Source organism: Marinobacter sp. S6332, assembly GCF_023016045.1.
In the GTDB taxonomy this organism is placed as follows: Bacteria; Pseudomonadota; Gammaproteobacteria; order Pseudomonadales; family Oleiphilaceae; genus Marinobacter.
Genome location: NZ_JALKAP010000011.1, coordinates 1 through 57,671 on the forward strand (window position 1 = coordinate 1; position 57,671 = coordinate 57,671).

Sequence of the window (57,671 nt, forward strand, 5' to 3'; positions counted from 1 at the left end):
GTAGAGTAAGAGGCAGGGCGTAGTCGAACTATCTCCCTGCCTCTCCTCTCCGAACCGGACGTGCACCTTTCAGCGCATCCGGCTCTCCGCTTAAACGCTGGCGAAGGCCATAGCAACTTCGGGAAAGCGAGAGGTCCACGTGTTTCTGGACTCTGTCCTCAGGTAGGGATTACCCTCTGGAAGACGCCAACGGAATCGCTTTTTCCCGTGACCGACGAGTCGGTACAGGATGGCGCCACTAAATAGCCCCTGATTGGTTTTGCCATACAGCACCCAAGTCTTACTTTGACCTGAAGCCGGGGCTTTGAACCAATGACGCATCAGCGGTTTGAGCCGGGAGCGATATTTGCGGCCCAGCCAATGGGCCAGTTTCCAGAACACGACACCATCGATGTAGCTGAAGACTTTCGCTTTGTAATCGACGAACTGGTAGAACGCCGCCCAGCCTTTCAGCTTTCGGTTGATGGATTCGACCATGTCGATTTTGCTTTCACTATAATTGCCTGACAGCTTGGCGGTTAAAGATGCTGCAAAGTTACGTGCCTTATCCCGGGGGATTGTCGTCACCACCCGCATGTCGCCATAGCGGCTCCGCTTGCGGATGATGCGATGCCCCAGGAACACGAAGCCGTCATTCACATGGGTAATCTTGGTCTTATCCATGTTCAGTGTCAGCTTGAGAGTTCCTTCCAGCATCTCCCGGCATTCTTCTCTAATCGCCTCTGCCTGGGCTTTGGTGCCCTTGACGATAACCACAAAGTCATCGGCATAGCGGCAGTAGGCGACGGCTGGCTTCCATTGTCGGTTCTCTCGGATGGCTGAGCTTCGACCGATTCGGATACTGTGGTTCCAGTACCATCGATCCTTTCGGGCCTTTTTGCCGAGGTAGCGCCTATTCAGGTACTGATCGAACTCATGCAACATGATATTCGATAGCAGTGGCGATATAACACCGCCCTGAGGTACGCCCTCACTTGCTGCCCGGAAAAGACCTGCATCAATATGACCGGCTTTTATGAATCGCCAGAGAAGGTTCAGGAACCGTCGGTCCCTGATTCTGCGACGTACAGCTTTCATCAGAAGCCGGTGATGCACGGTATCAAAGTAGCTGGACAGATCCCCTTCAATGACCCAGCGTCCGCGCGTTTCCTTATTGTCCGTCAGTTGCAGTTTCACTGTACGGATCGCGTGATGAACGCTCCGCTCCGGTCGGAACCCGTAGGAGAGCGTATGGAAGTCGCTCTCCCACATGGGCTCCATCGCCATTAACATGGCCCGTTGAACGATGCGGTCGCGTAGGGTCGGGATACCCAGTGGTCGTTGCTTGCCGTTGGCCTTTGGGATATACACCCTTCGGGCCTGTAACGGCTGGTAAACATCGGAGAGTAAATCACTCCTGATCTGTTGAAGAATAGCCGGCAGCCTGTCCTGCACAGTCAGCTTGATCTCTCCGTCTATCCCGGGCGTGTTTGCCCCTTTGGAAGACAGAGTGACCCGAGCCGCTTCTGCGAGCCAGTCAGGCTGTGCTATCAGGCGCAACAACCTGTCCACCCGGCGGGTGGGGTCGGTTGTTGTCCAGGTCGCTAGCTTGCGTTGCATTTCGCTGATTATCAAAGGTCTTCACCTTGTTTGGTCAGGTAGTTTGCTTGGCAAACACGTTTAAACTGCTCCCCTTCGCCATGTAATGGGCTTTCCCCATCGCGGACTACTACGGGAGCTCCGCCAGTCAACTTGGCATCGGGGTCATGCCCCCTTGGCATCCAATATTGACCTTCCCCGGTTTACCTATCTGGACTCCAGCATGCTGAGGAGGCTGCCCATCGCACTCTTTACCCTTGCTTGCCGCAAGTTGACAGGAAGCAGCAGTCCAATCTGTGATGGATACTGCTGAACCGAAGCCCGAGCTACCAATTTGGACTTCTTCGTTTGGCAGCGCCTATGCGTCATGCTGCCCAACCTTCCCGTACGGCTTATCAGGTCACGTAAGCCGTGGTGACATTTCAACCCACAGAGGCGGATGAATGGGTTCATGTTCTTCAGCCTTTCAGCACTCAGCCTTGAGGATCATCTTGGCTTAGTGACCTCGCCTCAATCCCCGTTGTCAGCGGGTTACATCACCCTGCGGGCATACCGCAGGTCACTGCCGCTCAGGCTCACCACCCTCACAGTGGGTGGGATTGATTGGTTACTTCCTCCTGAATTACCGGTTCAATATTCCAGATAGACTCGTGGTCCATTTGAGCTTCCATGCTCGCCCTGGACTCCGGGCACACTGTAGGTGATGTCACCACACCAGACTTGGTTAGGCCGTTCTACTGCAAACTCCCGGTCCAGATGGTTCGGGATATCTGGTCGTTCAACGGTAGCCTGCTTGTAGGCATGAGGGCCTGGCTGCTTACAGATCAGCCCCAACTCGCTCATCAGTCGTCGAACTTTAAAGCGACCAACGACAACGCCTTCCTCGCGGAGCAAGCCTATGATTGTACGACTGCCGGCAGAGCTGCGGCTCTTGGTAAACAGGCGGTTTACCTGAGCCCTCAGGGCCAGGCGCTCCACATCTACACGGTTCCGCCGTTGGCGGTACTCGTAATAGCTGGAACGACTGATATCAAACGCTTCACAGACCAGTTCAATTGACTCCTGCTCCCCCAACCGGTCTATCAGCGCGTACGATTCATCTCGTCCGACATCAAGAGAGCTGTAGCCTTTTTTAATATTTCTTTCTCTCGCTCCAGGCGATTGCAGCGGGCTTCCAGCTCCTGAATACGTCGCTGCTCCGGGGTTAACGCCTTGCCTTTCGGAGTGACGCCCTTACGCTCGTCCGTCAGTTGTTGAACCCAACGCCGAACAGCGCTTTCACCAATTCCCAGAGACACGCTGGCCTGCGGAATCGTGTAACCTTGATCCAGCACCAGGCTGGCTGCTTCCTGTTTGAACTCAGGAGAAAAAGAACGTCGCTTTCTGGTCATCAGACACCTCGTTTATGGTGGCGATCTTACCACCTACGTTGGTGTCCGGAATCATTGAACCACTACAGGTGGCATCGCGGCGATTGGTCGCGAGCTGCCGTTCTTAGCCTCATTGAGAAGCGCTACAAAGAGTTTTTAGCGACTCATATCTGAACTTTTTTTCCGAATTCAAACTCATTTCAAAGTTTGCACTTATTATCTCGATCTTTTCCTGCCTCGTCATAGGCGCCTTACACCTATGATTTTTGGCTATTAATCGCTTCGGGAGAAAGTCGATGAAGGCAAGCAAGCACTCGCCTCGGGCGTTGCTGTGTTCAGTACTATTGTCCATTCCTCTGTTCGGTCAAGCTGAGACTGTTAATTGGGCGAATTGGCTCACTGGCCAGATAAGCAAGCACCCGGAGGTACTGGCAGCGACAGAGCAGGCGGCAGCGCGGAAAGAGGACGCTGAGGCAAGCGAACAACCGCTGTATAACCCGGAGTTGTCCGTAGGAGCAGACAGAACGGGCAGTGAGAATAACTTTGAGGCAGGGCTGTCACAAACGATCGATTGGTCTGATCAACAGGGCGCATTACAGGAGAAGGCAAAGCTGATCAGGCTGTCTGCGCAAGCTGGCTTGAGCGAAGCAGTTCTGACACAAACGTCTGAATCATTGTTTGCGCTTGTCGAGTGGCGCGCTACTACGCTGTTTGAGGAAATTGCTGAATCCCAACAGCAGCGCCTGGATGCCTTGCTGGACCAGGTTGAACAGCGCCAGCAGGCAGGTGATCTGGGGCGTGCCGACGCAGAGCTTCTGTTTTTAAATCTATCCCGTCAGTTGAGCGAAGTCGCCCAGGCAAAGGCCGCAGTTGATCGGGCAGAAACTCAGGTTAGAGAACGTCTGCCGGACTGGAGGCCTCAGGATGGGGGAATCCCCGAGTATATCTGGTCAGCGCTGGAGTCCCAGATTGGTGAGGCTGATCTGTTGGCACACCCGTCAATTGCAGCCGCTCGAGCCAAGTGGCAGGTGTTGAAAAGTGAGGCAGAGGTTGCGAGACGCAAAGCCACAGCATCGCCGACAGTAGGGCTGAGCGGAGGGCGTGACGGCGGCGAGAACGTGGTTGGCCTGACATTCTCGATCCCTCTGAACGTCCGTAATAACTACAGCGCTGAAATCCGGGCCGCGAATCGACGGGCTCTGGAGGCCGAAGCGCGGTTTCAGGCGCTCTACCGGAAACAACAATATGACCTGGCAGGCGCTCGCGCTTCCTGGAAGCGATACGACAAGCAACTTCGTCGATGGAAAGAACTATCCCAGGGGCGTGTACAGCGAAGTGCCGATTTGCTTGAGAAGCAGTGGCAGGTCGGCGACCTCTCCACCTCTGAGTATCTCCAGGCGTTAGGCCAGCGCGCGGAGAGCCTGAAAACCGGTATTGAACTGGAAAAGCTGGCGCAGCTGGGCCTGATTGAACTCTTGAGCCAGTCTGGCGAACTGATCACCCCCTTCCAATAATATTCTGGAAACTGGATAGTCATCATGAAAAAAACTCTGATTTCAGTATTTGTATTGACGCTGTTTATAGCTCCCCCTTCATTGGTGCAGGCCGAGGAAGATGCGCATAACGAGGCGGGCCATGATCATGCCGCCGGTGGCGACGATCATCGAGAAGGTACCGGTGAAGAGGATGAGCATGAGGGCGGGCATGCTGAAGAACGTGAGCATGAAGAGGAAGAAGGTCATGGCCACGAAGAGGAGAGCGATGGTGGTCATGAAGAATCAACTACCGCAAGCATCAATGCCAAACAGAAAGAGCTCGCCGGCATTGAGGTAGCAACCCTCGAGAGCAAGCGCGTTGACTATGAAATCTACGCTCCCGGTGAGCTGCTGACCAACGGCTATACCAGCTATCACGTGTCCCCCCGGGTTGCCTCGGTGGTGTTGAGACGTCACGTGGAATTGGGTGAGCACGTAACCAAAGGTCAGCAACTGGTAACCCTGTTCAGTGAGACGGTGGCACAGGCGCAGGCTGATTACAGGAAGGCTTTTCCTGAATGGGAGCGAATCAGCGGGCTGGGTCGTTCCGTGGTTGGTGATCAGCGGTTCAATACGGCGAAAGCGAATATTGAAGCGGCGAGGGCGACTCTGCTTGCTTATGGGCTAAACGATGATGACATTGGTGCGTTGAAGGCCAGCGGCGTAGGTAGTCTCGGTGAATACACGCTCAGAGCTCGCGTGGATGGCGCAGTGCTGACCGATGAGTTTGAGCAAGGACAAAGAGTTGAGGCAGGCCAACCGCTGGTGACTCTGGCTAATGAAAGCGAACTTTGGGTAGAGGCTCACCTGCCAGCAAACTCCGACATTGTCCTTAAGCAAGGGGCCGAAGCGGAAGTAAGAGTTGCAGGCCGAGTAGCTGTGGCAACGGTATCCCAGGAAGCTCATACCATTGACGCTGTGACCCGCACGCGAATTGTTCGGTTGGAGCTGGACAATCCGGAAGATCGTTTTCATCCCGGAATGTTTGCAGATGTGTATTTCCTTTTTAAAACCACGGAGCCGGTGCTTGCGGTGCCGGAGAGTGCGTTGATGCGAGGCGCCGATGGCGACTGGACGGTCTATGTGGAAGAGGCTGAAGGGGAGTACGAGCCTGTGGAAGTGGAACTGGGTCGCGCAATTGGCGGACTCCGTGAAATTTCGGGCCTGACTGCAGGCCAACGGATCGTTTCGCGGGGCGCATTTTTTGTGGCCTCTGAAATTGCCAAAGGCGGCTTTGACCCACACAACCACTGATTCCGGGAGCCATTATGTTCAACCGAGTTGTCGACTGGGCGGTTCAGAACCGCCTGTTGGTTCTTATTGCGCTTGCAGTGCTTATCGCCACGGCCGCGTTTCAGATCCCAAAACTGAATCTTGATGCTTTCCCTGACGTTACAAACGTCCAGGTCGCTGTTAATACAGAGGCGCCCGGACTTGCGGCCGAGGAAGTCGAGCAACTGATCACCTATCCCATTGAAGCGGTGATGTATGCGTTGCCGGATGTTGAGGAGGTTCGGTCCATCTCCAAAACCGGGTTGTCTGGTGTCACCGTGGTCTTTAAAGAGGGCACGGATATCTATTTCGCGCGCCAACTGGTGTTCGAGCGGTTGCAGGCCGCGCGGGAGCTGATTCCGGACGGGGTCGGGGTGCCTGAAATGGGCCCGAATACGTCCGGTCTCGGCCAGGTCTACCAGTACTTGCTGATAGCGGACCCGGATTCGGGGTACGACGCAATGGAATTACGCAGCTTGCACGACTGGCTGGTCAAGCTGTTGCTGATACCTGCTGAAGGGGTAACAGAGATTCTGTCGTTTGGCGGAGAGGTCCGCCAGTACCAGGTCAATCTGAACCCGGCGCGAATGCTGTCCTATGACTTATCACAGAACGACGTCATGGACGCCCTGGAGAACACCAACTCCAATGTTGGGGGCTGGTATATGGGCCGTGGACAGGAGCAGTTGGTTATTCGCGGTATGGGCTGGCTGGGTAATGGCGAGCAGGGGCTGGAGCAGATCCGTCAAGTGCCCGTTAAAACCAGTGATGGCATTACAGTGACGGTGAGCGATGTCGCCCAGGTAGCGCTGGGCACTGAAATTCGCCAGGGTGCGGTGACCATGACCCGGAAGGATGAAGACGGTCAGGTTGAACAACTGGGTGAAGTGGTTTCTGGCATTGTACTCAAACGAATGGGGGCCAATACAAAAGCCACCATCGACGGCATCGAGGCCCGCATTGATCGCATAAATCAGGCGCTTCCGAGTGGGGTTCGTTTTGAGCCCTATTACAACCAGGCGGATCTGGTGACCAAGGCCGTAGAGACGGTGACCAATGCACTTCTGTTGGCTTTTGTGTTTATTGCGATCGTGCTTGCCCTGTTTCTGATGAATCTTCGGGCAACAACGCTCGTGCTGCTTTCTATACCGATTTCTATCGGTATTGCGCTGATGATCATGGCCTGGTTCGGTCTCTCGGCCAACTTGATGTCTCTGGGCGGCATTGCTGTGGCAATTGGCATGCTGGTGGACGGCTCTGTTGTTATGGTCGAGAACATGTTCAAACATCTGACGCATCCGGATGCTGAGCATGACGCCCGTCGGGATGAATTGGTGAAAAACGACCCTGACCCATTGGACGCGTCACACGATGACCATGGCATTGCGCTTCGACTGCAGGAGGCAGGCCGGGAAGTGGCGCGACCAATTTTTTTCGCGACGGCGATTATCCTGGTCGTTTTCATGCCTTTATTCAGCTTTGAAGGTGTGGAAGCCAAGCTTTTTCAGCCAATGGCGATCAGCATAATGTTGGCCATCGTGTCCGCTGTGATCGTTGCTCTGGTGGTTGTGCCGGCCTTGGCATCGTTTATGTTTCGCAAGGGTATTCGGGAGCGGGAAAGCTTCGTTTTAAAACCTCTTGAGAAGTTCTACCGCAAGGGCCTTGACTGGTCGCTGAAACACACCAGATCTGTTGTCGGTGCTGCTGCTGTTCTTGTTGTGCTGGCGGCTCTGGTCGTGCCTCGACTCGGCACTGAGTTTGTCCCTGAGCTGGAAGAGGGAACGATCAACCTCCGGGTTACGCTGGCCCCTTCATCAAGCCTTGATACGGCGCTTGAAGTTGCGCCAAAATTGGAAGCCATGTTGATGGAGTTTCCAGAAGTGACTTACGCTCTCTCCCGGGCTGGCCGAGCAGAAATAGGTGGCGACCCGGAGCCCGTTAACAATATAGAGATCTATATTGGCTTAAAACCAACTTCGGAGTGGACCAGCGCCAGTAATCGCTATGAATTGCAGGCCCTGTTTGAGGAGAAGCTCGAACAGCACCCGGGGCTACTGTTTAACTTTTCTCAGCCTATCGCGACTCGGGTTGATGAATTGTTGTCAGGTGTTCGTGCGCAGTTGGCCATCAAGCTCTTTGGCCCGGATCTCAAGGTGCTGGCCGAGAAAGGTCAGCAGATCGAAGCGGCGGTCCGAACTGTTCAGGGGACCCGGGACGTGGCCATGGAGCAGATTGCCGGTGAAGCGCAGTTGGTGGTTCAGCCAGACCGTCAGGCACTTTCCCGGTACGGACTCGCCGTGTCTGATGTGATGAGTGTCGTCCGGGACGGACTGGGTGGTGCCGCCGCGGGCCAGATCATCAACGGAAATGAGCGGTACGATATCTATGTGCGCCTGGCCAAACGTTTCCGGGAAGACCGGGATGCCATTGCCGATTTCAGGTTACAGGCGCCGTCCGGAGCCTGGGTGAGACTCGGTGATGTGGCCGATGTATCTATTGAGTCCGGCCCGCCTCAGGTGCGCCGCGATGACGTTCAGCGCCGTGTGGTCATTCAGTCTAATGTGCAGGGTCGTGACATGGGCAGTGTGGTTGCCGATATTCAGGATACCATCGCGACAGAAGTGAACCTTCCCCCCGGCTATTCGGTGGATATTGGTGGTCAGTTTGAAAACCAGCAACGAGCTCAGAAGCGATTGACCATTGTGGTACCTGTATCTCTGGGCCTGATCGCGCTGTTGCTGTACTTTGCTTTCAGTTCGGTTGGTCAAGCGCTGTTGATTCTGGTCAACGTGCCGCTTGCCGTTATTGGTGGCGTCTTTTCACTCTGGATCTCCGGCCAGTATCTTTCGGTGCCCAGTTCCGTTGGATTTATCACACTGTTTGGTGTGGCGGTGCTTAACGGGGTCGTAATGGTCGAAAGCATCAATCAGCGAATACAGGATGGGTTGAACGTGGATACTGCGGTGTTTGAAGGTGCCGTCTCCCGTTTGCGTCCTGTCTTGATGACAGCAATAACCTCGGCACTCGGTTTGATACCGATGCTATTGTCGACGGGCGTGGGTGCGGAAATCCAGAAGCCATTGGCCAGCGTGATTGTAGGTGGCCTCGTGACTGCGACTTTCCTAACGCTTTTTGTTTTGCCGGCTCTATTCACGCGCTTCTCAAGGTCTAAACTCGATGATATGCAACGGTAGAAGAGAGGTGGAAATACACAGTTTTGATCGCGAGCAGGGGAGGGTAATCCCTCCGTCATAGCGGGGCGGAGGAATTATGGTTGTGCTCTACTCTGGGAAAGGAAGCACAACTGTAATTCTGGCGCCCCCTGTTTCTGAGGGGCCAATGTTCATCCGTCCGAAATTGTCTTCTAGTATTTCGGACACGATGGACAGTCCCAATCCAAATCCAGAAACGGTTTCGTCAAGCCGGGAACCTCTATCCATCACTTTTGAGGCCGCTTCTGGAGTAATCCCAGGGCCGTCGTCTGCAACTTCTATCGTTAGCCCGGAATCGGTCTGGCTTATTGAAACGTCAATCTCAGCCTGACTCCATTTCCCGCCGTTTTCGAGCAGGTTACCGAATAACTCTGATAGGTCCTGACGCTCCATGGGCCAACTGAAGTTATTCGGCAAGGATGTATTAATACGGAAACTCTTATCGGGAAAGATTTTTTCCATGACAGAAATGACGTTGTTCGCTATTTCAATCGGAAAACATGTTTGCCCCATCTGCCTGCCGGAGATATCTGCCTTGCTCATGCGGTAGTTCAAGGACCGGCTTAGATCCTTTAGGTTGGAGGTCATGAACTCTATGTCGTCGCGGGACGGAGGTAATGAACCAGTGTCTGACAAGATTGCGAGATTGGCAGAGATCGAGGTCTTGACCATGTGAGAAAGATCGGAATTGAGGCGGCGGTGGCGGTCAAGGCGACGACTTGCTAGTTCAAGTAGGTTATTGAACTGTTTGATCAGCGGACTGAACTCCTCTGGTGCGTCAGGATTCAAACGAGGTTGTTTGCCAGATTGCAGTCTCCTCATGTCTTCCTTGATGTGTTCGATCGGTTTCAAAGCGAGGTAAGTAGTGGTGCCTACCAGAGCCAAGAGAACAACAAGTAATAATGCGGAGGCAGCCAGCAAGGTCAGGTGAGCCCCACTGGATCGCTCGGCGAGTCCACTTTCCATTTCCAGGATGGTGACTGACGAAAGCGGGCTGTCAATTCCGAAACCTCGTTTCAATCCAAGAAGGCCATCTGCACCTTGGGATATTTCTACAAAGCCCGCCGGCTTTCTTGAAACCATTCGCAACGTTGTTTGATCTATGTTGCTACTGGCAATGATGCTTCCGTCTTTCACTTCGACGACGAGGGCGTGCTCCAGTAGCAATTGGAATCGATCAATCATGCTGCCAATCTCGTCGGGCGTCGGAACTTCGTTTTCAATGATGGTTTGAAAACTCTCCACCTCCTTGTCAAGGCGATGTTTTCTGGACTCGTTCGAAAGCTGCTCTATTACATAAGTGTGCGAGAAAAAAATTAGTAAAAAATACAAGAGGCTGAAAGCGATGCCATATTGGAGGAGAGTTTTTCGGATGCTTTTCTGCGCTGTCATGAAGGTGCTTTTGTCGATTGAGCGGAAGGCTTCAGTTGAAGGCACATAGAGGTGCTCTGATCGGAAAGCATAGTTGGAATCGAAGCGTGCCGCAACGGGTGCGAGCCGGAGCGAGGGACGCTCTGGTCTTCAGATCGGTCTGGCTTGGTCTTATCGTTCTTAGGCATTTGAATAACTTGATTTAGTGTCATCAAATCAAAGCCGACCTAAATGGCTTTTGAGCTTGTGGTAGCCGCTGAAAAAAAACGTTTCATCAGCATATATTTTCAAGTGTGTTTAAAGTTTCGATGTTCTACTAAACACCCAAGGCCATTGAATGTTGCTGGTCTAATTGAAAAAAATGTCGGAGCCGTTTTATGAAGAAAGTATCCATGATTATAGTAGCTTCTTTCGTGGCAAGTGGTGCTTCTATAGCCCACGCAGGAGGGCAAGCGGACAGATACAACGAGGCAAGAAGCTATCCTAATAAGAGCATAGATGAACGTTCCTCCCAGTATCGTGTGGAAGAGAGCGAGACCATCAAAAAACTGAAGGAAGAACATAGATTGATTAAAGAGTTGATTGGGGATCTCTTGGAAAAGCAATAACATTTATCGTTGTTTACTTGGAGCCAGACGGGCAATTACGTGGCTCCAAGATTAATTTAATGGTAGATTTTGTTAATTTTCCCAAAATTGCGAAAGTCGCGCTTTAGTATTGATGAATCTCGTAAGGAAGACAGAGCGCAAAATGTTGGAAAGCTGCATTCTTAACTAAGATATTTTGCAGTATTCATGGCTAATTCAGACCTCCCTCGATTTTTCATAAAACCATATCTAATCTAGAATTACCAAGTTAAAAATAGTTCTATTTTAGTCATCGTTTTTTCAATTCTTGTTCCTATTTGGTGCGCATTATTGATGAGCGCACTATCGACGAGCAATGCAACACTTGAAGCAGAGTGCTTATTGCATTGAATTGTTAAATATTTAATCATTTTTATGAACTGCGGCCCTGATTTGACAATAATTGCTCATAGAATAAGTTTTTTAAAAGGTGGCACAAAACGTGTATGCATTATAGGTGCGTTATTCAATGCGCAAATAACTAAGCTGCCCAAATAGAAGGTAAAAACGATGAAAAGACGTATCTCGACTAAAGATTGTTTGCTAAATGTTGGTTTGCTCGTAACTCTCCAAGCGGTCCCGTTAATTGCCAGCGCAGGTGTTAGTGCTAATTTGGGCATAACAAGCAACTACTTAGTCGACCCTGCAAAACGCCGTTTTCAGATCGCCAGCAATTCACCGGTCTTCGTTGATTCATCCGGCAACGCCAAAATTGACCATAAAATAGCCAGCATCAGTCGTAAATACCGCTCATTTTTATAAGGCCAAAGAAGCTCGGCGAGCTTCCTCAGAACTTTCCTCAGGTTCAGGCCCACGCCGCACAATACCGCGTGTATCTTGTCGCCCGTAAACCCTCTGAGGAAGTTCCGGAACATCAGGCCGTCACTTTTCAGGTGTCCGATGATCGGTTCGATACTGTTTCGCCGGTGTTGCTGATCGGGGTGGGCCTTGCCGCGTCCTCTCCGTTTGCCGGTGATATGAATTTTGGAGAGGAATGTGCCCTCGCTACCACGGTAGCCACGGTCAGCCAGCAGATGCTCCGGCATCTTGCTGGTATGCAGAAGCACTCGTTTGAGCGCCGTATCGACGGTATGCCCATCGTAGGGGTTGCCAGCCAGTGCCTGGCAATCCAACACGAAGCCCTCTTTGGCGGTGGTCACCACGCTGACCTTGGAACCGAACTCATAGCGGGTGCGAGCCTTGCCTTTGGCGATACACACCACCTCCGGTTCGTGCAGGCTGTATAACCGGGGTTTGACGGTGCGGTCGCCGTACTGATTCAGCAATCGCAGTGCCTGGTGGAGCTTGTGGTTCAGACGCTCGGAACGTTGTTCTATCGTGCGCTGATCAACAATGGCCTCACAGACCTTACCCAGATTCCGGTGCATCTGGCGCAGTACCTTGTGCATCCGCTTGAACTGCCGGGCATGAGCGTAGCGGCCCACCTGCCAGACCATGCCGGGTAACCCCTTGCAGAAGGTCTGGCGGAACTTGATGCCTTCACCCTTGGCCAGGGCCGCCAGTTGGCGATGGCAACGACCCGCCAAGCGGGCGTCGCTGGGATAGGCAATCGCCTTGGGCATGACGGTGGTGTCGATGACGGCAACCTTGAGGCTTTCCGGGCCGATGATGCCAGTATCCTGGCCCAGGGCAATGCTCATTTTCAGAAGCTCACAAGCACCGTTTTCGCCGATGCGATGCCGGAACCGCATCATGGTGGTTTCGTCCATGGGCAGGCGGTGCTGGAAGATCACCTCGCCGCAGAAGTGTTGCCAGTAGGGGTTCTCTACCCAGCGATCCAGCACATCACGATCGGACAGCGCGTACATGTGCTTGAGCAACTGTAAGCCCACGTGTAACCGGATGGGCAGCCCTGGACGCCCGGCTTGCACCGCATACAACTGGCCGAAGTGCTGTTCGCAGGCAGACCAGTCGATACGCTTTCCCAGCTGCACCAACTCGTGTCGGGTATTGAGGATGTCTTCGAGGTAGGTTTCCAACAGATCTCGCTGTGGTGCCTGGCGCTTATCCCGTGGAATCATGGCGTTTTCTTCCGGTTTTTGGGCGAAACGGAGAGATTTATGGTGGAAATTATACCCTGAAATCAGGCCAACTTATTGCCTTGATTCAGGTTTTTACTTTTGCAGGGCCGACTACTTATTTCGCGGTGTGACACAAACAGATGGCTCAACGGCGACGCAAGGCGGGCTTGACTACGAACATGCGTCGGGGCTTTATGTTGGCGGCTGGGGCTCCAATGTGGATTTCGGCGATGGGACGAGCTACGAGCTTGATCTTTATGCTGGCTTCTCCGGTGTAATTGAGGATATCGGTTACGATGTTGGCTACATTTATTACTCTTACCCTGATGCTCCTGAATCTATTGATTTTGGCGAAATATACGGAGAGTTGAGTTACAGCATTGTATCTATAGGTGTTGCTTACACAGCAAACAGCGACGTAAGCGGCGAAGGGCTGTTCGTTCCAGGCGATATCTATTATTACGCATCAGTTGATGTGCCACTGGAAGACGATTTCAGCACAGGTGTTTTGATTGGCTATTATGATTTCACTGATGATGGCAAGGCGTCTATTGGCGAGGCGAGCTACGGACATGCAGCTGTTAACGTCACCAAAGATGCGGGAAGCTTTGGAGCTTTTAGTGTTAATCTGGAGTACGCTGATATCGATTCAAGTAACGCACTTGGTTCGGTCAGTTCGGACGACCCGAAGTTTTGGCTGGGCTGGACTAAGTCTTTTTAATCTATTTGGTATTTTTCACCGAAATGGTTAATCGTTGAGAAAGCTGGCCCGGTTTGTGGGCCAGCGCATTTATCTGGCGAGCCCTGGTCCTTGAGGAAAATGGTTAAATCACAGTAAAATCATTTAAGCTTCAACCCTTTTTTGAAGAGAATCTCTTGCAAAGTAATATCCTTGTCCTCTCAATGTTTTTATTCGTTTTTTTCCGAGTATCTTTCTGAGCCTGGCTATGTAGACTTGAACGACATTTCTGGTTGGGCACCTTTCGATATTATAGAGTGCTTCAACAAGTTCGTCCTGTGAGAAAACTCTGTCAGGAGAGCGAAGAAAGCATTGTAAAAGGCGGTACTCCGTTGCGGTTAGTCTGAACTCTTTATGATCGGGAGTTGTTAGGGTTCTATAGGTTGCATTAAGTAGAAAACCATCCACGATGATCTTATCAGTTGCTCGCCCGTCTTTTCTTCGTATTATGGCGCTAAGTCGAGCTTTTAGTTCATCGAATTCGAAGGGTTTTGGAAGATAATCGTCTGCCCCGGCATTCAAGCCCTCAACTCTCTCTGTCCAGTTGGAGCGGGCAGTTAAAATAAGAATAGCTTCATCTCTGCCACTGCTTCTCCATTTTTGCATCAAAGAAAGCCCGTTCTCGTCGGGCAGTCCTATATCCAGAATGATCGCCTGATAACTGCTTGTCTCTACGAAGAAATTTGCCTCTTTTCCGTTTTGGGCAACATCTACAGTAAAGTTTTCCTTCGCAAGCCAAACGGAGATTTTTTCTGCGAGTACCGCGTTGTCTTCGACAATTAGAACCTTCATCTATAAGCGCCGTCTCTGGATGTTGGAAAATTGTGGCTGTCGCCCTTCTCGAGAGCAAATCAAAATTAGCTAAGAGACCGGACTTCAAGCGACCCGCTATAACAACAGACGAAGCTGAATCTAGCTTGAAAAAGGCATTACGGTGAGGAAAGTTTTCTATACAAACACTATCCACATGTGATCGCTTAACCACATACCAGGTGGCCGGGTCAACGATTGATCACCGGGACCGCCCTGGGAAGGTCAACTATCACGGACAACCCACTTTTCGGAGCAGGTGAGAAGTTGAGGGTTCCACTGTAGCGTTCGACAATTTCTCGAACAATCGCCAGCCCAAGGCCATGGCCTGGGGTCTGCTCGTCCAGCCGCAACCCCCGTCGACCCAGATTGCCGATTTCAGCGTCCGCGACGCCGAGCCCATCGTCTGTTACGCCGATCTGCAGATTTCCGGAGTGTTGAACGAGTGACAGCTCCACGCATCGTTCCGACCATTTGCCTGCATTGTCCAGAAGGTTGCCCATGATTTCATTCAGGTCGTGCTCCTCGATCGGCCAGCGGGCGTCCTCCGGCAGGGAGCTCGACAGTTCAAAGGACTTTTCCGGGTATAGTCGCCCCAGCATCCAGACTAGATCCCGTGCCTGTTTCAGAGGGTAAGCGCTTTTCCCAACCTGTGGCCCTGCAAAGCGACTTCGGCGCATCTCGGCTTCAAGCTGTTTGTCGATGTCATTGAGTCTCGCGGTCATCTGAAGGCGGAGATCGTTGGAGAGCGGACGACTGGTGTCCTCAAGAATCTGCCGGACGGCCGCAATGGGGGTTTTGACGCTGTGAGACAGATTCGCCAGCGCATCCCTTGATCGTTCCAGGCGTTGATCCAGCGAGTCGAGCAATTGGTTGAGCTGCTGGACCAGCGGTCGAAATTCCTCAGGTGCTTGGACATGAATCCGCGAGACCTTGCCATCCTGAAGTCGCTTCAGCGTGGCCTTCAGTTCGACGACAGGGCGCATGGACAGATTGATACCGAACCAGATCACAACGACCAACAGCAGAATCAGCAGAATAGAGACGATGGCCGTCCACCCGTGCAACTCTGCCTGGCTGCGTTTCAGTGCGCCAAGATCCTCGGACACGATCACTACAATCGGCGTATCGCCGATCCGGAACGACTTTCGGTACGCAAGAATGCTCTTTGGGCCTTCGACGGTGTCCGCATCCCGAACACGAACGGTCCCATCCTTTGCTGATTCTATTAACGACGTTAACACCGGTGCCCAGGAATCCGGGGAAATGATCGTTCTGGACGGAGAATGTATGGCGAAGGCGTGGTGAAAGACTTCCTGAAAATAGTCACCAGTCTGGAGACTGTCCAATTGACCGCCAGAATCACGAATCTGATGCTCCAGAAAGGCGACCTCATCCTTGAGACGTGTCTCGACGAATTCCCGGGACATCCGGTCCAGTAAGAGGCCGTGAACCAGCCATGCAAGCCCCATTAGCGCAATGCCCGCTGGCAGTAGCAATAAAAGCAAGGTGCCTGGGCGCGCAAAGATCTGTCGCCGAAATGTCAGAAGCCAAAGTGGAGGGCTCAGATACTTGGGCCGACCCGGTCATCAAGTATGGCATTGCGCCTGAAACTCTAGAGGGACCTAATACAGTTGGGCATCGCTTTGAGGTAAGCCAGCAGCTGCCCTGGCCGGATCATCTGTCGGCGTCTCGCAAGGCAGCGGAGGCCGGAATGCTTGCCGCCCAGCAGGAGACTCAGTGGCTAATAAGGCAGCTGACAGCTCGCGTTAAGGAGGCGTATGCATATTGGTGGTATACCAATGAAGCGATCAATCTCCATCATGAGACACGCGCTTTGGTAGAGCAACTGGCCACCGTAACGGAACAGAGGCTTGACTATGGCATCGGCTCGCAAAGTGAAATGCTCAGGGTCAAAACGGAGTTGGACACTCTAGATGCCAGACTAGTAGAGCTGCAAGCGGAAAAGGCCGGGCTAGCCAGCGACCTGATTCCTCTGCTTGGGCGTCGTCCGACGGGGGCCAGTTTGCAACTGACGGAGGCATCTGAAACGCTTCTGTTCGCCGATGGACAGTTGGAACCAGATCATCCGCTGATTCGGGCAGCCGAGGCAAGGGAAGCCGAGGCGCGCGCGCGGCTGGATGTTGCCGAAGTCGATCGTAGACCTACGTTCACAGCTAATGCCGGCTATAACAGCCTGTGGGCTGACGAGAGAAAACGTTGGGTCGTCGGCATTGGCGTTCGGATTCCATTTAGTGGGCAGCGCCAGCACAGCGCCGTTCGAAAGGCGACTGCCGAAGCCTCACAAAAACGATGGCTGGCCACTCAGGCTCAGCGGGAATGGCGGGCTTCGATCGCTAAACTGAGGGCAAGCGTTGAGGCCGGCCATGGTCGCCTGAACATCCTCAACGAGCGACACTTGCCAAACCAGCGCGCGCACTGGGAAGCCAGTCTGAACGAGCTGGCCAGTGGCACTGGCAGACTGGAGGACGCAATAAATAGCGCAAGACAGCTTACTGGGGTCAAACTCCGTCGAGCTGGGGTGATCCGTGATCTATATAGTGCCTCGGCCGGATACGAAGCCCTGATACCGGTGCGTACTATCAATGCGTTAAATTAAAGAGGTAATTCAATGGTCAAGTCTTCGGGCATTTTGGATAGCACCAGAAAGTTCCATTCCAAATGCCCGAAGACTCGAAAAAACCACTTGGACCAAAACTCATGAACCTTCCTGAATGTTCGCTTTGCGACCTTTACGAACGATTTTAGGCTTTAGGAAAATTTTCCCCATGCCGAGTTCGAACAGCCACCACCCAAGATATGTTTGGCAACCCCCAGTCGTCCTACGATATTTAGCGCGATTCCAGAATCTTGAAGCGTTACAATGAGGACAAAATTACCCGAAAAATAGCAAAAAGTGTCACTTTTACAATTCCACGTAAAAACAGACGCTTAAGCAAAAGTTACATGTTACTATAGGACTAAAGAGATGACGGACCAGAAAAAACCTGATCAGGCCACAAGCTCCGAAAAACCTTGGGGTGGGCGCTTCAGCGAACCTACAGACGCATTTGTGGAGCGCTTTACCGCATCTGTAGGGTTTGATCAGCGCCTGTACCACCACGACATCACCGGCTCTATTGCTCACGCGACCATGCTCTCTGAAGTTGGCGTGCTCACTGTGGAGGAGCGCGACAGTATAATTGACGGCCTGAATGGGGTGAAAGAAGACATTGAAGCAGGGCGCTTCGAGTGGTCAGTAAGCCTTGAAGACGTGCACATGAATATAGAAGCCCAGCTGACTAAGCGTATTGGCATCACCGGTAAAAAGCTGCACACCGGGCGCAGTCGGAACGATCAGGTAGCTACGGACATCCGCCTTTACCTGCGCGATGAAATCGATGTGATTGCGGAGGAGCTCCGTCGTTTGCAAACAGGGCTGTTGGATCTGGCGGAGCGTGAAGCCGATACCATCATGCCCGGCTTTACCCACCTTCAAACAGCTCAGCCGGTAACCTTCGGGCACCATCTGCTGGCTTGGTATGAAATGCTCGTGCGTGATGCTGAGCGTTTGCAAGATTGCCGCAAGCGGGTGAACGTGATGCCTCTGGGCGCGGCAGCTTTGGCTGGCACCACTTACCCCATTGACCGGGCCATGACCGCTCGCCTGCTTGGCTTTGACCGGCCTACGGAAAACTCTCTCGATTCCGTCAGCGACAGGGATTTCGCCATCGAGTTTTGCAGCTTTGCGGCCCTGCTGATGACCCATCTCTCGCGCTTCAGCGAAGAGCTGGTGCTGTGGGCATCTGCTCAGTTTGACTTCATTGACTTGCCGGATCGCTTTTGTACTGGGTCTTCCATTATGCCGCAGAAGAAGAATCCGGATGTTCCGGAGCTTGTTCGTGGTAAGACCGGCCGGGTGAACGGCCATCTGATCAGCTTGCTTACTCTGATGAAAAGCCAGCCACTGGCCTACAACAAGGATAATCAGGAAGACAAGGAACCCTTGTTCGATACCGTGGATACCGTTAAGGGTTGCTTGAAGGCCTACGCAGACATGGTTCCGGCCATTCGCGCCAAGGCTGATAACATGCGCGTGGCGGCCAAACGCGGCTTCTCTACGGCGACGGATTTGGCTGATTATCTGGTTAAGAAGGGTATGCCTTTCCGCGATGCCCACGAAGTTGTCGGCAAGGCTGTGGCTTTCGGTGTGGATGAAGCGCGAGACCTTTCTGATATGACGCTGGAAGAGCTGAAACGCTTCTCCGACATAATAGGGGAGGATGTGTTTGATGTGCTGACGCTGGAAGGTTCTGTTCAGGCCCGTGATCATCTGGGCGGCACTGCGCCGAATCAGGTACGGGCAGCTGTTGCGCGCGCGCGTAAGCTGTAAGGCAGATTTCTTGAGTCTAACTAACCCCTGTGCTTATAGGGCTCTAAGCATAGGGTTAGCCGCCAATCCGTCCCGTGGAAAGATCTACAGCCACGGGCTTTAGCTCTGCGAGAGGTTTGGGCGGGCCAATTCTAAAACCCTGACCGTAGTGAATGCCTAGAGTGCGGACCTTCCGGAGAATCTCGTCGTTTTCTATATAAGTCGCCACCGTTATTTTCCCCGCCTCTTGAGCGATCCGCTGCAGAGCTTCCACCATTATTTGTTGAACGGGATCGTTTCCAAGCCGGAGCATTAGGCTACGATCGAGTTTGATAACGTCTACCGGCAACCTCGCTGCAAGGCTGAAGCTTTCCACCGAGGCGCCCGCACCGTCTAGAGCTATACGGCAACCAATCCGGTGTAGGTCGTCGCAGAGAACGGCCACCTCATCAGGGTATTGGGTGGCGTGGGCTTCGCGGATTTCAAAGCAGAAACTTTCAGTCGGGTAGTTTGTAACCCTGACTACAGACTCTACGAACTCCGCAAACGTGTCATCCAGAACGCTGGCAAGAGACAGGTTGAACCCGCAGTATTTGAGTCTGGGTTCCAGCAGTCGGTGGTCGTCCAGCCAGCTGAGCGTTTGCAGAATCACTTGCCTGTCCAGCCGCTTTGCTAGATCAAACCGCTCCGCTGCCGGAAGAAACTGGTCCGGTTGCAGTCGTTGATCCTGCTTGTGGTAGCCGGGGATGCGGCAGAGAATTTCTATGTGGTCACCCCAAGTAACACTGGCAACCGGCCTGAGTGACTGAAATTCAAGAACCAGCGATTGCTTCTCCAGCGCATTGCGTATCTGGTCGACGTATTCATTGCTGTCGTTGTTGTCTGAAAGGCGAGACGCGTGGGCGGTGTGAACTCGGTTGCGTCCCGATGTTTTCGCATCGTGGCATAGGTCTGCCGCTTGACCGAGTAGTTGTTCTGGGTCGGCAGGTGTTTTTTTGCCCATAATGAGCAAGCCGCCACTGGCGGTGGTTTGCAGTTGATGGCCCTGCCACTCGAAAACAAAGTTCTGGATGACGTTTAGAGTGTCGTCTGCGAGCTTACGGGCGTCAGATTCTGTACAGTTTTCAATGAGCAACGCGAAGGTGTCACCGGAAAGCCGCGCCACAGTATCTTGTGGCCGGCTGCGAACATCGAGGGTGCCAGCTAATTCCCTTAGGTAGCGGTCGCAAGCGCCGTGGCCAGCAATACTATTGAAATGCCCAAATGCATCCAGGTTCAAATATAAAAGACTTGTGTCGCTGGCCCTGTCTTCTTTCTGCTCCAGACTGCGCTGGAGGCGGGCGATGAACTCTCTCCGGTTTGTTAATCCGGTTATCGGGTCGTGCCGATAACGGTACTCGCTGTCACCGGAGTTGCTGGCGCGGTTGCTGATGTTACTGGCCACAACGACTGCGCCCGTGGTTTCGCCTTTGTCGGCATCCTTGCGGGTATTACGGCTTCCCGCTGGATGATCCGTCAAGCGCTGGTAATGGAACTCGTACACCGGCCACTCACCGCTTTGTTGGGTGATGGGCATGTCGACAACGAAGCTATCTTGTTCGAAAGCCCTGCGCCAAAGCCGTTCTGCCAAATGCCGCTCATTGGGGTGCTTTTTCAATAACTGGCTCAGGTTGTCGCCAACTCTGGGAGTAACGCCGTAGATGCTGGCAAATAGCCGAGCATAAGGCATGTTGAAGTGCAGCAGGTTCAGGTTTTTATCCACCGCTGCTATCAGCCCGGGGCTTGCCGCGGTAGTGGCGCTTAGGATTTTCTCAGCCCTGATACGGGCTTGGTCCTGTTGCATTTCGCCTGTGCGATCAATCAGGGTTCCACCCATTTTCCTTACTTTACCACCAACTTTGAGAGCGCGGCTGCTCAGGGTGGCACGGATCTTTTTTTCTTTGGCGGTAATCAGGTTTAAATCAATGGTGAAGGGCGCGCCGGTATGCGCACATCGGCGGAACAAAGCCCGAACGCGGTCCTGACCATTTGGACAATAAAATAGGGCCTGTTCAGGCGTAATGCCTGTGCCTGGCTTTAGCTCAAGCAACCGGTATAAACCCTCTGTCCAAATAATTTGGTTGCTGGCGATGTCCAGCTCCCAGATACCGAAGCCTGCAGCGCTCTCTGCGTAACGAAGCAGGCGGGGATCTATGGCAGAGCTTGCCTCTTGGGTAATGCGGGCGCTGGCCGCTTCGTCTGAATCGCGCATACTGACACGCAATGAGAGGCTGGCCGTGTAGAAAAAGCCTTCTTTGTGGCGGAAGGTGACCATCACGGTTTGCCCGCTCTCTAAGCGATGCCGGTTCACGGGCGCGAAAGGGTCATCCTCTCTCGACGCTAATATTTTATGAGCTGCAACGCCTTGTAGCTCGCTGGCGTTGTACCCCAGTACTACCTCAGCATTATTGTCAGCGAATAGCACCTTACCTTCGTCGTCGACACGTAACAGGGTCTGATGATCGGAACCGGTGGATGTGTCGGCACGATAACGCTGTATGACAAACTCTTTCACTGGGCGGGGCCTCGGATGCTCTTAAGTGGACTTCGCTTTTGTTTTTCTGATGGTTTTGCAACGATGAGTTCATCATACTAATAAATAAACCGGAAAGAACCTCTCTCCCGGAGCTACCTTGACTGCCTATGCCAAACCAATAACCCTAGATTTTGATGAGGGTATTGACCGCAAAACCCTGCGCCGTCTGCGGGACAGGTTTCTTATGGTTAACCGCCAGCGTTGGCAGCGAGCCCACTCATCGCTTACTTACAGGCAGCAGGTGGTACTCGAAATTCTGCCTCTGGTATTTCATACAAACCACCCAGCATTGCCCGGCTATCTGGATGTTGATTGCCCCTATGGCCTGAACCACTATCAACCAGACGCCGCGACTATTGGCGCAGCGCGGCGTTTAGCACGAACTTTCAGCCTTCGGGACGAGGGCAAACGTCGGCCCGATTTGCAATCGCTGTTCCTCATGGGTAGCCCCGGCACTCTGGGCCATTCAGTCGCCAGTGATCTGGATGTTTGGTTGTGCCATCGCGATGACCTCCCAGAACCGGGTATTCGTAATCTTGAGCGCAAGGCACAGAAGCTGACGGAGTGGGCGTCGTCTTTTGGTATCGAGCTGCATGTGTTTGTCTTTTCTGCTGCCGATTGGCGCGAAGGGCGGCAGCGTGCAGAGATAAGCGGCGAGAGCTGCGGTAGTGCCCAGCACTACCTCTTATTGGACGAGTTTTATCGTACCAGCATACATTTAGCCGGTTGTTACCCCCTTTGGTGGTTGATCCCCTCAGAACAGGAGCCGAACTATCGGGGCTGTGTAAACCGGCTGGTGGATTATCGTTTTATAAGGGGCGACGAATACATCGATTTTGGTGCCGTGCCGCTTATACCCCCCACTGAATTTCTCGGTGCGGGAGTGTGGCAACTCTATAAGGGAATTGACGCGCCCTGGAAGTCGATTCTGAAACTGTTGTTGATTGAATGCTATGCCCAAACACAAGAGCTACCGGTGTTGTCTCGTGCTTTCAAGCAGGCAGTATTCAGCGGTATCACCGATGTGGATGTGTTGGACCCCTACGTGATGTTGTACCAGCGCCTTGAACACTGGTTAACCGAGACCGGAGCGGATGCCCGGCTGGATTTGGTCCGTCGCAGCTTGTACATCAAAGCAGGGTTGCCGCTCACTCGTATAGAGGGTGCGGGTGAGCAGGGGGCAGAAGTTTGGAGAGTCGGGTTACTACAGAGCCTGATAAACAGTTGGGGGTGGCAGAAAAAGCAGATTGAAGTGCTGGATAACCGACAGCGTTGGCGGGCGGAAGAAGTTGCATCCCTGCGCCGGGCGATGGTGTCCGAACTAACACACAGCTATCGACTGCTTTCGAAAATGGCTCGCGATGACGATGAGCAGTCAGCGATTAGTGCTAACGATCTCAACCTTCTTGGTCGAAAACTCTACGCTGCTTTTCAGCGGAAAGCCGGGAAGATTGAGCAGGTTAACCCTGGGTTGGCACCGTCGTTGGCCGAGGAAAATCTTGCTTTTCACTATCAATCGGAACAGGGCGAGGCAGGGTCGGGGTGGCTGCTGTACCGTGATTTAGAAGACCCTTTGGATGCCTTCTGGCAAACGGTAATAAGGCGTTCCGGTAATCTCGCAGAACTGGTGGCGTGGTGCTATCTCAACGGTTTGCTGACTCGTTCAACCCGCCTCAATGTTCGTGCTGGGCAGGGCATTGCCTCTGTTAGTGAGTTGCGTGAAATGCTGGATGCGCTCGCAAGCTTTGTGCCTTTTCCTGTTGCGCCAGCAGCGCGCGAAGCTCTGGCCCGTGGCGTTCGCCCGCTGCGTAACCTTCTACTGATCAACGTGGGTGTTGATCCGCAGGCTCATCTTACAGAGTTGGGGCTGCACAAATTGAGTGCCCGGCACGATTCTCTGGGCTTTAGTGGTGGGCGAGAGAATCTGGTTGTTACCATCGATCAAATTACACTCAATAGCTGGCATGAGGTTAGTCTTCAGCATTACGCTTCCGGAGACACGTTAATACAGTGTTTGAAGAATGTGCTTGCCTCAGTGGCATTGGCGCCCCACAACATTCCCGACATTAGCGTGCATAGCCACAATCGAGGACATGGCGGCGCCATCGCGCGCAGAGTGCGTGAGCTGTTTGCCGATGTGCTGCGCCAGTTTTTTGCGGGCGGTACCGGGCCGCACCCCTTGCGTTATGTTATTGAGATGGATCGCCGGTACTTCATATTGGAGTTCAGTGGCTCAGAACCCAGTTTTATGGTGCTTGAAAGCTTGTCCGCACTGATGGATTGCCTCGCCCAGCCACGGGATATCTATCTGCCCATTGTTTTTGATCGCCATGCGGTGCTAGATCAACCGGCGCTACGGGCGGCCTGCCAAGCCAGTGAGCCGGACAGTATTCAGGTTTTTTATGTTATTCGCAGAGGGCAGGTTCAGATTCGGGTGATTGATGAGCGCGGCTCATTGTTCAGTTGGAATGAGCGGGTCACCAGTCGCCGCCATTTTATGACACCCTTGCTGCGCTTTTTGGAAAACTTGGTGGAGCGGCGCACGCTGCGCACCAGCGAAGTGCCCGTTGCTCTGGCTGGAGTGCGTTGCTACGAACTGGTTTTAAATAACGGGCTTTGGCGGCCGGAATATCGACCGCAACCGGATATCGGGGGGCCGCTGGCGGGCTTTGAAGTGCAAGCCGTCGGCATTCAGGAAGGTGATAGCCGTGTTCGCTTTGATCTGTACTGCGCAGAGCAGGAATTTACTGTGCTCCAGTACGGCGACCAGCTCATTCGGGCGGTTGCCCACTACATACATTCGCTGCGCCAGAGTGGTGATCGCTATCCAATCCACTTAACGGACGTGCACTTGCCTCACGATTTGGATCCAAGGGTATATCAGCGCGACATACAGACCAGTCAATACCTCTATTACCGCGCTTTTCTGGAGGATGCCTTAAACCGTGAATTTGGCACGTTTCAATAGCCTGTCGTTCTCGCGGTGCAGGGTGAGGGTCAGGTATACTTTCACCATTACCAACTCTGGATATGAATTCTTAATATAAACTGAAAGGTGCCAAGTATGCGGGCAGTGAACATGCCAATCGTGATACTGGTTGTGGCAACTGCGCTAGGTGGCTGCGGCCAAAAAGGGCCGCTATACCGGGAGAGTCCGGATGAATCCGGGCCTGCCGCCGGTAAACCCGTCAGCGCCGAAGCGCAAACCGAGCGCTCGGGCGACCGCAACTCAGGCGAGCAATAGTTCTACCGATACCAGCACCGTGACACGAATCAGGAATCAAATGAACCATTTTAACTACCGTGACGGCGAGCTTTACGCCGAAGATGTACCTGTCTCCTCCATTGCCGAACGCTTTGGTTCGCCAGCTTATGTATATTCCCGGGCGGCTCTTGAGCAGCATTACAAAGCCTATGACGACGCCCTGAAAGGACGCAAGCTTCTTGTTTGTTATGCCGTTAAAGCCAACAGTAATCTGGCTGTGCTGAATATACTTGCGCGCTTGGGCGCAGGCTTTGACATTGTCTCTGCCGGTGAGCTGGAACGGGTTCTGCGTGCTGGCGGCGATGCAAGCAAGGTTGTGTTTTCCGGCGTTGGAAAGCAGGAATGGGAAATGCGCCGGGCTTTGGAGGTGGGTGTTCGCTGCTTTAACGTGGAGTCTGATACCGAACTGGACAGGCTCAATGCGGTGGCTGGCGAGTTGGGTGTTAAAGCCCCCGTCTCGCTTCGTGTGAATCCGGATGTCGATGCCGGAACGCACCCATATATCTCTACGGGCCTGAAAGAGAACAAATTCGGTATTGATATCACCGAGGCGCCAGCAGTCTACGCGCGAGCAGCAACCCTGCCGAACTTGGATATCCAAGGCGTGGATTGCCACATAGGTTCGCAGCTTACCTCTGTCTCTCCATTTATGGACGCCCTCGAGAGGGTCTTGGCACTGGTCGATGAATTAGCAAGAAGTGGCATCCATATCCGGCACCTTGATATGGGCGGTGGTCTGGGAGTTACCTATAATGATGAGCAGCCGCCCAAACCATCTGACTATGTGCGCGCTTTGGATGAGCGCATTGGTGACCGTAAGTTGGAGTTGGTCCTTGAGCCCGGGCGCTCCATTGCGGCGAATGCCGGCATCCTTATTACCCGTGTGGAATTTCTGAAGTGCACTGAACACCGCAATTTTGCGATTATTGATGCCGGCATGAATGACCTGATCCGCCCGGCGCTTTACAGCGCCTGGCAGGCCATTGTTCCAGTACAGTCTCATCTGGATGCGGAAGAAAAGGTCTGGGATTTGGTTGGTCCTGTGTGCGAAACCGGCGACTTTCTGGGCAAAGACCGTCCCCTCCGCCTTAATGCCGGGGACCTTTTGGCTGTGCGCTCTGCCGGTGCCTATGGCTTTGTGATGAGCTCCAACTACAACACCCGAAACCGTCCGCCTGAGCTGATGGTGGACGGTGATCAGGTCCACGTAGTTCGCCGTCGTGAAACCATTCAGGACCAGCTCGCGCCCGAAAACTGCCTGCCAGAATGAGCGGAGGACAGGAAGCGGGTCAGCAGCGCCGCAATCAGGGACCACTGTTACGGTTCAGCAAAATGCACGGGCTGGGCAATGACTTTATGGTGATTGACGCCATCAGTCAGCCATTTAGGCTGCGCCCGGAAATGATTAGAGAACTGGCAGACCGGAATTTTGGTGTCGGTTTTGACCAGCTTTTGGTTGTGGAACCGCCCGGGCTGCCGGATGTGGATTTTCGTTACCGCATATTTAACGCCGATGGCTCGGAAGTTGAGCAGTGTGGCAATGGCGCCCGATGCTTCGCCAAGTTCGTGCGTGACCAACGCCTTACGAATAAAAAGATCATCCGTGTGCAGACGGCCAGTGGCGTGATTGAGTTGCGTGCGGTTAAAGACAGCATGGTGATGGTCAATATGGGCGTGCCGGAGTTGAATCCGACGGCGATTCCGTTTGCTGCCGAACGCCGCAAAGACGTCTATACCCTAGACGTGGGTACTGAGCCTGTCGAACTTAGTGCTGTGTCTATGGGTAATCCCCATGCGGTCATTGTGGTTGAAGATGTGGACTCCGCGCCAGTATCAGCGCTTGGCTCGCGTCTGGAAAATCACCCAAGGTTTCCATCGCGAGCCAACATTGGTTTTTTGCAGATAGTCAGTCGCAATCAGGTGCGCCTGAGGGTCTATGAACGTGGTTCGGGCGAAACGCTTGCCTGTGGTAGCGGAGCTTGCGCGGCAGTGGTGGCAGGCCGTTTGCGGGGCCTGCTGGATGACCGTGTGGAGGTTGAACTGCGTGGCGGGCGGCTAGTCATTGAATGGCAGGGTGAGGGGTCGCCTGTTATGATGGAAGGGCCTGCTACGAGTGTATTTGAAGGGCAGTTGAGACTGCCTGGTGATTCAAGCGGTAGCCGGCGCCGAAAGCCCAGCCGCCCAAACAAACAACGGATCTGACGACAGCCAGGAGAGCACAATGACAGACCAAACGGCCCACCAGAAGGCCGGAGAGCTCACCCGCGAAGCCGTGGCTGAGTACCTAAAGCACAATCCTGATTTTTTTGTCGATCAGGATGAGCTTTTGCGCAGCCTAACACTGCCCCACGACAGTGGCCGGGCGATCTCTTTGGTTGAGCGGCAGGTGCACCTGTTTCGCGAACAGCGGGATACGCTCCGCCATGAACTTGTAGAGCTGGTATCCATTGCCCGCCACAACGACCGTCTGTTTGAAAAGAGCAAGCGGCTGTTGATGCAAGTGATCGAAGCCCGCAATCTAATGGACATGGCATCCGCTATTGATGACAGCATTCGCGGCGACTTCGGGTTAGATGCAGCTTCGGTTATTTTGTTTGCCGAAGGGGATGTGCTCGGAAACTCTCAGGGTGCTCTGCATGTTGTGAGCCCTGCGGATGCACAAGAGCGCCTCGGTAATCTTTTGGAAGGCAGCCGCGCAGTCTGTGGCCAATTCCGTGAGAGCGAGCGGGAGTTCCTGTTCCCGGATCGTGACGAACCCATTGCTTCTGTAGCCTTGGTACCTCTGCGCCATGACGAACTGGTGGGAGTGTTTGCGGTCGGAAGCTGTCAGCCTGGTTACTTTGATCAAAGCATGGGGTCACTGTTTCTCAGTTACATCAGTGACACCCTCAGCCGACTACTGCCACCCATGGTGCGCCGCCATACTACGGCCGCTCCAGTTGCCGACCTTGCGACAGAGTCCCGCTAGAGTGACCGCTACGCCCGCCCCAGCTCTCGTGCCTGATGAGTTGAGCGGGTGCATGACCGCCTTCATACAACATCTTGCATCCGAGAAGCGCCACTCGCCCCGAACCTGTGACAGCTATCAGCGCGATCTGCAGCGGCTGGCCGTCTGGCTTGTGGAGCAGGAGAGCCGCGAGTGGCGTAACCTTAGCGGTTATGATCTGCGCCGTTACGTAGCCAACCTTAGTCGTGCGGGGTTGAGTGGTCGCAGCATTGCCCGCCACCTGTCGGCCATAAGGCGATTTTACCAGTATTTACTGCGGGAACGCCTAGCCACAGACAACCCAGCCCTAGACATTCGCGCGCCAAAAAGCAGCCGGCGCCTGCCCGGTGTGGCCGACGTCGATCAGCTCAATTCTCTTCTGGATGCCGCCCCGGACGACCCTTTAGAAGTTCGCGACCGGTGCATGTTCGAGCTGATGTATTCTTCGGGCCTGCGCTTGGCGGAACTCGCCAGCTTGGATATCGATGCCGTTGATTGCAAAGGTGGCGAAGCGAGGGTTGTCGGGAAAGGTGGCAAAACACGACTGCTACCCGTTGGACGAAAAGCGCTGGAAGCCATAGCCCAGTGGTTGCCCATTCGCGCAGGGCTTGCCCCGGAAGCTGAGCCCGCGCTGTTTGTAAGCCGCAGGGGCGATCGCATTAGTCACCGTAGTGTTCAATCCCGGCTTAGCCGCTGGGGCGTTTTAAAAGGAGCAGACCAAAAACTCCACCCGCATATGCTCAGACACTCCTTCGCCAGCCACATGCTTGAATCCAGTGGTGATTTGCGAGCGATTCAGGAATTGCTGGGTCATGCGGACATTGCTACAACTCAGGTCTATACTCATCTTGATTTCCAGCATTTGGCTCGGGTATACGACCAGAGCCACCCCAGAGCGCGAAGACGCAACTCGCGTGACTACGACGACCAGAACGACGGACAAGAAGGAACTACTTGATGTCATCGGATCAGACCTGGAAGGACAAGTACTTTCAGGAACTTGAATCTGCAGAGCAGAGGGAAGAGCATTGGAAAGCCGAGCGCAATGTTCTGGAGCGTATGCTGGTGCGCACCAGCCTTGCGTCTGCAGGCCAAACACCCGAGCTGGACCGCCTGCTTGATCAAATAAGGTCTGACCTGCGCAAAGGAAAAGTTGAGGTGGATAGCTGGCGGCGTTTGCAGGAGCAAATAGATCGCCAAATCGCTTTGCTGGACGATATGCCCTCGGCCGCGATGGTTGAAGGCGAAAACACCGTAAGTGAGAGTGCGAGCGAGACGGGTTCGCTTGAGCCGGCCCCCAGTGTTGAAGATCAGAGCCAGCGGCTGCGAATCGCCCGACGTGTTGGTCACCTCCTTGGGCAGTTGCTTAGTCAGGTTTCTTTGGAGCCGGATGCCGAGTCCCGGGCGCGAAACCTTCAAAAAGCACTGCTTTCGAGTGGCAACTGGGATGAGTTGCGGGACGGGCTGAATCAGGTGGCAGACCTGATTGTGGCCGCTGTTACCCGCAGTCAGCGCGAGTTTGAAGCCTTTCTCAAGCGCCTTGATGAGCGACTTGAGTCCTTGCAGGAGCATTTTTTCCAGCAATCATCGGCGCAGTCTAGCCGTCAGGCGGCAGCCGAAACCTTGGACCGCAATATCCGTGATGAGATTGAGCAGGTTGGGCGGCACATCGAATCAAGCGGCGACCTTAACGAGCTAAAACAGTCTGTCACTAGCCACTTGGAGTCTATTGGCCAAGCCGTCGGGCGTTTCCGGGTTGAAGAAACGGAACGGGAAAAAATGCTGTCTGAACAGCTGGCGGCCATGCAGGAAAAAATGGCGGCCATGGAAGCACACTCTGAGCAAATGCAGGGGCAGGTAAAAAAGGAACGTGCGCGAGCCGTTACAGATTTGCTTACACAGCTGCCTAATCGTGAAGCCTGGCAAGAGCGTCTGTCTTTTGAATTCAATCGCTGGAAGCGTTATCAGTATCCACTGACCATTGGCGTTTTGGATATAGATCTGTTCAAGCGTGTGAACGACTCTTACGGACACAAAGCTGGTGATAGGGTGCTTCAACTGGTGGCTAGAGAAATCAAAAAACGGCTGCGCAAAACGGATTTCGTAGCCCGCTTTGGTGGCGAAGAGTTTGCGCTGCTGTTTCCGGAAACACACGCGGAAGATGCTCGTGCAGTGCTGGACAAGCTGCGTGCCCACGTTGGTGACTTGCCGTTCCATTTTGGCGGAGAACCGGTGACCATAACCTTCTCTAGCGGCTTGGCGGCTTTTGCAGCCGACGACACTGAGGAGTCGGTTTTTGATAGGGCCGATAGGGCACTCTACCTTGCCAAGGACAATGGCCGGAACTGTATTAAGATCGGTTAGTCCTGAGGATACCCTGTGAAGGCCACCCCTTTAGTTTTAGCTTTCTGGCTGCTTCTAACCTGCCAAACTTCGGCACAGGCAGACCCACCCCAGGCATCACCCGCGCCGGTATTGGGCAGTGAAGACCTGAACTGGGTTGGCGAACAGGAAATACTCCGAATTGGGGTGCGCGCAGAGCAAGTGCCTCTCGTCTTCGACACCGGCAACGGTGACCTCGCAGGGACTTATATTGACTACCTTGCCCGCCTCTCGGGTAAGCTCGGCCTACCAATTGAGCCAGTAGTAGTAAGCACTGACGATAATACCGAAGCACAACTTGCGCAGCCCAAAACCGATGCTTTGCTAACCACAAGAATCCCGGGAACACCTGTGCCGGATGGTATTCGGTTTACACATCCATTAATGACGCTCACCTATGGCCTGTTTGTTAGTGCAGGCGATGCCGCAATCCGTTCATTGGCGGACCTTGAGAGTGGTCGCATAGCGGTTGTTGAGGGCGATCCCAACCAGTATGACATGCTTGATTCTGTCGAAAGCTTTACACCAGTGCCAGTACAGAGCCTTGGTGAAGCCGTTAGCCGTGTGTTGTCCGGTCAGGCAGATGCCTTTCTCGGGCCGGTGCCCGTGGTGTCGGATTATCTGCAATCAGCCATGATAAACGGTATTGGCCTATCGGTGCTGCTTGATCAGAAATCTGTCGATGTGGTGTTTCAGGTGGATGAAAGCAATGGTTCTTTGTTCCGGGTGCTGGATCAGACCGTAGGTGCCATCACCCACAACGAGCACCGGGTTATTCGGCAGTCTTGGCTACAGGTGGATCTTTCGGCGTTGGAGCAGAGCGGGGTGGAACTGTCAGCTTCTGATGTCGACTGGCTCAAGCGCCACCCTGAACTTTCGGTCGCTTATCGCTCCGATTGGCCGCCGTTCGAATATGCACAAGACGGCCGCCCCACCGGCCTTGTACCGGATCTGGTTGCGCGCCTTGAAAACCAGTTAGGCGTTAGGTTTGAAAGGAAAATACTGGAAGACCGAGTGACCGCTGAGCAGGCACTGGTTTCCGGAGATGTGAATATTCTGCCAGGCTTGTCCCGCACACCGCGAACTCAGGAGTCGTTTCTCTTTACTCGGGCCTATGTGAACGTGCCAATTGCTTTGGCTATCCGCGATGACGGGCGCTTTATCGGAGATTTGCGGGAACTGCGGAGTGAGCGTGTGGGTGTGGTAAACCGCCATGCGGCACACGACTACCTGTTGATTAACCATCCAAATCTTGACCTTTACCCTATGACAACGGTCGAGGACGGGCTGCTAGCTCTCTCCAATGGCGACCTTGATGTTATGGTGACCCATATTCCGGCAGTCAGCTATACCGTTGCCAGACTTGGTCTTTCCAATCTTCGAATTACCAGCATTACACCCTACCAATATGACCTGCGGCTAGCGGTCACTAAAGATAGCCCAGAACTGCATCGCATTCTTAACAAAGCTCTGGGCAGCCTGAAGCCTGCCGATACAGAGGCTATCTACAACCGCTGGATTCACCTCGATATTGAACAGGAAGCAGACTACACAGTGGTGCGACGGGTTGTTCTGATCGCCATTGTGGTGGTTCTGATCTTCCTCTACTGGAACCGCAAACTGTCGCGGGAAGTGGACGAGCGAATTCGTTCTGAAAACGCTCTGCGCCGGAGCGAAGACGAATTGCGGGCAGCCAAACTGGAGGCGGAGCGCTTAGCCCGGGAGGCAGAAGCTGCAAGCCGCACCAAGAGTGAATTTCTCGCCAATATGTCCCATGAGATCCGAACACCCATGAATGCGGTGATCGGCTACAGTGATTTGCTCAGCAACAGTGTGACCGACCCCCAGCAGCGTAACTACTTGGATGCCATCCGAGCTGGGAGCCGCAGCCTACTGATGTTGATCAACGACATTCTTGATCTCTCCCGAATTGAAGCTGGCAAAATGCGGCTGGATTATTCGCCGGTATCCGTGCGTAGGCTGCTGGATGATGTTCGGCATATTTTTGATCTGCGCGCACGGGAACAAGGCATCACTCTGGAAGTAAGTGTTGGTTCCAATATGCCGGTGGCGATGATGTTGGATGAGACCCGTTTTCGGCAGGTGCTGTTCAATCTGGTGGGTAACGCTATTAAGTTCACTCACGAAGGCGGCGTAGCAGTGCGGGCAACCGTCAAACCGGTTGAAGATGAAACCGGGCAAGCGCAGGAACACCAAAATTACCGGCTCACGGTCAAGGTAAAAGATTCGGGTATCGGGATTTCTCCCGACCAGCGTGACCGTATCTTTGATGCCTTTGAGCAACAGGAGGGGCAGAACACTCGCCGTTATGGTGGCACAGGGCTAGGCCTCGCCATCAGTCGTAAGCTGGCCCGGATGATGGGGGGCGAATTGGAAGTAGAAAGTGAGCCGGATAGTGGATCTGTTTTTACGCTTACGTTGCCCAACGTTCAATCGACCGGTGAGCGGGCTGAAGATGAAGGTGAAACTAAGGAATCTGAACGCTTGTTGGCACAAACGCTGAGTATTCAAGAGCGCGGCTGGTTGCGAGAGCAGCTGACGGCAGATTTTGGTGACGAGTGGGAAGCTGTGCGGGAAAGTGGTGACCCGGAAGAAATGAGAGACTTTGCTCGTCGCGTGCTGGCGTGGGGGGAGCGTTATCGCTCAAGGTCCGTAACGCGTTTTGGTGAGAAGTTGCTGGCAGATGTCGAGGCGTTCAATCTCGATTCGGTGAACAGTGCGCTGGATATGTTTCCTAAATTGCTGGGCCGTGAAGAATGAGTTGAATGGGCGTCTCTATAACTCAGAGCGGGCTCAAACTCTTAGAGGCAATCAAACTGGGACCGGCGGTCAAAGGCTACAGAAACCATATCGTAGCCGGAGTCAGACAGGTTGCGGATCAGCTCGCGGTCTTTTAACAAAGCCATACAGACTTTGTGAACGCTGGCTTGAAGCTGTTCCGATGCCTGCTGACTGGCCGCAAGGCGGAAATCGACGATGAGATACTTGCGGTCGACAGCAGAGGTCGCAGGAATATCTTCGCGCTCAACACTCTCGTAGCCAATGTAGGTTGCCTGATCTTTAGGGAACACCTGACTCATTACGATGTCCAGATTCTCCGCGTGGGCAGTTTGCGCGGCAAGTGCAGCAGCAAATGTTGCGATGTGGATCAGGCTCTTGATGTTCATGTAGGCTTGCTCCCCGAGTATAGCGTTCCGGATGCGTGTAACGGATTGTAATTTTTCGTTACAAGGATTATTGCAAAAACTGTCGCTTATTGCGTGGTATTAGGTCCGCTTTTTTCAATTGTTTGCAGTTTGCATACATTAGGGGTTTTGGCTCGATTGCAAAGGGCTCCCATGAACGTCGCCTATCAACTATTATGAAACCAAAACTGACGGCAGGAGACTTGCCCATGTTTCAGCTCGTATTCAAGGGAGAGTGCGCCCCTGGCACAGATATGACCACCGCGCGAAACAATGCCCGCGCTTTGTTCAAGGCCAGCGTTGAACAAATTGAGCGCATGTTCAGCGGCAGTCCCGTGGTGATCCGCAACAAGCTCGATGAAGAACAGGCCGAAAAATATCGACAGGTGCTGAACAAGCACGGCATGCTTGCCTATGTTCAGCCTATGCCGGGCAGCCAACCTCCGGAAAAGCCAGCGCCTGCACCTGGGCCCACTCCCATCGCACCCAGTGCAGATAAAACTGCCTCCCAACCTGCAAGTTCGCAGCCCCGCACCAACACACCAAGTGTTGAACCGGGTGATCGCTTGCCGGTGGCGGGAGAAAAAGTCGATGAGATTCTTGCCGGGTCGGCGCTTGGGCTCGACCCGGTAGGTGTGACTCTGGTAGAGCCTGAGGAGGCCGAGCCGCCCATGTTTCAACATCTTGACGACTGGACATTGGCCCCAGCCGGTAGCGATATCGGCGTTGAGCGGGACTTGCCGCCACCCATGGTGCCGGATGTGTCGCATCTTTCATTGGCAGATGACGAGTCAAAAAGATAATGAGCTTGGAGAGCATGGGATTTGTTAGGTTTTGAAGTGGCTCTCGGTAGTATCACTTACCTGCCTGATTTTAGCGGCCTCCGAAGTACTCGCGACGGCCGCTAGTGACACACCAGACGATGATCGCCCTCAAATTGGTCTCGTTCTTAGCGGTGGTGGTGCAAAAGGCATGGCCCATGTAGGTGTGCTTCGCGTGCTGGAAGAAATGAATATCCCGGTGGATTTGGTGGTAGGTACCAGCGCGGGTTCAGCGGTGGGTGCACTCTATGCCTCGGGCATGTCGGTCGCGGAAATAGAACAGCGCTTCATTGACTTGGACTGGTTGTCGAGCTTTCGGGATGACCCCGGTCGGGCATACAAGCCTGTCCGCCGGAAAGAAGTAGAGTGGCGTTTTCCCGTTACGCCCGGCCTTGGTGTCAGCTTGGACGGGCTGCATCTGGGCGCAGGTATCATCGCCGGACAAAACCTTGGTTTTATCCTTAACGGCCTCACCCATAATGTTGCTCTAGTCGAAGACTTTGACCGTTTACCTATCCCCTTCCGAGCGGTCGCAACCGATTTGGAAACCGGTGATATGGTGGTGCTTAGCAAGGGCAATCTAGCTAACGCGGTGCGGGCAAGTATGAGCATTCCCGGCGTTTACGCCCCGGTCAACCTTGATGGCCGCTTGCTGGTAGACGGCGGCATCGCGAACAATTTGCCTATTAGTGTCGCCCGTGAAATGGGCGCAGACATTATCATTGCCGTTGATATCACCGATGCCTTGGTAAGCTCGGATCAGCTGCAAGAAGCCTTCTCGGTGTTTCGCCAGCTCACCACCATCATGACCCGACGCAATACTGACCAGCAGCTCGATTTGCTGGGCGAGAAAGATGTTCTCATCCGTCCGGATTTAAAAGACTACGGCTCAGCAGACTTTTATGATGCGCCAGCGTTATTTGAGCTGGGAGCCGCCGGAGGCCGGAAACATGCAGTAGAGCTTCGCCCGCTGACTGCACCAAGTGAGGTGTGGCAGGCGTATAGATCGCGATTGGCTTCTGCAAATCTGGGTGCAGAGGGAGTGGTTGCAAGTATTGACGTTGAGTATGGCCGTCGCCTGAGTGGGGCGTTTCTCAAGGAACGTATACGCCAGAAAACCGGTGAGCCTTTAAATGTGGAAGCGTTAGAGGCGGATCTCAAACGGATCTACGGGCTTGGCTATTATGAAACCGTGTCCTACTCCCAATCCCCGTCAGCCGACGGAACGCAGTTGGTTATCAAAGCTCAGGAAAAAAGCTGGGGGCCTAACTATTTGTCTTTCGGACTCAATTACGAGGACAACTTCGACGGCGATACCCGATTCAACCTTACCTCTTCCCTGCGTGTGACAGAATTGAATGCTCTGGGGGGAGAGTGGCAAACGGGCCTGCAGCTTGGTACCGAACCGCGTGTCCGCACCCAGTGGTATCAACCACTTGACTATGGCTATGAGCGCTTTATGGTGGCGGGAGCCGAGTACTCCCGGGACACTGTCAGTGTTTACGACCCTGAAGGCGCGCGTGTTGCTGAGCTTGATGTTACCTTCCGGTATTTTGATCTTGGTTTGGGGATGGAGCTGGGTGGCAACGCTGAGACACGCTTAACCTACACCCGCGGATATGCCACGGTGGATAAACAGGTTGGTGTAGCGGTAGCACCCAGAGAAGCGGTGCATCAAGGCGGTATCAGCCTACAGTTGGTGCATGACTCCCTGAATGATGCGTTTTTCCCCCGCAGCGGTGCCTTTGCTGGAATTCGGGGTCGCTTGGAGCGCGAAGATTTAGGGTCTGACCGGCACTTTGATGCTTTAACAGGTATGGCTCTGGGCACAGGTAGTTGGAGAAAGTTTACCCTGACGGGGCTGCTCTATGCCCATACGGTGACTCGCGGCAATCCGGGCATTGAAAACAGAATACGGCTTGGGGGCTTTCGGCGGCTATCCGCGTATGCGCCTGGACAGATCACTGGAAACAGTGCAGGGATGGCATCTGTTTATGCTCGCCAAGTGTTTGGAGGGCCTATTACGCCTTGGTTTGCAGGCATGGGGCTGGAAGCAGGCAATGCTTGGGAATCACTGAGTGATGCCGGGTGGCACAGTTCAGTAAAGTCCTGGAGTGTTTTTGCCGGAGTGGACACCTTCTTAGGCCCAGTACAGCTAGCAACTGCCTACAACAACGAGGACAACTGGACGGCCTACCTGAATATCGGTTTCTCGTTTACCCAGCTGTTTTATTAAGGCGTTTTTGCAAGTGAGCTGGACACTGTTGCGGCTTCACAAACCTGCTGACACTGTTGAAGGGCGTAGTGGTGGAGGATTGAAGCCAGTCTTTCTTCATCTCGGTCTCGAAGTGCGCTGATGGATTCCCGCATGTGCGCAAGATTGTCTTCCAGCACCCGCTTGCCGCCGCGCTTAAAAGCGACGAACGCGCAGCGTCTGGCCGAGGGCCATAGGTCGTCAATTGCCGCAACAATAAAATAGTTGTCGGCGTAGGCGAGGGAGGCTTTGGTGTACTCAATGCCTAGGTCGAGGAACGCCATCAGATTATTTTTATGAAAGTGGTCTTCCATCTGCTGGTACAGCTGCTCTAGCCGGCTCAAATCTTCCGGTTGCCACTGACGTGCAAGCTTGCGCCCCGTGTGGGCCAAATACAGCTCCAGCGTTTCGTAAAGACTGCGTACAAAGTAATCGTCCAGATCTGTAACAAAAGCGCCTTTGCGAGGCACGTTTTTTACCAAATGGCGCTTTTCGAGTAGTAAAAGACCTTCGCGAATGGAGCCATTGCTAACCTCCATTTGCTTTGCCATTGTGCCTTCGTAAATACGTTCACCGGAGCTGAATTGGCCGAAAACGATCTGATTCTCAATGTGGCGGGCGACTTGTTCAGTCAGTGTTATTCTTGGTTCGAAGGCCTTCATGGGTGAGTTTCACTAGGCATAGTTGAATGAGTGTAGAAAGAATAGTCGCATATTCAACCATTCTGGAGCCAGTGTCCAAGAAGCCAAACGTTCGATTACAGCAAAGGAGCCAGCAGGCGAACGGCGCGGCAGGTCAGGCGGAACATCAGCGAGCGGCCTTGATAGTCCTCTTCCGTCATCCTGCGGCAGTGGGAAAGATCTTCTGTGAGCATGGCGTCCACTTCGCCAACAAAGGTTTGCGAGGTATTGATCGCGATGATCTCGAAATTCAGCCGCATGGAGCGGTTGTCCAAATTAGCGGTGCCGACAGCGGCATAGTGGTCATCAACCAAGACGACTTTCTGATGCATAAAGCCAGGTTGATACCGATAAATACCAATGCCCGCCTGCCGGGCTTGGATTAGGTAGGAATAGGCTGCAAGCCCAACGAATAGGTTGTCTGACTTTTCCGGAATCATGATTCGCACGTCCACTCCGCGCAGAGCAGCCAGTTGCAGTGCATTCACAATCTGCACGTCGGGAACAAAATACGGCGAAGCAATCCAGATGCGGGACTGAGCGTTGTTGATGCAGCTCAGAAAAAATAAAGTGCAGGTTTCCCAAGTGTCCGCCGGTCCTGTAGGCAGCACCAACACCTGCTCGTCGCCCGGCATTTTCTCATTTGGCGACCAGTCCAGATTGGGAAACTCGTTGCTGGCCCAGTTCCAGTCCTCCAGCCAAGCCAGTTGCAACCCGATAACGGCTGGGCCTTCTATGCGGCAATGGGTGTCTCGCCAGGGCTCTTGATCTATAACGGTGCCCAGATACTCGTCACCCAGATTAATGCCACCTACAAAACCAATCTTGCCATCACAAACCAATAGCTTGCGGTGGTTGCGAAAGTTAATCTGAAACCGACGGCGTCGGATGTTGCCGTCGCCAAATGAAGCAACCTTGGCACCGGCTTTTTCGAGCTCTTTCAAATAGGCCCGTGGCAGCCCGAAGCTGCCCACGTCATCGTACAAAAACCATACCTGCACGCCTTCCGAGAGCTTTCTCTCAAGCGTGGTTTTGATGCGTTGGCCAATTTTGTCAGAACGGACGATATAGAACTCAAGAAGAATATAAGACGTTGCGTTCTCCATCGCTTTAATCAGGGCATCGAATGTGGCTTCGCCATCCTTGAGCAGATCGCACCGGTTGCCCTCTGTGAAGGGCTGGCGGCCGAGCTTACAAAGCACTTGCAGCGGCCTATCAAGGTTTTGTTGTTTTGGCATGGAGAGAGAAGTGGTCTGCCGCTCAAACCGGTTGAGCAAAGCCGTTAGGGCTTGGTCTCCCATTCGCCGTGCTTTGACATAGCCACCAAAGCGCGAGCGGCCGAACACAAGGAACATGGGTACTGCGATATAGGGCAGACCTAGAAGGCCGATAATCCAAGCGATAGCACCTTGGGTTGTACGATAAGTCAGAAGAATGCGATAGATGCAGGCAGCCGAGCCCAAATAAAGCAGGCTGATTGCTATGGCCACTAGTGAGGTGTCAGGCATTATTCGTCTGCTTCCCGGTTAAGATGCTGTGCGCGATACTGTGCAGGAGCCGTTCCGGTCCAGCGTTTGAAAGCTCGGCTGAACGCGCTCAGCTCGGAGAATCCCAATAGAAAGGCAATTTCCCCCAACGCGTAGCGATCAGACGCAACATAGCGCAAGGCTTTGTCTTTACGAACATGTTCCACAAGCTCGTGAAAGCTTAGACCCTCTTTCTTGAGTCTTCGGTACAGGGTTTGACGGCTCATGTGGCATTGTCTGGCCAGAGTGTCAGCATCGATCTTATCGGTCGACATTTGGCGCGATATTAGCCGGCGGATCTTGCGACCGAATGAACGTCGAGTTTGCAAGCGAGCCAGCAGGCCGTTGACCTGCTTCAAAACCGCTGAATACACATATGGGTTGCGATGCGGAATCGGATGACTCATGTGGCGGCTGTTGAATGCAAGACGTGTTGCTGCGGCCCCGAAGACCACTGGCCCTCCTAGCAGTTTTTCGTACTTATCGGCGTAATCCGGGCGCCCATGGGCGACTTCTACCCACTCAGCGTGTATTCCTGAATAGATAAAGTGCCGGGTTCGACACAAAGCGGCTGCCAAAGTGCGATCCATATCCTGACGGCAGTAGTGCTCCGGGGAGTCTGCCTGCCAAGTCAGAATAGCTTGATCACCCGTTTGCTCGAAGCTCAGAGTGACCGATTCGTTGATTAGCCGGTGCAAACGTACGTACTGGGTTACAGCTTCGCCAAGCGTATCGCAATTGAAAAATACGTGCCCAACCAGCCCCATACGGTCGGGATCAATAATCTGACCTGCGTTTAGGCCTATCGCCGGGTCGCCGGTCACTTTTTCTGCGTGATCCCAAAGCTCGTAGTGAGCATGTGCAGGTATGCGCAGATCGGGGTCCTCAAGTGCCGAAATACTCACGCCAGTGAGCTGTTCAACCCGCGGCCTGTCCAGAACCCCCTGACGCTTCAGGTAGTGCACCAGTGCAAGAGTGCTCGATGCTGCAACGAGAGGTGCTGTTGTGTTGTCCGTAGGTGCAGATGTCACTTTAGCCGGCCCATTAACGAGTTGTCATGGATGCTGATACAAAATGTCAAACGAGTGGGACAGTCTGTCAACGGTTTCTGTTTTGTACAACGATAGCATTTAACGCACAGGTTGAAGTAATGGAAAACGCATCAGGAGGTGTTCGATGAGAAACGAAATTTTTGTACCCCAAACCGAGCTTGAGCGCGAAAACGTAATGGCATTGGCAGAATATCTAGGCGATATCTACTACTGCTAAAGCCGTAGCGAAGAAGACTATGACCAATTTAGCCGGGCAATGCCCGGTTTTTTTTCGCCGTAAAAAGCGGCCATCTATTGTCCTCCCCTTGCTCGTTTGACTGGCAGTGTTAATGTATCGGCATCGTAAATAACATGAACCCGACGGAGACGGCCCGCCCATGAGTGAAATACTAAATCACAGAATTACCGGAGAAGGTGCCCCGCTGATCCTGATGCACGGTTTGTTTGGTGCTCAGGAAAACTTGGGTGCTATCGCCCGGCAGTTCCATACTCAATGGCAGGTGCACGCTTTGGATCTGCGCAACCATGGTAGCTCCTTCCACGCAGATACGATGGATTACCCAAGCATGGCGGGAGACGTGCTTGAGTACATGGACAAACAGGGGCTCGACAGGGCCTGCCTGCTGGGACACTCAATGGGCGGAAAGGTGGCGATGCAGGTTGCTTTGCAGGCTCCGGAGAGGATTGAGAAACTCATTGTTGCCGATATCTCTCCGGTAACCTACAAAGCGCACCATGACGTTATTCTAGAGGGTATGATGCAAGTTGATCTTGCTAGTGTTCGTTCCCGTCGTGATGCCGATAAGCAGCTGGCAGAGTTCGTGGAGACGCCTGGTGTTCGGCAGTTCTTGCTCATGAACCTCGAACGGATTCCGAACGAAGACCAGTTAAAAGACGGCCCGGTGTACCGTTGGCGTTTGAACTTGAAAGCCATTGATGACTGCTATGCGAATCTGGCCGCAGCACCAGTTGCAGATGCGCCATACAAGGGCCCGGTGTTGTTCTTGAAAGGGGCTGACTCGGCTTATATCCAAGAAAAACACAAGGAAGACATCATCCGATTGTTCCCGGAAGCCCAGATCCAAGTTATTGAGGGTACCGGGCATTGGCTGCATGCCGAAAAAACGGACACCTTCGTTGCGCTGTGCCAGCAGTTTCTCTCGGGTCAAAATAACAAACAAGCGGGTTGAGCGTATGAAGTGGTTGACGGGCGGATTTCTGGTTTTGTTTATTGTGCTGGGCGGTTTTTTTATGGCGCCATCTCCTATTGATGCCAGCGCCTGGCAGCCACCGAGCCCGAAAGCCATGACAGGATTGCTGGCGCCGAACGAGCAATTGCGCCAAGCAGAACTGCTTGCAAAAGGGCAGGTGTATGGGCCGGAAGACACAACGGTTAACTCCGAAGGTGTAGTTTATGCGGGCACCCAAGATGGCTACATTGTGCGGGTATATCCGGACGGCCGAGTTGAAAACTGGCTGTCCACCGGAGGGCGCCCTCTGGGCATGATGTTTGACCAGAATGGCAATCTTATCGTTGCCGACGCCTGGAAAGGGCTGATATCAATTACCCCGGAAGGCGAAACGACTGTACTGGCCAGTGAGGCAGAGGGCGTTCCTTTCCGGTTTACCGACGATCTTGATATTGCCGCTGATGGCCGGATCTATTTCAGTGATGCCAGCTCACGTTTCTACCAACCGGATTACCAGCTCGATTTGCTGGAAATGCGGCCCCACGGCCGCCTCTTACGCTACTCCCCAAAAACAGGTGAAACCGAGGTGTTGCTTAGTGGCCTGCATTTTGCCAACGGCGTTGCAGTGGCACCTAACGGCGATTATGTACTGGTGAATGAGACCTGGAAATACCGCATTCAGCGCTATTGGATAAACGGACCGAAAGCAGGGCAAGCGGAAATTTTCGTGGATAACCTGCCGGGCTTTCCCGACAATCTGGCGGTGGATGAAAAAGGCCGGTACTGGGTCGCTTTCCCCACGCTTCGCAATGCCAGTATTGATACCTTGCACCCGAAACCCTGGCTCAAAGAATTGGTCGCCAAATTACCCAAGAGCTTTCAGCCTGCGCCACAAGAGTACGGTTTAGCCATAGCGTTTGATAGCGACGGAGCGGTAATAACCAGCCTGCACGACACGCAAGGCGAGCACTTGCAGGAAATTACCTCGGTTAACCCGCACGGCGGGCAGTTGTACTTTGGCTCTTTGCACAATGACCGTATCGGGCGGCTAGCCTTGCAGGCTATCCCGGGCCTTGAGGAGTAGAAATGACCGAACAACAACCTATACAGTGGGATCTACCTGCCCCCTTTACCCTTGAGATTCTGGTGGTTGAAGAGGATACCGATGAGCTGGGGCACGCCAACAACGTTGTTTACGTGCGCTGGCTGGAAGACATCAGCTGGGCCCACGTTAAGAGCTTGGGCATGACTTGGGAGCTGAATGAAGCAACAGGCAAAGCCTTCGCGATCACCCGTACAGAGATTGATTATCTTGCGGCTGCAAACCCCGGGGATCGGCTGATTATGGGTACCTGGCTTACCGGCTTTGATGGACGCTTCCGTTCAGCGAGACAATTTCAGCTGGTGCGCCCTAAAGATGGAAAAACTCTGGTTAGGGCGGTATCAACCCACGCCTGTGTGGACTTGAAAACCCAGCGGCCCTCGCGCGCGCCAAAAGAATTTGCCGATATCATGAAGGCGGCTTGTGTGCCCGGAGGAAAGGGTCTGTAAGTCACTATTGCAAGCACTTTCTGGTAACCTGACGAAAGAATAGAAGCTCCAACACCAATCAGTCACTAATCAGCGCGCTTTCTCGGAGATACCCATGGATATGCCCATTGACCAGAGTTCAGAATCGTCTATGAAAAAAGTGGTCTATAACCAGTTTGGTGAGCGCAATGTTTTGGAGGTAGTGAGCTCGGACATTCCTTCACCGCAAGCAGGCGAGGTACTGATTCGTGTTCACGGTGCCGGGCTCAACCCGATTGACTGGAAAACCCGCAAAGGCTTCGGATTTGTGGCGCAGCAGATTGAAAACGCTTTGCCATGGACACCCGGCTACGATGTGGCCGGAGAGGTGGTTACCATTGGTGACGGCGTAACCACTCTGGTGCCGGGAGACCGGGTGATGGGGTTGGTTGGTTTTCCGCTGAATGGCGGGGGCTATGCAGAGTATGCGCTGACAACGGCAGACGAGCTGGCCGTAGTACCCGAGGAGCTTGATCTGGTAACTGCGGGCGCCTTACCGCTGGCGGCACTCACAGCTTGGCAGGCCTTGTTTGAAGTGGCCGAGCTTGAAGCTGGCCAGAAAATTCTTGTGCATGCTGGTGCAGGCGGGGTCGGCCATCTGGCTGTACAGTTTGCTCTGGCGCGGGGTGCCCATGTTATTGCAACGGCCTCTGCCGGAAACCGCGACTTTCTTGCAGAGCTGGGGGTGCACGAGGTCATTGACTACAACACCACAGATTTTGCGGAAGAGTGCTTTGGGCTGGATGTGGTGCTGGACTTGGTAGGCGGCGACACGGGTAAACGCTCCCTGCGCACTTTGGGAGACAGCGGCATGCTGGTAACCATTCCTACGGTGACTGCCGATGAGGTAGTCAGTGCTGCCGAAGCACAGGGCTTAAGGGCTCACGGTATGACTGTTCGCCCGGATGTCTTCCACCTTGAAGAAATTGCCGAGCTGATTGAAGATGGCGAGGTGAAGGTGCACATTGAAAAAGCGTTTACGCTGGATCAGGTGGCACAAGCCCACGAACTGCTCGAAGGTGGGCATGTGCGGGGCAAGCTGGTTCTGGATTGCAGCTAGCCCTCAGTTGTTAGCTTCTTGGTGACGAGCTTTCGGGGGGCGGGCCTTCGCCTGTGGCTGAGGGCTCTTTACCCATCGCTGAAGGCTCTGCCCCCTCCCCATTACTTTCCTTGTTTTTCCGCTCTTTACGGTTCTGGGGTGGCACCAAGCTGATCAGTATCCAGTCGTCATCCGGTTTCAGGTCGTCCATGCTGCGTACCGGGTTGATTCGGCTCTTGCTGTCAAACACAAACAGCACCAGAGCCTGACCTTGGTATTTCTCTAGAAAGTCGTTGTAGCCATACTCTTCACTGAGCTGGGTGGTTTTTATTGAATATCCTTGACTGGCCAAGCTCGCAAGTTTGGCATAGCTTACGCCGTCAAAAAGGCCGCGGGTCATTTGTATTTTTCCGGCCGTTTGGTGCCGTGCTTTTTGATCTTGATCGCCTTCCGAAAGACTAAATACACTGGTGTCGCCGAACCAATCCAAAAAGTGGTAAGTCGCCAGCGAGTTCATGTGTTTGTAAGGGGAGATAACCAACAGGTTACCGATCCCTGTCAGATCAAGGTGGGTTGAAGCGTGCTCGGAAACCGGGTTGCCGAAGTACACTTTCAAGTTGTCCATTCGTGCTTGGCGCACGTTTTCCCAGTTGGTGTCTGTTAAGGCAACGGGAACTTCATGCTTCTTGAGCGCCTGCGCAATCATGCGGGCAACAGGATTTGCACCCAGAATCAGGAAGCCATACTCCGCCGGTTCGGTGACTTTTAATAGTCGGGCAATAGGCCGCGCGGTTAGGCTTTGCAAGGTCACAGTTGCAATAATGAGTACGAACACCATGGGCACAAGGGCAGAAGCACTCTCGTAACCCAGATTTTGGAGTTGAAAAGCGAAGAGTGCGGAAACCGCCGCTGCAACAATGCCTCTGGGAGCTATCCAGCTTAAGAACACTTTCTCCCGCCAGTTTAGGTCTGTGCCTATGGCTGAGAGAAATACGCTCAGCGGTCGGGCGACCAACATCAAAACCACCAGCACTACGGCTAAGCCCCAGCCCAAATCCGCGATAGCGGCGAATTCCACTCGCGCAGCCAGAATTATAAACAGCGCTGAAATCAGCAGTACGCTTAGTGATTCCTTGAATTCGAGAATGCTGTCTACAGATACCTGCTTCATGTTGGCCATCCAAATACCCATAACCGTTACGGTAAGCAAGCCGGATTCGTGGGCCAATTCATTGGACAGGGCATAAACACCCAACATGAAGGTGAGCGTGGCGGCGTTGTGCAGGTATTGCGGCATTAGGTGCTTGCGTAGCACCAAGCCGTTCAAATAACCGGCTACAGCGCCAGTAACAAAGCCGATTAGCAGGGTTTTACCAAAAATATATAGAGAGTGGCCGAAAACATTGCCTTGCCCCCAAGACACAATGCCCTCAAACACGAGAACGGCTAGCAAGGCGCCTACCGGGTCTATAATGATGCCTTCCCAGCGCAGAATGTTGGCCAGTTTTGCGCTTGGGCGCACAGAGCGCAGTAGGGGTGCGATAACAGTGGGGCCTGTGACTATGGAAATAGCGCCGAAGAGCAGAGCCACTGCCCAAGAGATATCCAAAACCCAGCGAGCCGCCAAAGTGCCGATAATGCCGGTAACAATGGAGCCAATGGGTATCAGATTACGGGCCATTTTGCTGTGTCCGCGAATCTCGTCAAAGCGGAGTGTTAGGCTGCCTTCAAACAGAATGACGGCAACGGCTAGAGACACCAGCGGAAACAGCAAGTCGCCGAAGACCTCGTCTGGTTTTAAAAAGCCCAGTACCGGGCCCACCAATATGCCTCCTGCCAGTAGAAATAGAATCGCGGGCACACGCATGCGCCAGGCAAGCCACTGAAAAGACAATGAGAGGACACCAATGCTGGCGAGAATCAGGACTGTGCTGGCTGGCATAAACGTTTGGTACTCGTGTGGTTATTGGTTGGTGCGTTTTGCAATGCGATTTAACAGCCGAGAGGCTGCAAACAGTCCAAAGCTGGCCGTTACCGGGCAGGCGGCGCCAAAGCCTGATGCGCAATCAAGCCGCGAGGGGCCAGCGGTTGCGGGCTTTTGCAGGCAAACTTCGCCATCCTCGGCAGGGTACGTGAGCTGCTCTGTTGAGTATATGGCCTCAATGCCGAAGCGTCGCTTAGGATTGCGCGAGAACCCGTATTCCCTGCGCAGAAGGTTGCGCACCTTGGCTAATAGGGGATCTTGGGTAGTTTTGCTGAGATCCGCTACCAGAATTTTTGTGGGATCCATTTGTCCGCCGGCACCTCCAGCGCAAACGATGGGGATCTTTGCCCGTTGGCAGTGGGCAATCAGGGCTGCTTTGGGTTTAACGCTATCGATGGCATCAACCACGGCAGTTATATCCGGTGTGACCAACTCCGTGAGGTTTTTCAGCGTGAGAAAACCGAAATGAATCCGAATATCTGCATGGGGGTTGATGGCTTTGAGTCGATCTGCCATGGCATCGGTTTTGGTGCGCCCATATTGGCCTTCCAGAGCATGCAGTTGGCGGTTGGTGTTGGACACGCAAATATCGTCCATATCAACCAGCGTAATGGTGCCAATGCCGCTACGCGCTAGCGCTTCTGCTGCCCATGAGCCAACGCCACCCAGACCGATGACTGCAATATGAGCATCGCGGAAGGCATGCAGGGCTCGGCGCCCGTACAGCCGTTCTATGCCGCCAAAGCGGAAGGCATAATCGTCGGCGTTCATGGAGTCTCCGTTTGAAGCCGGGCAAAAGACCGGGAAAAATCAAAGGCGCGATTATACCCTAGAGCCCGATCAGACAGAAAATACCTGCAAAAAAGCCACGCAGTGCGCGGCTTTCAAGTTGTTGCCCGGGTACAGGCTGCGGTGCTGTGAAGCCGTACCCGGTTTTAAGACCATTTCTGTTAAGGCTCAGGCAGCCCAGTGGTCATCTCCCATGTCCATCATGCTGTCCTTTCCGCTTTCGATGTCGCTCAGTAGCCAGTGGATTTCCGGTAGCAGCTTTTCAAAATAGAAACGGGCAGATACAAGCTTACTTTCCAGCAGCGGTTTGTTGCCTTCTCCGGTAGCCAGCTGTTGGCTGGCGACGTTGGCCATGCGCGACCACATATAGCCGACAACTGTCAGTGCCATCAGGCGCAGGTAAGGTGTCGCCGCAGCGCCTGCCTGTTCCGGGTCTTTCGGGGCGTTAGTTGCCAGCCACATAGTGGCTTTCTCCAGCGCACCCATGGCGCCTTTGAGCTCTTCTCGGTGAGGAGCTTCCGGGTTGTCTTTCAGGTATCCGGAGAGCACGCCAAAGAGAGTGCGCACAAGTTGTCCACCTTTCAGGCTCAGTTTTCGGCCTACCAAGTCCATTGCTTGAATGCCGTTTGTGCCTTCGTAGATGCGCGCGATACGGCCATCCCGAACCAGCTGTTCCAGTGGCCAGTCGGTGGTGAAGCCGGAGCCGCCAAGTACCTGCAGGCCGGTGTTGGCATTGTTGGCGCCTTCATCGGTCAGGAATGCTTTTACCACGGGTGTGAGTAGCTGTACCAGGTCATCGGCCGATTCCCGGGCGGATTCGTCCGGATGGGCGACCGAGAGGTCCAGCTGATGCCCCGTGAACAGTGCGAGGGCGCGCATGCCTTCGTTCAGAACCTTCTGGCGCATCAACATGCGGCGTACATCCGGGTGCACAATAATGGGATCGGCAGGGCCGTTCGGGTTCTTCGGGCCGCTCAAGGAACGGCTTTGCAGGCGCTCCTTGGCAAATGCAAGGCTCTCCTGATAGGCCATCTCGGCAAGCCCCAGACCCTGCATGCCCACCATCAAGCGGGCCTCGTTCATCATGGTGAACATGGAACGCATGCCGTCGTTGGCCTCACCTACCAGCCAGCCTTTAGCGCCTTCAAAGTTCATCACACAGGTGGCAGAACCCTTAATGCCCATTTTGTGCTCTAGGCCGCCGCAGAACGCGGGGTTGCGCTCACCGGAATCCGGTAGAAACTTGGGCACAATAAACAGGGAAATACCTTTGGTGGTGTCTGGCGCGCCGGGTAATTTGGCCAGTACCAGATGCACAATGTTATCGGTCAGGTCGTGTTCACCGCCAGTAATCCAAATTTTTGTGCCTTCGATGGCGTAGCTGCCATCGTCATTTGGTGTGGCGCGGGTGCGGATCATGCCCAAATCTGTTCCACATTGGGGTTCAGTGAGGCACATGGTGCCTGTCCATTCGCCGGAAACCAGTTTTTCCAAATACGTTTGTTTGAGCTCATCAGAACCGTGGGCATGCAGCGCGCTGATGGCGCCGTGGGTAAGCCCTGGGTACATGCCAAGCGATAGATTGGTGGAGCACACCATCTCGTCCACAACAAATTTCAACGTGTGTGGTAGACCCTGTCCGCCGAATTCCAGAGGCGCATCCAATGCTGTCCAGCCACCTTCAACAAATCTTTTGTAAGCTTCTTTGAAGCCCTCCGGCGTTTTCACATCGTGAGTATCCGGGTTGTAGTGACAACCTTCACGATCGCCGTTTTGGTTGGTTGGCTGAATGACTTCCGCCGCCAGTTTTCCCGCCTCATCTATTACTGCAGTAATCAGGTCCGGTGTGGCATCGGCGTATTTTTCCAGTTCGTGAAGCCGATCAACACCCAGTACATCAAACAACAGAAAGCGAAGATCATTTGCTGGAGCTTGGTATTGCATGAGCACTCTCCTTAAATAGCCTTAAAGCGGCCTTGATAGCTGATGGATCTTGTCGGCCTTTATCGGGGCCGTCATTACACGTAACAGCAGGCAGCGGCATGTGAGCCATAGCCTGTATTTGTTGTCAGTGCCTTTTCATACGACTGTTTTAATTTTGTGGTTCACTGGTTAATGGGGTCTGGCTTGGCAAATTTTCGTATATCGTTGAAACGGAAATGGAGAGGCTATATGAAGCGAATACTTGTGGCTGGTGTGTCTGGAGCCATCGGCGGCGCTCTGGCTGCGGCACTTTTGGCCCGCGATGAGGAATTGGACGAGAAATCGGGCGAGAAATCGATAGTCATTGGGCTTTGTCGCGACCCATTGACAGTAGCTGAGCCTCTGCGCAGTCACAGTCGATTAAAGCTATTGGCGTGGAATGCAGAAGATGAACGGTCGCCTGAAGCCGTTATTAAGGCTCTTGAAAAGCTCGTTCCGGCCGTAAACGGCTTAGATACGTTTATCTACGCTGCTGGCTTGCTTCACGATGGGGCCTTGTTTCCTGAGAAGCGTCTGGAAGAGCTTCAGGCGAGCAGTTTGGCCAGAGCCTTTGCAGTAAATGCGACGGGCTTTGTTTTGCTGGCTCAAGCGCTTCTGCCTTGGTTTAGGCATCGCGATTTTAAACGTATGGTCGCTATTTCAGCGAAGGTTGGTTCAATAGAGGACAATCATTTAGGTGGCTGGTATGCGTATCGAAGCTCAAAAGCTGCTTTAAATATGTTGGTGCGCACTTTGTCTGTGGAACTGCCCCGGCGCTGCAAGCCCATTGCTTGCGTGGCGTTGCACCCGGGAACAACCGACTCAGCTCTGAGTGAACCTTTCAGGCAGTCCCTAGCTCAACTTCAGGTGCACAGTGCTATCGAAACAGCCGAAAATTTATTGTCAGTTATAGAAAAAATAACGCCAGAAGATAACGGCCGATTCGTGAGCTGGGATGGGTCATCGCTGCCTTGGTAAAAGGCAGCGATTGGTCAGTAAAATTAGCGTATGAAGGGGTTGAGCATACGCGTGAAAGTTCCGGTCAACTTGACCGGCGCGCTAAGTACAGAAAGTGTAATGCAGTCTTCGCAGCCTACAGCGACTGGTTTGTGCTCGTCTTGGTCAGTCAGGACGACAAAATCCCACTGATTAAAAACACCTTTTTGATCGGAGAAGGCGCCTTGCAGCACTATGGTTGTTTCAATGCCACGATGGGTGTGAGCCGGTGCCTTGCCTCCCGCTACCAGCTTTTGCAGGACAACCTGCTCCTTCTGGCCCGGAAACTTTTCAGTAATATCCAGAACACTGACGTCGCCCAACTGCCGCTTCCAAGGTAGATCGTTGATATCTTCACCCAGTAGCTTTTGCAGTAGACTAATCTTCGGCACTGCTTTGGCCGGAAGCTCTGGCGCCGGAGAACTGTCTATTTTCGCGAGAATATCATCAAACATAGTCTCGGAAACGCTGACTTTTGGCTGCTGCTCCATCATCACAGCGCCAAGACTGTCGAGTGTGTCTACCCGGCTGCGGCAATGGGTGCATTTGTCGAGATGGAGACGAATGCACAGGGCGTGAGGCTCGCTCAAGTTGCCCGCACTGTACTCCATCAGGCTTAGGCTATCGGGGTGATGCCGTGTCATACATTCTGATCCTGCAAAATCACTTTCAATTTGCTTAGTGCAAGGCGTACCCGGCTTTTTACCGTACCGAGTGGAATGTTCAATTCGTCAGCCACCATTTGGTGCGACTTTTGCTCCATGTACACCTTTGCAATTACTGTAATTTGATCTTCTGGCAACTGGCTCAGAGATTCTCTCACCCGGCGTTCAGACATAAGACGGTGTAGCGAAGTTATCGGTTGATTGTCGTCTTCACCGGGAATTTGCCACAAATCTTCGGTTTCCACCGGCATTTCGGCACTAGTGCGACGCATTTTGCGCAGCATATCGATGCGCTGATTACGTGCAATGGTGAAAATCCAAGTTGAAGCTGCGGCTTTCTGCCAGTCGTACAAGCAGGCCCTGCGCCAGATAGAAACAAATACTTCCTGTACGAGCTCTTCCGCATGGCTGGCCATACCATTTGCCATGGCGTAATACTTGAGTTGCGGCGCAAAGTGCTCAAACAAAGAATGATAGGCCTTGCGATCCTGATCTTTACCCACCTTCACCAACAGCTGACTCCAAGGGTCCTTTCGGCCCTCGGCACGTGCTGGCTTTTGATCCAGTGTGGTCACCGGACGCTCCTTGACAATCGCATGATTTATATTCGTTACCTTATTCATTCTATGCACTCGTCCCGGGTTTGTCAGTTTTGAGTCTTACGGGCGCTTTGTCAGTGCGGATCAGTCAGTCATGAAAGAAGTTCGAATTTATTCTTCCAAATAAGTGTAACCCTCAAGCCCAGCAGCCAGTTCTTCCAGAAGGCTTGTTTGTATGTCTTCTGGCAAACTGCTTGCTGTGAATTTGTTGCGGTAGGCCTGCAGTAGAGTTTTGGGCTCGAAATTAACGTACCTGAGTACATGGGCAACCGTGTCGCCGATGATGGGGGCGCTGGTATCATAGCCTCCGTCGCTGTTCAGGCGCACATCCACCGAATGGGTATCACCAAAGAGGTTGTGCATGTCGCCCAAAATCTCTTGATAGGCTCCGGTCATGAAAAAGCCCATGAGTAAGGGTTCGCCGGGCACTTCTTCTGGCAGTGGTAACGTAGTTTCCGTGCCCTGACCATCCACATAACGGTCGATGCGACCGTCTGAATCGCAGGTGATATCTTGAATCACCGCGCGCCGGGTCAGTGGGCGGTTCAGGCCGTTTACGGGCATGACCGGGAATATCTGGTCGATGCCCCAAACGTCAGGCAATGATTGAAACAGCGAGAAATTGACGAACAACTTGGCGGCCAATTTTTCATTCAGCTCATCAATGATTTCACGGTGAGCCCGGCTGTTTTTGTCGAGCTGGCTCTGCAGTAAACGGCAGCATCGAATATAGAGTAACTCTGAATCCGCGCGCTCCTGCAAAGAGAGCGTTCCATGAGCAAATTGGCCGTGTACATCTGCCATGGCGTGCAACACATCGTGGTAGATTTCAGCCAACGAGCGCGGGGACTCAGGGTCTTCCAGACTTTCCAAGTCGCGCCATAGATCTTGTAGCGGGGCTGGAGCATCCTGCATAGGCTGCTTAGTGGGGCGCTCTTCCGGCTCTTCGTGGTCAATCACATTCGTTACCAACACGGAGTGGTGCGCCGTCAGCGCACGGCCGGATTCACTGATCAGGTCTGGGTGCGGAAGCTTGTAGCGATCACATTCAGCTTGCAATACGTGCACTACGTTGTAGGCGTATTCATGCATGCTGTAGTTCATCGAGCAGGCGCTACGGGAGCGCGTGCCCTCGTAATCAACGCCAAGGCCGCCACCGATATCAACCGTATTCACCGGGGCACCCATCTGGCGCAGCTCGCTGTAAAAGCGCGCGCATTCCCGTAAACCGGTCTGGATATCGCGAATGTTGGCGATTTGCGAACCAAGATGAAAGTGCAGAAGCTGAAGCGTGTCCAGTGCATTGGCTTTGCGGAGGGTATTAACAACATCCAAAACCTGACTGGCCGACAACCCAAACTTAGATTTTTCACCGCCGGTATTCTGCCAGTTACCCTTGCCGATGGTGGCAAGACGAACTCGTACACCAATCAGCGGAGAAACCTCCAGCTTTTTAGCTTCTTCAAGGATAAGCGGCAACTCAGACTGCTTTTCCACCACAATAAACACCCTGTGGCCTAACTTTTGGCCAATCAGCGCCAGCCGGATGTACTCCCTATCCTTGTAGCCGTTGCAAACGATGACTGAACCCGATTGTTTGGCCAGAGCGAGTACCGCCATTAGCTCGGGCTTGCTGCCAGCCTCCAAACCGATTTGCTTATTACTGGCTGCAGGCTCTGCCGCGATCAACTCTTCAACCACCCGGCGCTGTTGGTTTACCTTGATGGGATAGACAGCCGTGTATTGCCCTTTATAGCTATGCTCTGCGGCCACTTTGTTAAACGCGTTGCACAGCTTGTTTACCCGGTCATGCAGGATGTCCGTAAAGCGGATGAGCACAGGCAGTTGAAGCCCGGATTCCACCAGTGATCGCGTGAGTTCCGGCAGGTTGATCTCTGCCTCGCTCTTGCCACGGTTTGGCCGGATAACAACTTCACCTACCGGGTTAACGCCAATGTAGCCATCGCTCCATTGGGTAATGTTGTAAATCTTGTGGGCCGGGGAGGCGTTGGTGTTGCTCATGGCTGCTGTCCTTCTGGAAAAGCTGGGGCCGGGCAGGCCGACTCAATGGCTGGTATTGTAGGGCTTGCCCTTGGCACCTGAAAGGCTTGACGAGTGTTGATTGCAGCAAACCGCAACAATTGCCAACAAAGGCTTTGGCTGTTTGCTTGGCACCTCTACAATATGCCTTTTGGGCATAGCACCCAGACTTCTCAGGAGAGCACCATGACAACGCTGAACAACCATTGGTTTACCGAGATTTTTCAGGATCAGGGGACAGCATTTTCCTTGCAGGTGAAAAAGAAACTGCATGAAGAGCAAACGCCGTTTCAGAAGCTGGAAATCTACGAAACCGAAACCTTCGGCAATTTAATGGTGCTAGACGGCTGCGTGATGCTGACCACCCGAGACAATTTCCTCTACCACGAGATGATGACGCATCCCGCGCTCTTCACCCATAAAAATCCAAAGAAAGTTGTGATTGTTGGCGGTGGCGACTGCGGCACATTGAAGGAAGTGTTAAAGCATCCCGATGTGGAGGAAGCGTGGCAGGTTGAAATCGACGAGCGGGTTACCCGCATGTCTGAGGAGTACTTCCCCGAGCTGTGTGAATCCAACGACGATCCAAGGGCCAACTTCTTCTTTGGTGACGGTATTCAGTGGATGCGGGAAGTTGACCCCGGCAGTATCGACATTCTTATCATTGATAGCACCGACCCGGTTGGCCCGGCCGAAGGCTTGTTCGCGCTGGATTTTTACCGCGACGCCATGCTGGCGCTGGGTGAGGGCGGAATTATCGTGCAGCAGAGCGAATCGCCACTATTGCACACCAACACCATCATAAAAGACATTCACGGCGACATGCGCAAAGCCGGCTTCGATCACGTGCAAACCCTGCCATTCCCTCAGCCTGTTTATCCTACCGGCTGGTGGAGTTGTACCATGGCCAGCAAAGACAACCCCATCAAGTACTTCCGTGAAGACGATGCAAACAACCGACCCTTCGTAACCCGGTACTATAACGTTGGCACCCATCACGGAGCCTTGGCTATGCCGCAGTTTATGATTGATGCGCTGGAAGACGAGGTTCTGCCTGGCGAGGGTTAAGCAAAAAGGGGCGCCATTTGGCGCCCCTCTGATCGCTGGTGAAGCGTGTATCACTTCCCGGTTACAAACTCCGGATAGGCCTCCATTCCACACTCGGAAAGGTCCACGCCTTCGTACTCCTCTTCTTGGCTGACCCTCACGCCCATTACGGCTTTGATAATGCCCCAGACCAGCAAGCTCGCAAGGAATACCCAGACAAAGATGGTTGCAGCGCCAATCAACTGCCCGCTGAAGGTTGCGCCGTCATTGGTGACCGGTACCAGCATCAACCCCAGAAAGCCGCACACGCCGTGAGCCGAGATAGCGCCCACAGGGTCATCAATGCGCAGCTTGTCTAGAAAGATAATGCTGAAAACAACGGCTATGCCGCCCATACCGCCCCAGAGGGTTGCAACCAAAGCACTAGGCGTTGAAGGCTCGGCGGTGATAACCACAAGGCCCGCAATAGCTCCGTTGAGGAGCATGGTCAGGTCTGCTTTACCGAAGAGCATACGGCCAGTTATCAGCGCGGCTATAGCACCGCCGGCGGCTGCTGCGTTGGTATTGAGGAACACCATGGCAACAGAGTTGGCGCTTGCGATATCGCCCAGTTTCAAGACTGATCCGCCGTTAAAACCGAACCATCCCATCCACAGGATAAAGGTACCCAGTGCCGCTAGAGGCAAATTAGCACCGGGGATGGCGCGAATTTCGCCGTTGGGGCCATATTTGCCTTTCCGGGCTCCGAGCAAAATGACGCCCGCAAGTGCCGCGGCCGCACCGGCCATGTGAACAATACCGGAACCGGCAAAGTCGCTGAAACCAAGGTCACCAAGGTTGTACAGCCCAAAGACATCCTTTCCGCCCCAGGTCCACGAACCTTCGAGCGGGTAGATGACACCGGTCATTACGACGGCGAAGGCGAGGAATGCCCAGAGCTTCATGCGTTCAGCAACAGCGCCGGAAACGATCGACATGGCTGTCGCTACAAACACTACTTGAAAGAAGAAGTCTGACGCGGCGGAATAGATTGAGCCGCCTTCAAAACCATCTTCCCGGGCCGCAAACTCCCCTAGAACGGCCGTAGCATCCGTCTGCTCAATGCCACTTAGTAGAAGGGTTCCGTCGTACATGATGGCGTAGCCGCATACCAAATACATGGTGCAGGCTATGGCATAAAGTGCGACGTTTTTGGTGAGGATTTCGGTGGTGTTTTTAGCTCTTACCAGCCCGGATTCGAGCATGGCAAATCCCGCGGCCATCCACATAACTAATGCGCCGCACATTAAAAAATAAAAGGTATCTATTGCATATTGCAAGTGAAAAACATTGTTTTCCATAGGAAGCCCTCCGCACAAGGCACTTCAGAGTGATTTTTTTGCGTTGGTTGTTAATGGATCAGAGCTGAATCAGACCGCTTCTTCGCCGGTCTCGCCCGTCCGGATTCGGATGGCTTGTTGTAGCTCTGTTACAAAAATTTTGCCGTCGCCAATCTTGCCGGTGTTGGCAGCTTTGGTAATGGACTCGATAACCTGATCCAGTAGGTTGTCGCCAATGGCCACTTCTACTTTTACCTTTGGCAGAAAATCCACCACATATTCCGCGCCACGATAGAGTTCTGTATGGCCTTTTTGCCGACCGAAGCCTTTGACCTCAGTGACGGTTACGCCTTGTACGCCAATCTCGGATAGTGCCTCGCGGACATCATCCAACTTGAAAGGCTTAATGATCGCTGTCACAAGTTTCATTACTTTCTCCTTGGTAAAACCGTCCCAACATGAGAGCCCACCGGCCAATTGTTGAGTTCGGGGTGCTGCCGCTTCGCACGTCAATTGTGCGGATTGCGTACGAGAGCTATAGCACCGAGTATGCCAACGCAAAAAAATATCTAAAAATCAATATCTTGGCTGGGTTCGGCTTTGGCTTTGCATAAAGCGGAGAGCCGGTTCGTGCACCAAGATAGGGCGCCATGCAGCCCCTTGGGCCACATCGGAGCAGACCGAAAGGCTATGAGGATCACAATGGTGCTCACCGCGCCTAGTATGGCAGGGCTAGCGGTGTGATACACTCCTGCAAACCGGTCACGGCACGTGTCTTTTGGCCGAAACCGCACATTATTTTAATCAATGAGGTGATGAGTGAAAGGTCCACAGGATATTTTCGCACAGCTACAAGGTCAGTTTGGGCAATTTGTCCCAGATATGGCCCGAGCGGCCCGAGATGATTTTGAAACTCAGGCCCGCGCGACCGTTATGTCGGTTTTATCTCGCCTAGAATTAGTAACCCGGGATGAGTTTGATGCCCAACAAGCGGTGCTTATGAAAACCCGCGAAAAGGTAGAAGCATTGGAGAAAAGAGTTGCTGAGCTGGAGAAGGCTCCGAAAGCACAGTAAAGCAACAACATTCACCGGCAGGATGCCGGACCCCGGTTAGCCGACGAGTTATGGCTGCCCGCTAATATTCACACACCATGGAAGGTTATTATGCTCGCCGTTGTTCATTCCCGTGCCAGTATTGGTGTTTCCGCTCCTGAAGTTACCGTTGAGGTTCACCTTTCCGGAGGGTTACCTGCTCTCACGATAGTTGGCTTGGCAGAAACTGGAGTGCGCGAGAGCCGTGAACGGGTAAGAAGCGCGTTGTTGAATGCAGGCTTTGAGTTTCCTGCTCGCCGAATAACCATAAATCTTGCGCCTGCGGACTTGCCCAAAGAGGGCGGTCGATTCGATTTGCCCATTGCGCTGGGTATTCTTGCAGCCTCCGGGCAAATCCCTGCGGAAAGCCTTGTTACCTGTGAATTCCTTGGGGAACTCTCCCTTGATGGTGCGCTCCGCCCGCTGAAAGGCGTGTTACCGGCTGTACTGGCTGCGCGCAATGCGGGTCGGAATCTGCTGATACCCAATGAAAATGCTGAAGAGGCAGCGCTTGCAAGTCAGGACGATGTGCTTGCGGCGGGCCATATATTGGCCGTTTGTGAGCATCTTTGCGGGCGGGCACGGTTGGTGCCCGTGGCTCGTACAAAGCCGAACCCAGCAGCTACTAAAGGCGTGCCAGATCTTGCAGACGTGCGTGGGCAGAGCGTGCCTAGGCGGGCATTGGAGGTAGCCGCGGCTGGAGTCCATAATTTGCTATTTTTCGGCCCTCCAGGCACTGGGAAAAGCATGCTAGCCAGTCGGTTACCCGGAATCCTCCCGGATTTGAGTGACGACCATGCCATGGAGGTAGCCAGTGTGCATTCGGTTGCCGGGTTGCGGGTAGGGAAGGGAGGTTGGCGCCAACCTCCCTTTAGGTCTCCCCATCACACGGCTTCTGCGGTGGCATTGGTAGGTGGGGGAAGTAGCCCAAGGCCAGGCGAGATCTCACTGGCCCACCGTGGTGTACTTTTTCTCGATGAGCTACCCGAGTTTGAGCGCCGAGTTCTAGAAGTGCTGCGTGAGCCTATGGAAACTGGAGAAATTTCGATCAGTCGGGCTGCCCGGCAGGTCACTTTTCCCGCACGATTTCAGGTCATCGGCGCTATGAATCCCTGCCCGTGCGGTTACAGCGGGCATCCAACTATTGAATGCCAGTGCACGCCCCAGCAGGTGATGCGCTACCGCTCGAAAATTTCTGGCCCGCTATTGGATAGGTTCGATTTGCATGTGGAAGTACCGGTCCAAAGTGGCGATGTGCTGATGCGCTCTGAGGATGATGGCGAATCCAGCGCCGTGGTGAGGGAGCGAGTGGCGCTTGCCAGAGAGCGTCAGGCGCAGCGCGGCTGTGTTAACGCCGTTTTATCGGGCCGCGAGTTGCAGGAGGCCTGCAGCCTTGAGCACTCCAGTGAAAAGCTGCTTTCTGGTGCGATGGAAAAGTTAGGGCTTTCGGCTCGCGCGCTGCATCGAATACTGCGCGTTGCCCGCACTCTGGCGGACCTTGATGGGTCTAATGTGGTTACACAGCCGCATTTGATGGAGGCGCTCGGGTACCGACAGTTTGATCGCCACACAGGTAAGAGCTCCGTGGTATCCGCCTGATTCACTTTACTCTGGTAAACTGTCTGCAAACTCCGTTAACAAGACCCGCTCTCTGGGGTTAAGGATTGCAGATGACTGAGCAGAAAGAACCGCACGATCTTGATGAT

Annotated in this window: 43 protein-coding genes and 2 pseudogenes (1 of these 45 running past the window's edge); 26 read left to right on the forward strand and 19 right to left on the reverse strand. The window is 53.6% G+C overall.

The annotated features are described in order from the left end of the window. Positions 1–90: 90 nt before the first annotated feature. A complete protein-coding gene (gene ltrA, locus MWU62_RS14715; RefSeq protein ID WP_099616115.1) occupies positions 91–1,614 on the reverse strand; it encodes a group II intron reverse transcriptase/maturase in 1,524 nt (507 codons plus the stop codon). Between the two features lie 660 nt (positions 1,615–2,274). Further along, positions 2,275–2,969, reverse strand: a pseudogene (locus MWU62_RS14720) (IS3 family transposase); the annotation flags it as partial. Between the two features lie 275 nt (positions 2,970–3,244). On the opposite strand from MWU62_RS14720, the gene MWU62_RS14725 reads away from it, so the two are divergent. From MWU62_RS14725 to MWU62_RS14735, 3 genes are read left to right on the forward strand one after another with little or no spacing between them, the layout of a single operon-like run. Then, entirely contained in the window at positions 3,245–4,462 is a 1,218-nt protein-coding gene (locus MWU62_RS14725; RefSeq protein ID WP_099612676.1) for a TolC family protein, read from the forward strand. 24 nt (positions 4,463–4,486) lie between these two features. After that, positions 4,487–5,737 (forward strand): efflux RND transporter periplasmic adaptor subunit, encoded by a 1,251-nt coding sequence (locus MWU62_RS14730; RefSeq protein WP_004581709.1) that lies wholly within the window; start codon positions 4,487–4,489, stop codon positions 5,735–5,737. Positions 5,738–5,751: 14 nt separating this feature from the next. After that, a complete protein-coding gene (locus tag MWU62_RS14735; RefSeq protein ID WP_247115607.1) occupies positions 5,752–8,949 on the forward strand; it encodes a CusA/CzcA family heavy metal efflux RND transporter in 3,198 nt (1,065 codons plus the stop codon). 87 nt (positions 8,950–9,036) lie between these two features. Here MWU62_RS14735 and MWU62_RS14740 read toward each other — a convergent pair whose 3' ends face one another. Then, a complete protein-coding gene (locus MWU62_RS14740) occupies positions 9,037–10,404 on the reverse strand; it encodes an ATP-binding protein (RefSeq protein ID WP_227508341.1) in 1,368 nt (455 codons plus the stop codon). Between the two features lie 311 nt (positions 10,405–10,715). Here MWU62_RS14740 and MWU62_RS14745 point away from each other — a divergent pair, with 311 nt between their 5' ends. Beyond that, on the forward strand, positions 10,716–10,946 hold the full coding sequence (locus tag MWU62_RS14745; RefSeq protein ID WP_004581712.1) for a hypothetical protein: 231 nt from the start codon (positions 10,716–10,718) through the stop codon (positions 10,944–10,946). Between the two features lie 677 nt (positions 10,947–11,623). Here MWU62_RS14745 and MWU62_RS14750 read toward each other — a convergent pair. Further along, positions 11,624–13,006 (reverse strand): IS5-like element ISHsp1 family transposase, encoded by a 1,383-nt coding sequence (locus tag MWU62_RS14750; RefSeq protein ID WP_247115608.1) that lies wholly within the window; start codon positions 13,004–13,006, stop codon positions 11,624–11,626. Between MWU62_RS14750 and MWU62_RS14755 the strand changes: the two genes are divergently transcribed. Then, on the forward strand, positions 13,005–13,727 hold the full coding sequence (locus MWU62_RS14755) for a TorF family putative porin (protein WP_247115609.1): 723 nt from the start codon (positions 13,005–13,007) through the stop codon (positions 13,725–13,727). The genes MWU62_RS14750 and MWU62_RS14755 overlap by 2 nt on opposite strands. 123 nt (positions 13,728–13,850) lie before the next feature. On the opposite strand, the gene MWU62_RS14760 is transcribed toward MWU62_RS14755, so the two are convergent. Together MWU62_RS14760 and MWU62_RS14765 are read right to left on the reverse strand one after the other, a co-directional pair. Then, the gene (locus MWU62_RS14760) at positions 13,851–14,537 is read right to left on the reverse strand and encodes a response regulator transcription factor (RefSeq protein WP_004581714.1); all 687 of its coding nucleotides are present in this window, start codon (positions 14,535–14,537) and stop codon (positions 13,851–13,853) included. A 209-nt stretch (positions 14,538–14,746) separates the two neighbouring features. After that, a complete protein-coding gene (locus MWU62_RS14765; RefSeq protein ID WP_226595800.1) occupies positions 14,747–16,027 on the reverse strand; it encodes a sensor histidine kinase in 1,281 nt (426 codons plus the stop codon). Positions 16,028–16,095: 68 nt separating this feature from the next. Here MWU62_RS14765 and MWU62_RS14770 point away from each other — a divergent pair, with 68 nt between their 5' ends. Together MWU62_RS14770 and argH are read left to right on the forward strand one after the other, a co-directional pair. Next, positions 16,096–17,175 (forward strand): TolC family protein, encoded by a 1,080-nt coding sequence (locus MWU62_RS14770; RefSeq protein ID WP_133005111.1) that lies wholly within the window; start codon positions 16,096–16,098, stop codon positions 17,173–17,175. A 369-nt stretch (positions 17,176–17,544) separates the two neighbouring features. Then, positions 17,545–18,948 (forward strand): argininosuccinate lyase, encoded by a 1,404-nt coding sequence (gene argH, locus MWU62_RS14775; RefSeq protein WP_247115610.1) that lies wholly within the window; start codon positions 17,545–17,547, stop codon positions 18,946–18,948. A 55-nt stretch (positions 18,949–19,003) separates the two neighbouring features. On the opposite strand, the gene MWU62_RS19000 is transcribed toward argH, so the two are convergent. Continuing rightward, entirely contained in the window at positions 19,004–21,481 is a 2,478-nt protein-coding gene (locus MWU62_RS19000) for an EAL domain-containing protein (protein WP_247115611.1), read from the reverse strand. A 118-nt stretch (positions 21,482–21,599) separates the two neighbouring features. Here MWU62_RS19000 and MWU62_RS14785 point away from each other — a divergent pair, with 118 nt between their 5' ends. The 8 genes and pseudogenes from MWU62_RS14785 to MWU62_RS14820 all read left to right on the forward strand — a co-directional run bounded on the left by MWU62_RS14785 (position 21,600) and on the right by MWU62_RS14820 (position 32,916). Continuing rightward, positions 21,600–24,470, forward strand: a complete 2,871-nt coding sequence (locus MWU62_RS14785; RefSeq protein WP_247115612.1) for a class I adenylate cyclase — start codon at positions 21,600–21,602, stop codon at positions 24,468–24,470. A 96-nt stretch (positions 24,471–24,566) separates the two neighbouring features. Beyond that, positions 24,567–24,665 (forward strand): annotated as a pseudogene (locus MWU62_RS19005) (lipoprotein); the annotation flags it as partial. Between the two features lie 121 nt (positions 24,666–24,786). Continuing rightward, on the forward strand, positions 24,787–26,037 hold the full coding sequence (lysA, locus tag MWU62_RS14795; RefSeq protein WP_247115614.1) for a diaminopimelate decarboxylase: 1,251 nt from the start codon (positions 24,787–24,789) through the stop codon (positions 26,035–26,037). After that, the gene (dapF, locus tag MWU62_RS14800) at positions 26,034–26,969 is read left to right on the forward strand and encodes a diaminopimelate epimerase (RefSeq protein WP_247115615.1); all 936 of its coding nucleotides are present in this window, start codon (positions 26,034–26,036) and stop codon (positions 26,967–26,969) included. Before lysA ends, dapF begins: the two co-directional genes overlap by 4 nt. Positions 26,970–26,988: 19 nt before the next feature. Then, a complete protein-coding gene (locus MWU62_RS14805) occupies positions 26,989–27,735 on the forward strand; it encodes a DUF484 family protein (protein ID WP_247115616.1) in 747 nt (248 codons plus the stop codon). Positions 27,736–27,787: 52 nt separating this feature from the next. Further along, positions 27,788–28,711 (forward strand): tyrosine recombinase XerC, encoded by a 924-nt coding sequence (gene xerC, locus MWU62_RS14810; RefSeq protein ID WP_247115617.1) that lies wholly within the window; start codon positions 27,788–27,790, stop codon positions 28,709–28,711. After that, on the forward strand, positions 28,711–30,117 hold the full coding sequence (locus MWU62_RS14815; protein WP_247115618.1) for a GGDEF domain-containing protein: 1,407 nt from the start codon (positions 28,711–28,713) through the stop codon (positions 30,115–30,117). Before xerC ends, MWU62_RS14815 begins: the two co-directional genes overlap by 1 nt. Positions 30,118–30,132: 15 nt before the next feature. Continuing rightward, a complete protein-coding gene (locus MWU62_RS14820) occupies positions 30,133–32,916 on the forward strand; it encodes a transporter substrate-binding domain-containing protein (RefSeq protein WP_247115619.1) in 2,784 nt (927 codons plus the stop codon). 41 nt (positions 32,917–32,957) lie between these two features. Here MWU62_RS14820 and MWU62_RS14825 read toward each other — a convergent pair whose 3' ends face one another. Continuing rightward, entirely contained in the window at positions 32,958–33,323 is a 366-nt protein-coding gene (locus MWU62_RS14825; protein WP_247115620.1) for a hypothetical protein, read from the reverse strand. Positions 33,324–33,550: 227 nt separating this feature from the next. On the opposite strand from MWU62_RS14825, the gene MWU62_RS14830 reads away from it, so the two are divergent. Together MWU62_RS14830 and MWU62_RS14835 are read left to right on the forward strand one after the other, a co-directional pair. After that, positions 33,551–34,144, forward strand: coding sequence for a hypothetical protein (locus tag MWU62_RS14830; protein WP_247115621.1), 594 nt, complete (start codon positions 33,551–33,553; stop codon positions 34,142–34,144). 64 nt (positions 34,145–34,208) lie between these two features. Continuing rightward, the gene (locus MWU62_RS14835; protein WP_281494935.1) at positions 34,209–36,398 is read left to right on the forward strand and encodes a patatin-like phospholipase family protein; all 2,190 of its coding nucleotides are present in this window, start codon (positions 34,209–34,211) and stop codon (positions 36,396–36,398) included. On the opposite strand, the gene MWU62_RS14840 is transcribed toward MWU62_RS14835, so the two are convergent. The 3 genes from MWU62_RS14840 to MWU62_RS14850 form a co-directional block, all read right to left on the reverse strand. Beyond that, positions 36,395–37,078 carry a GntR family transcriptional regulator gene (locus tag MWU62_RS14840; protein ID WP_247115622.1) on the reverse strand — a complete coding sequence of 228 codons (684 nt, stop codon included), beginning with the start codon at positions 37,076–37,078 and terminating at the stop codon, positions 36,395–36,397. The two genes, MWU62_RS14835 and MWU62_RS14840, sit on opposite strands and share 4 nt — an antisense overlap. Before the next feature lie 95 nt (positions 37,079–37,173). Beyond that, complete coding sequence (gene cls / locus MWU62_RS14845) at positions 37,174–38,604, reverse strand: cardiolipin synthase (protein ID WP_247115623.1); 1,431 nt, start codon at positions 38,602–38,604, stop codon at positions 37,174–37,176. Continuing rightward, the gene (locus MWU62_RS14850) at positions 38,604–39,653 is read right to left on the reverse strand and encodes an AraC family transcriptional regulator (RefSeq protein WP_247115624.1); all 1,050 of its coding nucleotides are present in this window, start codon (positions 39,651–39,653) and stop codon (positions 38,604–38,606) included. Before MWU62_RS14850 ends, cls begins: the two co-directional genes overlap by 1 nt. A gap of 398 nt (positions 39,654–40,051) precedes the next feature. On the opposite strand from MWU62_RS14850, the gene MWU62_RS14855 reads away from it, so the two are divergent. From MWU62_RS14855 to MWU62_RS14870, 4 genes are all read left to right on the forward strand, one after another. Then, positions 40,052–40,864, forward strand: coding sequence for an alpha/beta fold hydrolase (locus MWU62_RS14855; RefSeq protein WP_247115625.1), 813 nt, complete (start codon positions 40,052–40,054; stop codon positions 40,862–40,864). Between the two features lie 4 nt (positions 40,865–40,868). Next, on the forward strand, positions 40,869–41,948 hold the full coding sequence (locus tag MWU62_RS14860) for an SMP-30/gluconolactonase/LRE family protein (RefSeq protein WP_247115626.1): 1,080 nt from the start codon (positions 40,869–40,871) through the stop codon (positions 41,946–41,948). A gap of 2 nt (positions 41,949–41,950) precedes the next feature. Beyond that, positions 41,951–42,415, forward strand: coding sequence for an acyl-CoA thioesterase (locus MWU62_RS14865; protein WP_247115627.1), 465 nt, complete (start codon positions 41,951–41,953; stop codon positions 42,413–42,415). 94 nt (positions 42,416–42,509) lie between these two features. Further along, positions 42,510–43,493 (forward strand): NADP-dependent oxidoreductase, encoded by a 984-nt coding sequence (locus MWU62_RS14870; protein ID WP_247115628.1) that lies wholly within the window; start codon positions 42,510–42,512, stop codon positions 43,491–43,493. Between the two features lie 10 nt (positions 43,494–43,503). On the opposite strand, the gene MWU62_RS14875 is transcribed toward MWU62_RS14870, so the two are convergent. The 3 genes from MWU62_RS14875 to MWU62_RS14885 form a co-directional block, all read right to left on the reverse strand. Further along, entirely contained in the window at positions 43,504–45,414 is a 1,911-nt protein-coding gene (locus MWU62_RS14875) for a sodium:proton antiporter (protein ID WP_247115629.1), read from the reverse strand. A gap of 21 nt (positions 45,415–45,435) precedes the next feature. Further along, complete coding sequence (gene tcdA / locus MWU62_RS14880; RefSeq protein ID WP_247115630.1) at positions 45,436–46,227, reverse strand: tRNA cyclic N6-threonylcarbamoyladenosine(37) synthase TcdA; 792 nt, start codon at positions 46,225–46,227, stop codon at positions 45,436–45,438. 186 nt (positions 46,228–46,413) lie between these two features. Continuing rightward, entirely contained in the window at positions 46,414–48,189 is a 1,776-nt protein-coding gene (locus MWU62_RS14885) for an acyl-CoA dehydrogenase C-terminal domain-containing protein (protein ID WP_247115631.1), read from the reverse strand. A gap of 228 nt (positions 48,190–48,417) precedes the next feature. Here MWU62_RS14885 and MWU62_RS14890 point away from each other — a divergent pair, with 228 nt between their 5' ends. Then, positions 48,418–49,185, forward strand: coding sequence for an SDR family NAD(P)-dependent oxidoreductase (locus MWU62_RS14890; protein WP_247115632.1), 768 nt, complete (start codon positions 48,418–48,420; stop codon positions 49,183–49,185). Between the two features lie 23 nt (positions 49,186–49,208). Here MWU62_RS14890 and MWU62_RS14895 read toward each other — a convergent pair whose 3' ends face one another. The 3 genes from MWU62_RS14895 to speA all read right to left on the reverse strand — a co-directional run bounded on the left by MWU62_RS14895 (position 49,209) and on the right by speA (position 52,489). Next, positions 49,209–49,847, reverse strand: a complete 639-nt coding sequence (locus MWU62_RS14895) for a ChrR family anti-sigma-E factor (protein ID WP_247115633.1) — start codon at positions 49,845–49,847, stop codon at positions 49,209–49,211. After that, positions 49,844–50,443, reverse strand: coding sequence for a sigma-70 family RNA polymerase sigma factor (locus MWU62_RS14900; protein WP_348645652.1), 600 nt, complete (start codon positions 50,441–50,443; stop codon positions 49,844–49,846). Before MWU62_RS14900 ends, MWU62_RS14895 begins: the two co-directional genes overlap by 4 nt. 135 nt (positions 50,444–50,578) lie before the next feature. Then, a complete protein-coding gene (gene speA / locus MWU62_RS14905) occupies positions 50,579–52,489 on the reverse strand; it encodes a biosynthetic arginine decarboxylase (protein WP_247115635.1) in 1,911 nt (636 codons plus the stop codon). A gap of 204 nt (positions 52,490–52,693) precedes the next feature. Between speA and speE the strand changes: the two genes are divergently transcribed. Next, a complete protein-coding gene (gene speE, locus MWU62_RS14910) occupies positions 52,694–53,575 on the forward strand; it encodes a polyamine aminopropyltransferase (protein ID WP_247115636.1) in 882 nt (293 codons plus the stop codon). Between the two features lie 50 nt (positions 53,576–53,625). Here speE and MWU62_RS14915 read toward each other — a convergent pair whose 3' ends face one another. After that, the gene (locus MWU62_RS14915; RefSeq protein ID WP_247115637.1) at positions 53,626–54,894 is read right to left on the reverse strand and encodes an ammonium transporter; all 1,269 of its coding nucleotides are present in this window, start codon (positions 54,892–54,894) and stop codon (positions 53,626–53,628) included. A gap of 69 nt (positions 54,895–54,963) precedes the next feature. Next, on the reverse strand, positions 54,964–55,302 hold the full coding sequence (gene glnK, locus MWU62_RS14920) for a P-II family nitrogen regulator (RefSeq protein ID WP_071264623.1): 339 nt from the start codon (positions 55,300–55,302) through the stop codon (positions 54,964–54,966). 390 nt (positions 55,303–55,692) lie between these two features. On the opposite strand from glnK, the gene MWU62_RS14925 reads away from it, so the two are divergent. From MWU62_RS14925 to trmB, 3 genes are all read left to right on the forward strand, one after another. Further along, entirely contained in the window at positions 55,693–55,947 is a 255-nt protein-coding gene (locus tag MWU62_RS14925) for an accessory factor UbiK family protein (protein ID WP_247115638.1), read from the forward strand. Between the two features lie 90 nt (positions 55,948–56,037). Beyond that, entirely contained in the window at positions 56,038–57,564 is a 1,527-nt protein-coding gene (locus MWU62_RS14930; protein WP_247115639.1) for a YifB family Mg chelatase-like AAA ATPase, read from the forward strand. Between the two features lie 71 nt (positions 57,565–57,635). Continuing rightward, a protein-coding gene (gene trmB / locus MWU62_RS14935) for a tRNA (guanosine(46)-N7)-methyltransferase TrmB (RefSeq protein WP_247115640.1) crosses the window boundary here: on the forward strand, positions 57,636–57,671 show its start. 717 nt of this gene lie beyond the right edge of the window; the window shows 36 of its 753 coding nt (coding positions 1–36); it begins with the start codon at positions 57,636–57,638; the stop codon falls past the right edge of the window.

Coding starts and splice junctions, on each gene's coding strand:
- MWU62_RS14725 (WP_099612676.1), top strand. CDS start 3,245: ATGAAGGCAAGCAAGCACTCGCCTCGGGCGTTGCTGTGTTCAGTACTA.
- MWU62_RS14730 (WP_004581709.1), top strand. CDS start 4,487: ATGAAAAAAACTCTGATTTCAGTATTTGTATTGACGCTGTTTATAGCT.
- MWU62_RS14735 (WP_247115607.1), top strand. CDS start 5,752: ATGTTCAACCGAGTTGTCGACTGGGCGGTTCAGAACCGCCTGTTGGTT.
- MWU62_RS14745 (WP_004581712.1), top strand. CDS start 10,716: ATGAAGAAAGTATCCATGATTATAGTAGCTTCTTTCGTGGCAAGTGGT.
- MWU62_RS14755 (WP_247115609.1), top strand. CDS start 13,005: ATGGCGTTTTCTTCCGGTTTTTGGGCGAAACGGAGAGATTTATGGTGG.
- MWU62_RS14750 (WP_247115608.1), bottom strand. CDS start 13,006: ATGATTCCACGGGATAAGCGCCAGGCACCACAGCGAGATCTGTTGGAA.
- MWU62_RS14760 (WP_004581714.1), bottom strand. CDS start 14,537: ATGAAGGTTCTAATTGTCGAAGACAACGCGGTACTCGCAGAAAAAATC.
- MWU62_RS14765 (WP_226595800.1), bottom strand. CDS start 16,027: ATGGGGCTTGCATGGCTGGTTCACGGCCTCTTACTGGACCGGATGTCC.
- MWU62_RS14770 (WP_133005111.1), top strand. CDS start 16,096: ATGTCAGAAGCCAAAGTGGAGGGCTCAGATACTTGGGCCGACCCGGTC.
- argH (WP_247115610.1), top strand. CDS start 17,545: ATGACGGACCAGAAAAAACCTGATCAGGCCACAAGCTCCGAAAAACCT.
- lysA (WP_247115614.1), top strand. CDS start 24,787: ATGAACCATTTTAACTACCGTGACGGCGAGCTTTACGCCGAAGATGTA.
- dapF (WP_247115615.1), top strand. CDS start 26,034: ATGAGCGGAGGACAGGAAGCGGGTCAGCAGCGCCGCAATCAGGGACCA.
- MWU62_RS14805 (WP_247115616.1), top strand. CDS start 26,989: ATGACAGACCAAACGGCCCACCAGAAGGCCGGAGAGCTCACCCGCGAA.
- xerC (WP_247115617.1), top strand. CDS start 27,788: ATGACCGCCTTCATACAACATCTTGCATCCGAGAAGCGCCACTCGCCC.
- MWU62_RS14815 (WP_247115618.1), top strand. CDS start 28,711: ATGTCATCGGATCAGACCTGGAAGGACAAGTACTTTCAGGAACTTGAA.
- MWU62_RS14825 (WP_247115620.1), bottom strand. CDS start 33,323: ATGAACATCAAGAGCCTGATCCACATCGCAACATTTGCTGCTGCACTT.
- MWU62_RS14830 (WP_247115621.1), top strand. CDS start 33,551: ATGTTTCAGCTCGTATTCAAGGGAGAGTGCGCCCCTGGCACAGATATG.
- MWU62_RS14840 (WP_247115622.1), bottom strand. CDS start 37,078: ATGAAGGCCTTCGAACCAAGAATAACACTGACTGAACAAGTCGCCCGC.
- cls (WP_247115623.1), bottom strand. CDS start 38,604: ATGCCTGACACCTCACTAGTGGCCATAGCAATCAGCCTGCTTTATTTG.
- MWU62_RS14855 (WP_247115625.1), top strand. CDS start 40,052: ATGAGTGAAATACTAAATCACAGAATTACCGGAGAAGGTGCCCCGCTG.
- MWU62_RS14860 (WP_247115626.1), top strand. CDS start 40,869: ATGAAGTGGTTGACGGGCGGATTTCTGGTTTTGTTTATTGTGCTGGGC.
- MWU62_RS14865 (WP_247115627.1), top strand. CDS start 41,951: ATGACCGAACAACAACCTATACAGTGGGATCTACCTGCCCCCTTTACC.
- MWU62_RS14870 (WP_247115628.1), top strand. CDS start 42,510: ATGGATATGCCCATTGACCAGAGTTCAGAATCGTCTATGAAAAAAGTG.
- MWU62_RS14875 (WP_247115629.1), bottom strand. CDS start 45,414: ATGCCAGCCAGCACAGTCCTGATTCTCGCCAGCATTGGTGTCCTCTCA.
- tcdA (WP_247115630.1), bottom strand. CDS start 46,227: ATGAACGCCGACGATTATGCCTTCCGCTTTGGCGGCATAGAACGGCTG.
- MWU62_RS14885 (WP_247115631.1), bottom strand. CDS start 48,189: ATGCAATACCAAGCTCCAGCAAATGATCTTCGCTTTCTGTTGTTTGAT.
- MWU62_RS14890 (WP_247115632.1), top strand. CDS start 48,418: ATGAAGCGAATACTTGTGGCTGGTGTGTCTGGAGCCATCGGCGGCGCT.
- MWU62_RS14895 (WP_247115633.1), bottom strand. CDS start 49,847: ATGACACGGCATCACCCCGATAGCCTAAGCCTGATGGAGTACAGTGCG.
- speA (WP_247115635.1), bottom strand. CDS start 52,489: ATGAGCAACACCAACGCCTCCCCGGCCCACAAGATTTACAACATTACC.
- speE (WP_247115636.1), top strand. CDS start 52,694: ATGACAACGCTGAACAACCATTGGTTTACCGAGATTTTTCAGGATCAG.
- MWU62_RS14915 (WP_247115637.1), bottom strand. CDS start 54,894: ATGGAAAACAATGTTTTTCACTTGCAATATGCAATAGATACCTTTTAT.
- glnK (WP_071264623.1), bottom strand. CDS start 55,302: ATGAAACTTGTGACAGCGATCATTAAGCCTTTCAAGTTGGATGATGTC.
- MWU62_RS14930 (WP_247115639.1), top strand. CDS start 56,038: ATGCTCGCCGTTGTTCATTCCCGTGCCAGTATTGGTGTTTCCGCTCCT.